Source organism: Capnocytophaga haemolytica, from assembly GCF_001553545.1.
GTDB lineage: Bacteria > Bacteroidota > Bacteroidia > Flavobacteriales > Flavobacteriaceae > Capnocytophaga > Capnocytophaga haemolytica.
In genome coordinates this window covers 519,044-576,714 of sequence record NZ_CP014227.1, presented here as the reverse complement: position 1 = coordinate 576,714, position 57,671 = coordinate 519,044, and the positions used below count along the sequence as shown (strand labels likewise).

The 57,671-nt window shown below is 45.9% G+C and carries 49 protein-coding genes (2 of these 49 running past the window's edge); 36 read left to right on the top strand and 13 right to left on the bottom strand.

The genetic code is table 11. The features are described 5' to 3' along the window. The 18 genes from AXF12_RS02600 to tilS all read left to right on the top strand — a co-directional run. On the top strand, positions 1 to 2,749 hold the 3' portion of the coding sequence (locus AXF12_RS02600; RefSeq protein ID WP_066428080.1) for a glycosyltransferase family 117 protein. The gene continues 569 nt to the left of window position 1, outside the view; 2,749 of the gene's 3,318 nt are visible here — the last part of the coding sequence; the start codon falls outside the window, past its left edge; it ends in the stop codon at positions 2,747 to 2,749. A 177-nt stretch (positions 2,750 to 2,926) separates the two neighbouring features. Further along, the gene (ruvA, locus tag AXF12_RS02595) at positions 2,927 to 3,511 is read left to right on the top strand and encodes a Holliday junction branch migration protein RuvA (protein ID WP_066428079.1); all 585 of its coding nucleotides are present in this window, start codon (positions 2,927 to 2,929) and stop codon (positions 3,509 to 3,511) included. Positions 3,512 to 3,658: 147 nt separating this feature from the next. After that, a complete protein-coding gene (gene sov, locus AXF12_RS02590; RefSeq protein ID WP_394336591.1) occupies positions 3,659 to 10,750 on the top strand; it encodes a T9SS outer membrane translocon Sov/SprA in 7,092 nt (2,363 codons plus the stop codon). A 379-nt stretch (positions 10,751 to 11,129) separates the two neighbouring features. Continuing rightward, on the top strand, positions 11,130 to 12,338 hold the full coding sequence (locus AXF12_RS02585) for an OmpA family protein (RefSeq protein ID WP_066428078.1): 1,209 nt from the start codon (positions 11,130 to 11,132) through the stop codon (positions 12,336 to 12,338). A gap of 138 nt (positions 12,339 to 12,476) precedes the next feature. Then, positions 12,477 to 13,511: a hypothetical protein gene (locus AXF12_RS02580; protein WP_066428077.1), complete on the top strand. Its 1,035-nt coding sequence runs from the start codon at positions 12,477 to 12,479 to the stop codon at positions 13,509 to 13,511. 452 nt (positions 13,512 to 13,963) lie between these two features. Beyond that, positions 13,964 to 15,103 (top strand): hypothetical protein, encoded by a 1,140-nt coding sequence (locus AXF12_RS02575; protein ID WP_143325062.1) that lies wholly within the window; start codon positions 13,964 to 13,966, stop codon positions 15,101 to 15,103. Between the two features lie 179 nt (positions 15,104 to 15,282). Next, positions 15,283 to 15,777 carry an LptE family protein gene (locus AXF12_RS02570; protein WP_066428075.1) on the top strand — a complete coding sequence of 165 codons (495 nt, stop codon included), beginning with the start codon at positions 15,283 to 15,285 and terminating at the stop codon, positions 15,775 to 15,777. 84 nt (positions 15,778 to 15,861) lie between these two features. Next, on the top strand, positions 15,862 to 16,689 hold the full coding sequence (locus AXF12_RS02565) for a hypothetical protein (protein WP_066428074.1): 828 nt from the start codon (positions 15,862 to 15,864) through the stop codon (positions 16,687 to 16,689). Between the two features lie 8 nt (positions 16,690 to 16,697). Then, a complete protein-coding gene (secG, locus tag AXF12_RS02560) occupies positions 16,698 to 17,078 on the top strand; it encodes a preprotein translocase subunit SecG (RefSeq protein WP_066428073.1) in 381 nt (126 codons plus the stop codon). Between the two features lie 154 nt (positions 17,079 to 17,232). Then, positions 17,233 to 17,511 (top strand): co-chaperone GroES, encoded by a 279-nt coding sequence (locus AXF12_RS02555; RefSeq protein WP_066428072.1) that lies wholly within the window; start codon positions 17,233 to 17,235, stop codon positions 17,509 to 17,511. Between the two features lie 25 nt (positions 17,512 to 17,536). Next, positions 17,537 to 19,168, top strand: a complete 1,632-nt coding sequence (gene groL / locus AXF12_RS02550) for a chaperonin GroEL (RefSeq protein WP_066428071.1) — start codon at positions 17,537 to 17,539, stop codon at positions 19,166 to 19,168. 285 nt (positions 19,169 to 19,453) lie between these two features. Next, positions 19,454 to 20,464 carry a hypothetical protein gene (locus AXF12_RS02545; RefSeq protein ID WP_066428070.1) on the top strand — a complete coding sequence of 337 codons (1,011 nt, stop codon included), beginning with the start codon at positions 19,454 to 19,456 and terminating at the stop codon, positions 20,462 to 20,464. Between the two features lie 184 nt (positions 20,465 to 20,648). Further along, the gene (locus AXF12_RS02540; RefSeq protein ID WP_066428069.1) at positions 20,649 to 20,942 is read left to right on the top strand and encodes a hypothetical protein; all 294 of its coding nucleotides are present in this window, start codon (positions 20,649 to 20,651) and stop codon (positions 20,940 to 20,942) included. 3 nt (positions 20,943 to 20,945) lie between these two features. Beyond that, positions 20,946 to 21,236 carry a cell division protein ZapA gene (locus AXF12_RS02535; RefSeq protein WP_066428068.1) on the top strand — a complete coding sequence of 97 codons (291 nt, stop codon included), beginning with the start codon at positions 20,946 to 20,948 and terminating at the stop codon, positions 21,234 to 21,236. 216 nt (positions 21,237 to 21,452) lie between these two features. Then, positions 21,453 to 23,018, top strand: coding sequence for a ribonuclease Y (rny, locus tag AXF12_RS02530; protein ID WP_066428067.1), 1,566 nt, complete (start codon positions 21,453 to 21,455; stop codon positions 23,016 to 23,018). A gap of 89 nt (positions 23,019 to 23,107) precedes the next feature. Then, a complete protein-coding gene (locus tag AXF12_RS02525; protein ID WP_066428066.1) occupies positions 23,108 to 23,494 on the top strand; it encodes an START-like domain-containing protein in 387 nt (128 codons plus the stop codon). A gap of 17 nt (positions 23,495 to 23,511) precedes the next feature. Further along, a complete protein-coding gene (locus AXF12_RS02520; RefSeq protein ID WP_066428065.1) occupies positions 23,512 to 24,366 on the top strand; it encodes an aminotransferase class IV in 855 nt (284 codons plus the stop codon). Between the two features lie 2 nt (positions 24,367 to 24,368). Next, the gene (gene tilS, locus AXF12_RS02515) at positions 24,369 to 25,667 is read left to right on the top strand and encodes a tRNA lysidine(34) synthetase TilS (protein ID WP_066428064.1); all 1,299 of its coding nucleotides are present in this window, start codon (positions 24,369 to 24,371) and stop codon (positions 25,665 to 25,667) included. Position 25,668: 1 nt separating this feature from the next. On the opposite strand, the gene aat is transcribed toward tilS, so the two are convergent. Further along, complete coding sequence (gene aat, locus AXF12_RS02510) at positions 25,669 to 26,307, bottom strand: leucyl/phenylalanyl-tRNA--protein transferase (protein ID WP_066428063.1); 639 nt, start codon at positions 26,305 to 26,307, stop codon at positions 25,669 to 25,671. Between the two features lie 6 nt (positions 26,308 to 26,313). Then, positions 26,314 to 26,859 (bottom strand): DUF3127 domain-containing protein, encoded by a 546-nt coding sequence (locus AXF12_RS02505; RefSeq protein WP_066431706.1) that lies wholly within the window; start codon positions 26,857 to 26,859, stop codon positions 26,314 to 26,316. Between the two features lie 288 nt (positions 26,860 to 27,147). Here AXF12_RS02505 and AXF12_RS02500 point away from each other — a divergent pair, with 288 nt between their 5' ends. Next, positions 27,148 to 27,531: a hypothetical protein gene (locus AXF12_RS02500; RefSeq protein ID WP_066428062.1), complete on the top strand. Its 384-nt coding sequence runs from the start codon at positions 27,148 to 27,150 to the stop codon at positions 27,529 to 27,531. Positions 27,532 to 27,658: 127 nt separating this feature from the next. Here AXF12_RS02500 and AXF12_RS02495 read toward each other — a convergent pair whose 3' ends face one another. Beyond that, the gene (locus AXF12_RS02495; protein WP_066428061.1) at positions 27,659 to 31,549 is read right to left on the bottom strand and encodes a glycoside hydrolase family 2 TIM barrel-domain containing protein; all 3,891 of its coding nucleotides are present in this window, start codon (positions 31,547 to 31,549) and stop codon (positions 27,659 to 27,661) included. 120 nt (positions 31,550 to 31,669) lie between these two features. Between AXF12_RS02495 and AXF12_RS02490 the strand changes: the two genes are divergently transcribed. Next, entirely contained in the window at positions 31,670 to 32,530 is an 861-nt protein-coding gene (locus AXF12_RS02490) for a lysophospholipid acyltransferase family protein (RefSeq protein WP_074861024.1), read from the top strand. 27 nt (positions 32,531 to 32,557) lie between these two features. Here AXF12_RS02490 and AXF12_RS02485 read toward each other — a convergent pair whose 3' ends face one another. The 5 genes from AXF12_RS02485 to AXF12_RS02465 form a co-directional block, all read right to left on the bottom strand. After that, positions 32,558 to 33,145 carry a riboflavin synthase gene (locus AXF12_RS02485; RefSeq protein ID WP_066428060.1) on the bottom strand — a complete coding sequence of 196 codons (588 nt, stop codon included), beginning with the start codon at positions 33,143 to 33,145 and terminating at the stop codon, positions 32,558 to 32,560. A gap of 237 nt (positions 33,146 to 33,382) precedes the next feature. After that, a complete protein-coding gene (locus AXF12_RS02480; RefSeq protein ID WP_066428059.1) occupies positions 33,383 to 34,384 on the bottom strand; it encodes an NAD(P)H-dependent glycerol-3-phosphate dehydrogenase in 1,002 nt (333 codons plus the stop codon). 92 nt (positions 34,385 to 34,476) lie between these two features. Beyond that, on the bottom strand, positions 34,477 to 35,997 hold the full coding sequence (locus AXF12_RS02475; protein WP_066428058.1) for a peptide MFS transporter: 1,521 nt from the start codon (positions 35,995 to 35,997) through the stop codon (positions 34,477 to 34,479). A gap of 122 nt (positions 35,998 to 36,119) precedes the next feature. Continuing rightward, on the bottom strand, positions 36,120 to 36,482 hold the full coding sequence (locus AXF12_RS02470) for a ribosomal maturation YjgA family protein (RefSeq protein WP_066428057.1): 363 nt from the start codon (positions 36,480 to 36,482) through the stop codon (positions 36,120 to 36,122). An 11-nt stretch (positions 36,483 to 36,493) separates the two neighbouring features. Continuing rightward, positions 36,494 to 37,159 carry a DUF2461 domain-containing protein gene (locus tag AXF12_RS02465; protein WP_066428056.1) on the bottom strand — a complete coding sequence of 222 codons (666 nt, stop codon included), beginning with the start codon at positions 37,157 to 37,159 and terminating at the stop codon, positions 36,494 to 36,496. A gap of 113 nt (positions 37,160 to 37,272) precedes the next feature. Between AXF12_RS02465 and AXF12_RS02460 the strand changes: the two genes are divergently transcribed. The 9 genes from AXF12_RS02460 (at position 37,273) to AXF12_RS02420 (ending at position 46,717) form a co-directional block, all read left to right on the top strand. Continuing rightward, on the top strand, positions 37,273 to 39,018 hold the full coding sequence (locus AXF12_RS02460; protein ID WP_066428055.1) for a thiamine pyrophosphate-dependent enzyme: 1,746 nt from the start codon (positions 37,273 to 37,275) through the stop codon (positions 39,016 to 39,018). A gap of 115 nt (positions 39,019 to 39,133) precedes the next feature. After that, entirely contained in the window at positions 39,134 to 40,132 is a 999-nt protein-coding gene (locus tag AXF12_RS02455; protein ID WP_066428054.1) for a histone deacetylase family protein, read from the top strand. A gap of 534 nt (positions 40,133 to 40,666) precedes the next feature. Beyond that, a complete protein-coding gene (locus AXF12_RS02450) occupies positions 40,667 to 41,182 on the top strand; it encodes a nitroreductase family protein (RefSeq protein WP_066428053.1) in 516 nt (171 codons plus the stop codon). Between the two features lie 24 nt (positions 41,183 to 41,206). Further along, entirely contained in the window at positions 41,207 to 41,800 is a 594-nt protein-coding gene (locus AXF12_RS02445; RefSeq protein WP_066428052.1) for a DUF502 domain-containing protein, read from the top strand. A 101-nt stretch (positions 41,801 to 41,901) separates the two neighbouring features. Continuing rightward, positions 41,902 to 43,083 carry a metallophosphoesterase gene (locus tag AXF12_RS02440; RefSeq protein ID WP_074861027.1) on the top strand — a complete coding sequence of 394 codons (1,182 nt, stop codon included), beginning with the start codon at positions 41,902 to 41,904 and terminating at the stop codon, positions 43,081 to 43,083. Between the two features lie 81 nt (positions 43,084 to 43,164). After that, complete coding sequence (locus AXF12_RS02435; protein ID WP_066428051.1) at positions 43,165 to 43,362, top strand: hypothetical protein; 198 nt, start codon at positions 43,165 to 43,167, stop codon at positions 43,360 to 43,362. A gap of 44 nt (positions 43,363 to 43,406) precedes the next feature. Then, complete coding sequence (gene rfbA, locus AXF12_RS02430) at positions 43,407 to 44,282, top strand: glucose-1-phosphate thymidylyltransferase RfbA (protein ID WP_066428050.1); 876 nt, start codon at positions 43,407 to 43,409, stop codon at positions 44,280 to 44,282. Positions 44,283 to 44,286: 4 nt separating this feature from the next. Further along, positions 44,287 to 45,651, top strand: a complete 1,365-nt coding sequence (gene radA, locus AXF12_RS02425) for a DNA repair protein RadA (RefSeq protein WP_066428049.1) — start codon at positions 44,287 to 44,289, stop codon at positions 45,649 to 45,651. Between the two features lie 67 nt (positions 45,652 to 45,718). Next, positions 45,719 to 46,717 carry a cation diffusion facilitator family transporter gene (locus tag AXF12_RS02420; protein ID WP_066428048.1) on the top strand — a complete coding sequence of 333 codons (999 nt, stop codon included), beginning with the start codon at positions 45,719 to 45,721 and terminating at the stop codon, positions 46,715 to 46,717. On the opposite strand, the gene rfbD is transcribed toward AXF12_RS02420, so the two are convergent. The 5 genes from rfbD to pth form a co-directional block, all read right to left on the bottom strand. Further along, positions 46,714 to 47,577, bottom strand: a complete 864-nt coding sequence (gene rfbD, locus AXF12_RS02415; RefSeq protein WP_066428047.1) for a dTDP-4-dehydrorhamnose reductase — start codon at positions 47,575 to 47,577, stop codon at positions 46,714 to 46,716. The two genes, AXF12_RS02420 and rfbD, sit on opposite strands and share 4 nt — an antisense overlap. Before the next feature lie 19 nt (positions 47,578 to 47,596). Next, positions 47,597 to 48,358, bottom strand: a complete 762-nt coding sequence (locus tag AXF12_RS02410; RefSeq protein WP_066428046.1) for a porin family protein — start codon at positions 48,356 to 48,358, stop codon at positions 47,597 to 47,599. Between the two features lie 97 nt (positions 48,359 to 48,455). After that, complete coding sequence (locus AXF12_RS02405; RefSeq protein WP_066428045.1) at positions 48,456 to 49,547, bottom strand: FlxJ family methyltransferase; 1,092 nt, start codon at positions 49,545 to 49,547, stop codon at positions 48,456 to 48,458. A gap of 57 nt (positions 49,548 to 49,604) precedes the next feature. Continuing rightward, on the bottom strand, positions 49,605 to 50,063 hold the full coding sequence (locus AXF12_RS02400; RefSeq protein ID WP_066428044.1) for a CopD family protein: 459 nt from the start codon (positions 50,061 to 50,063) through the stop codon (positions 49,605 to 49,607). Between the two features lie 6 nt (positions 50,064 to 50,069). Next, positions 50,070 to 50,636, bottom strand: coding sequence for an aminoacyl-tRNA hydrolase (gene pth, locus AXF12_RS02395; RefSeq protein ID WP_066428043.1), 567 nt, complete (start codon positions 50,634 to 50,636; stop codon positions 50,070 to 50,072). A gap of 172 nt (positions 50,637 to 50,808) precedes the next feature. On the opposite strand from pth, the gene AXF12_RS02390 reads away from it, so the two are divergent. The 7 genes from AXF12_RS02390 to gldJ form a co-directional block, all read left to right on the top strand. Beyond that, the gene (locus tag AXF12_RS02390; protein ID WP_066428042.1) at positions 50,809 to 51,750 is read left to right on the top strand and encodes a 2-hydroxyacid dehydrogenase; all 942 of its coding nucleotides are present in this window, start codon (positions 50,809 to 50,811) and stop codon (positions 51,748 to 51,750) included. 49 nt (positions 51,751 to 51,799) lie between these two features. Continuing rightward, a complete protein-coding gene (menA, locus tag AXF12_RS02385) occupies positions 51,800 to 52,699 on the top strand; it encodes a 1,4-dihydroxy-2-naphthoate octaprenyltransferase (protein WP_066428041.1) in 900 nt (299 codons plus the stop codon). A gap of 5 nt (positions 52,700 to 52,704) precedes the next feature. Then, positions 52,705 to 53,385 carry a metal-dependent hydrolase gene (locus tag AXF12_RS02380; protein ID WP_066428040.1) on the top strand — a complete coding sequence of 227 codons (681 nt, stop codon included), beginning with the start codon at positions 52,705 to 52,707 and terminating at the stop codon, positions 53,383 to 53,385. Between the two features lie 5 nt (positions 53,386 to 53,390). After that, a complete protein-coding gene (locus tag AXF12_RS02375) occupies positions 53,391 to 54,245 on the top strand; it encodes a ChaN family lipoprotein (protein ID WP_066428039.1) in 855 nt (284 codons plus the stop codon). Between the two features lie 2 nt (positions 54,246 to 54,247). After that, positions 54,248 to 55,501 (top strand): exonuclease SbcCD subunit D, encoded by a 1,254-nt coding sequence (locus AXF12_RS02370; protein ID WP_066428038.1) that lies wholly within the window; start codon positions 54,248 to 54,250, stop codon positions 55,499 to 55,501. Between the two features lie 123 nt (positions 55,502 to 55,624). Then, on the top strand, positions 55,625 to 56,659 hold the full coding sequence (locus AXF12_RS02365) for an inorganic phosphate transporter (RefSeq protein WP_066428037.1): 1,035 nt from the start codon (positions 55,625 to 55,627) through the stop codon (positions 56,657 to 56,659). Between the two features lie 222 nt (positions 56,660 to 56,881). After that, on the top strand, positions 56,882 to 57,671 hold the start of the coding sequence (gldJ, locus tag AXF12_RS02360; protein ID WP_449384833.1) for a gliding motility lipoprotein GldJ. It continues 863 nt past the right edge of the window; 790 of the gene's 1,653 nt are visible here — the first part of the coding sequence; its start codon is at positions 56,882 to 56,884; the stop codon falls past the right edge of the window.

The window sequence follows — 57,671 nt, the reverse complement described above, 5'->3', positions numbered from 1 at the left end:
TGGGGTGCACTTTATGGCACTGCTGACCATTCCTGCTATTGGGATGCTGTATTTCTTCAATAGCAACTACAAGAAGAATGCGAAGAACTTTATCATTGCCAATGTAGTGTCGATCGCTATCTTGCTGCTTATCTTTAAGCTCATATTGCCTTATACGCTGGCGTACTTTGGTTATTTGGAAGTGTTTTTTGTCAATAGCATTGGGCTACCGTTTAACTCAGGCACCATCATTGCGGGCTTATCTGTAGTGGCGGTGTTTTACTTCACCCTGCGCTATGCCTATCGCGAGCATAAGGTGCATTTACAGACGCTCACCCTTTGTATGCTCTTTGTGTTTATAGGCTTCTCCTCGTGGCTAATGATCCCCATACGTTCCAACGCCGATGTGGTAATCAACGAAAATAGCCCTACGGATGCGCGTTTGCTTTTGGCGTATTACAACTTAGAGCAATATCCTGAGACGCATTTGTTCTACGGACCTATGTACTCCGATAAGTATGCAGGGCAAGATGAGGACGACCCGTTTGAAGATGCGAAACCGAAGTACGAGCGCGATTATGTTACCAATAAGTATGTGATCGTCAATGACTATAAAGATGCGCAAGTGGCAGCTAACTCAAAGCAAGAGGGATTTCTACCGCGTATGTGGAGCCCGCAACACGCTGCTAATTATATGAAGCTCACGGGCTTGTTAGATTTTAAGATTAAAGAGGAGGTGTACCAATATCCTGAGATATACAAGGAGCTTTCGAGCTTGAAGGCAGCGGCAGCCACAGGGCAGGTATCGCCTGAGGTATACGACCAGATGCTCTCGCGCTATAAGGAAGCTATAGAAGTGCAAAAGCCTGATTTCTTTGAGAATATGGAGTACTTGTTCTCCTATCAGTTCTACTATATGTATGCGCGCTACTTTATGTGGAACTTCGTTGGGCGTCAGGACGACCTGCAAGGCAAGCTCGACACCGAGCACGGCAATTGGCTCAGCGGTATTAACTTTATCGACAGTGCGCGCTTAGGCTCACAAAGTCATCTGCCAAGCGATGTACTCAATAATAAAGGTAGAAATACGTACTACTTCCTGCCGTTACTTTTAGGTATTGCAGGGCTACTGTTTATGGCACGCAAAAGCGAACAACAGACGTGGGTGGTGTTGGTGCTCTTCCTCTTCACAGGGCTGGCACTGAAAATATACCTCAACGAACGACCCTTTGAGCCACGCGAGCGCGATTACGCCTTAGTGGGTTCGTTCTTTGCCTTTTCAATATGGATAGGAATGGGCGTCTATGCGCTATTCCACCTTATAAAGAAGAAACTCTCAGAGCCTATTGTAGCACCACTGACTGTTGGGTTGTGCCTCTTGGCAGTGCCTGTGGTGATGGCATATCAGAATTGGGACGACCACGACAGGAGTGGTAAATACTCAGCACAGTTCATCGGGCACGCTTATTTGGATTCGGTGGCAAAGGATAAGGATGCGATGATTTTCACCATTGGCGATAACGACACTTTCCTCCTCTGGTATGCCCAAGAGATTGAGGGCTATCGCACCGATGTGAGAACCATCAACACCAGTCTGTTGCAGACCGATTGGTACATCGACCAAATGAAGCGCAGGGCGTATAACAGTAGCCCTATCCCCGCACAGATTGTTCATAAGAACTATGCACATGGGGTGCGCGAGGGTTCGTATTACATTCACGGCACGGATAATGTCTGGCCTTTGAAAACCTTTGTGGATTGGATTACGAGTGATAACCCCAAAACACAGTACGACGCTGGTGGGGGGCGCAAGGTATACTATTATCCTACCAATAAGGTGCGTATCCCTGTCAATAAAGAGAATGTACTGAAAAGTGGTGTCGTAAAACCTGAAGATGCTGATAAGATTGTAGACCATATTGACATTACGTTACCTAAATCGGGGATTGATAAGGCGCGCATTGTGATGCTGGACATCTTAGCTAATAACGATTGGAAGCGACCTATCTACTTCACAGGGGGTAGTATGGACGCACAGGAGTATCTTTGGATGAAAGATTACTTGCAATTAGATGGCTTAGTGTATAAACTCGTACCGATAAAGACAGCTATTGACAAGAAGAACCCTTACGATATGGGGCGTATTGACAGCGACTTGATGTATAAGATTGTCAAGGGCTGGACGTGGGGCAATATGGGTAGTACGAAAATCTACCTTGACCCTGAGACGCGCAAGAACAGTATTATCTTTCGAGGTAACTTGGCACGCCTTACCGAGCAATTGATCGCCGAAGGGAAAATGCAGAAGGCTAAGGATATACTTGACATCGCAATGAAGAATATGCCTTTGGAGCAGTATGGCTATTACTTCAGCTTAGAGCCTTTTGTGCAAGGTTATTATAAGGTGGGCGAGGCCAATGAAGGAAGGAAGATTGCTCAACAAGTGTTTAGAAAATACAAGGAAGAGTTGGCATATTACAGCCATTTGGCGATGGAAAAGGCGAATATGGAGGTCTTACAGCAGGCAGATTACACCGCTAATCGGTATTTTTCGCTGTTGATGCTGGTAAAACCATTAGATGAATCACTTTACAATAAGGAGTTTGAGGCTTTCAAAAACGCAGCAGCCCTATTTGTAGGCAAAGAAGAGCTCAAAGAGATGCAAGAGGCGTTTGAGAGAGGAGGTGAAGCGTACGAATTAGATGCCTTAGAGGATTCTATTAAAGCACTAAAAGACTCTATGGCGCGCACTGCAAAAGATTCGCAGTAGGTTCGATAGCGATCCGTTATGTATCCGAATGAGGCTCACAAGGAAGCTCTTTTCCAGCTTCCTTGTGAGCCTTTTTATTTGTGAGAATGTTAGAAAATGTTAAATATTCGTTATAAATGATGGCTGTTTGAGAAAAAGGTTGTATCTTAGCGGTCTGGTTTTAAAGATAGATATATTTTGATTACACAATTACAAGGGAAATTAGTAGAAAAGAACCCTACTTATGTGGTGATAGATTGCAACGGGGTGGGGTATTTTGTAAATATCAGCTTGAATACATATTCAGCACTGCCTGAGGGTGAGGCAATAAAGCTGTACACTTATCTGCAAATCAAGGAGGATGCGCATACGCTTTACGGCTTCTTGAGCAAATCAGAGCGGGAGGTATTTACGCTGCTGCTCTCGGTATCGGGGGTGGGAGCAAGTACTGCCAGAACGATGCTGTCGTCGCTTACGGCAGCACAGATACGCAGTGCGATCGTCAATGGTGATGTGGCGAGCATCCAATCGGTGAAGGGCATTGGGGCTAAGACAGCGCAACGGGTGATCTTGGACTTGAAAGATAAGATGCTCAAGTTGCAAGAGTTTGACGAGGTTGCCCCGACAGCGAGCTACACTCACAAGGAAGAGGCGCTTTCGGCGTTGGAGGTTTTGGGCTTTGTGCGTAAGCAAGCGGAAAAAGTAGTGGATAAGATTGTACAATCAGCCTCAGGAGAGCTGAGTGTAGAGGAGATTATTAAGCAATCGTTGAAGAATTTGTAGGAGTAAAAGTGCTGTTTTTACGTGTGTTTTATGTTAAAAATTCATTTTTACAAGGTTTGATTTGTTATTTTTGAAAATAAATTCTTACTTTTGCGCCGTGTATCTAATTTTTCAAGCGCAACGATAGCTACGCAGATTGTTATCCTTATGAAAAAACATCTAACAATTATCATACTACTGTTTGCTTCAAGCCTTGCGTTAGGGCAAGTAACTCCGACGGTGCAGACTACCGCGACGGTTACCACAACCTCTACGCAAACTACTCAGACTGAAACTACTGTGAAGAACGGTATCGGGCGTGTGGGCTTAAAGCAACCTGCTAATATCAGCCAGAAGTACACCTACAACCCTACGCTGGACAGGTATGTGTACACTGAGAAGGTAGGTAGTTATGACCTGCGCACGCCTATGTTTCTGACGCCGAAGCAGTACGAGGATTTGGTGTTGCGCGAGCGTATGCAGGCTTATTACCGAGATAAGTTAGATGCTGTGGGCGATACACAAAGTGGCACTACGCAGAAGAAAGCCCAACGCGACTTGCTGCCTGAGCTGTATGTGAACTCTGACTTTTTTGAGAGCGTTTTTGGTGGTCGCAACATCAGCTTGACGCCTCAGGGGAGTGTGGGGGTAGACCTTGGGGTGCGCTATACACGCAATGACAACCCCGCAGTGAGCCCGCGTAACCGCAGTTCGTGGGGCTTAGACTTTGAGCAGCGCATCAGCTTGGGGCTTACGGGACAGATAGGTACACGGCTCAAACTCAATGCCCAATATGACACGCAGGCTTCGTTTGACTTCCAGAATGTATTTAAACTTGAATATGCTCCCGATGAGGACGATATTATCCAGAAGATAGAATTAGGTAACATCTCAATGCCTATCAGCAATTCGCTCATTACGGGTTCGCAAAGCCTCTTTGGGGTGAAGACTGAGCTGAAGTTTGGTCGTACGACTATCACGGGGGTATTCTCCGAGCAGAAATCGGAACGCAAGACCGTAACGGCTCAGGGCGGCGGTACGATCACCGAGTTTCAGTTTACGGCTTTGGACTATGATGAGAACCGCAACTTCTTCTTGGCGCAGTTCTTCCGCGACCAGTATGACAAGGCTTTAGAAAACTATCCTTTTATCAATAGTAAAGTACAGATTACGCGCTTGGAGGTATGGGTGACCAACCGCAATAGCCGTATGGGTAATATACGCAACATATTGGCTTTGCAGGACTTAGGGGAAGCTAAGATGGAGAATACGCGCTTGAAAGACAAGGCAGGCGCGGGCTTCTTTAGAGGGTCGTTTAGCAATATGCCTGACAATAAAGCCAACCGCTACGACCCTACACAGATAGGTACAGGCGGCTCGGTACTCACGAAGGCGATTCGCGATGTGGCTACCTTGCAACAAGGTTTTGGCACGAACCAATCGTATGTAAGTCAGGGGTATGACTACGCGGTGATTGAGAATGCGCGTAAGCTCGAAGAGGGGGTGGACTATAAGTTTGATAGCAAGTTGGGCTACATCTCACTCAGCACTGCCCTTAGTAGTGATGAGGTGCTGGCGGTAGCGTATCAATATACCTTTGGCAGCCAAGTATTTCAGGTGGGTGAGTTTGCCAATGATGGTATTTCGGCAACCACTAACCAGTACTACAATAGTGGGCAGAATGAAATCACCAATAACCTTTTGGTGTTGAAGATGCTTAAGAGCAACCGCCTAAACGTGAAAGACCCTGTGTGGGACTTGATGATGAAGAATGTGTACTCAGTGGGCACGGCACAGCTATCGCCTGATGACTTTAGGATGAATATCTACTATGCGAACCCTTCACCGATTAACTATATTGAAAAGGTAGATAACAATGGCTGGCCTACGGGAATGGAGGATGATATCTTGTTGCACCTCTTTAACTTTGATAGGCTCAACAAATACCGCGACCCTCAGCCTGGTGGCGATGGCTTCTTTGACTTTATTCCTGGGGTAACAGTAGATGAACAGTATGGTAAAATCTTCTTTACCAAGGTGGAGCCTTTTGGGAAGTTCCTTTTTGACAAGATGGGTGGCGGTAACTACGACGACCCCGCTACTTACAATAAAAACCAAGAGAAATACGTATATACCTCGCTATACCGCAACACCAAGTCGCAAGCACAGATGGATGGCAATAAGAATAAGTTCCAGATGAAGGGGCGGTATAAGTCGTCGGGACGTAGAGGTATTTCGTTGGGAGCCTTCAATGTGCCGCGAGGCTCGGTAGTAGTTACTGCTGGCGGGCGTGTATTGGTTGAGGGCTTAGACTACTTGGTGGACTATCAAGCGGGCTTGGTGGAAATTACCAACCCGAGTTTGGAGGCTTCTAATCTGCCCATACAAGTATCTGTAGAGAATAATCTTATCTTTGGAGGGCAAACCACTCGCTTTATGGGTGTAAATGTAGAACACAAGTTCAGCGATAAGTTTATTGTCAATGGGGCAGTGGTAAACCTCCGCGAGCGTCCTTATACGCAGAAAACCAGCTACGGGCAGGAGTCGGTGAACAACACCATCTTTGGGGTTGGAGCTACCTATTCGACTGAAATGCCCTTCCTGACGCGTTGGGTGAATCGTATCCCTACCATCAAATCGGATGCACCTTCCAACCTCTCTGTACGGGGTGAGTTTGCTTATCTCGTGCCAGGCACCCCTAAGGCAGATGACTTCGATGGGGAGACAACCGTGTACTTAGACGACTTTGAATCGGCACAGGCAACTATAGATATGCGTTCGCCCTTGGCTTGGAAGCTGGCGAGCACCCCCTTAGAGTTTGGGGCAGGCGGTAGTACCGCTTCACAAACACTTTGGGGTAATAATCCACAAGACCCTGATAACCTCAAGAACGGCTATGGGCGGGCTAAATTGGCGTGGTACACTATTGACCCGATATTCTACTCTACCCAAAAGCCAAGTGATGTTACCAACGATGAGATTTCGAAGAATAGTACCCGCCGTGTGTACATTGAAGAGATTTTCCCTCAACAGCAGATCGCACAGGGACAGTCGTTAGTGCAGACTACTCTGGACTTAGCATATTACCCACAAGCCAAAGGGCAGTACAACAACAATCCTTCGTTTGACACAGAGACCGCTGACAAGAAGTGGGCAGGGATAATGCGCGGAATGACTTACACTGACTTCCAAGAGAGCAACATAGAGTTTATACAATTCTGGATGCTCGACCCCTATACCTCTGGGGAGTTCTCAGGCGATGGCGACTTAGTGTTCAACTTGGGTAACATCTCTGAGGACGTGCTTAAGGATGGGCGTAAGCAGTATGAGAACGGGTTGCCAGGGCTATCGACTACTTCGAGTGTCAATAGAACGAGCTGGGGGCAAGTGCCTGCGGCACAGTCGCTGGTATATGCTTTTGATGAGAACTCAAGCAACCGCAGTCAGCAAGACGTAGGATTGGACGGCTTACCAAGCAGCCAAGAGGGCAGTATCTACACCAACAACGTAGGCATATCTCCTAATGACCCTGCGCTTGATAATTACGAGTACTTCTTAGCACGCCGAGGTGGCATTATGAACCGCTATTACAACTACAACGGCACCGAGGGCAATTCGCCTGTAGAGGTAACCAATGACAATCGCGGCTCGACAACGCTACCTGACTACGAGGATATCAATGGCGATTACACGATGAACACTGCCAATAACTACCTCGAATACCGCTTACGTATCAAACCGAACCTCACTACTGCTGACCCTTATGTGAACGATATTCGTACGGTGAATATAGAAGCCCCCAACGGGCGACAGGTCAGTGCGCGTTGGATTCAGTTTAAGATACCGATTGAGTCGGGCAAGATGATCCGTGAGGGGCACACCCAATCGCTGACCACTACCGAGAAGCTCGATATCATCAACTCAATGACCCATATGCGTATGTATATGACAGGCTTCCAGAACCCAATGCTACTGCGTTTTGGTACGCTTGACCTTATACGTGGTGATTGGCGTTATTACACTTACCCACTGAATAACCTTCCGCAGAATAATACTACCAAGGTAGAAATCAACTCAGTGAACCTCATTGAGAATGAAACCCGCAACCCTATCCCTTACCGTATGCCACCAGGAGTACACCGTGAGCGTATCAATACCAACAACACCTTGGTAGAGCAGAATGAGCAAGCTCTTTCGTACATCGTTGATAAACTGCAAGACAAGGATAGCCGAGCAGTGTACAAGGCAATGCGCTTTGACTTGCGTCAGTACAAATACATCAAGATGTTCGTACACGCTGAGACTTATAAGAATAGCACTGCCTTGCAAGACAACCAAGCGGTGGCATTCCTACGTGTAGGGACAGACTTCAACGACAATTACTACCAGGTGGAAATACCGCTGCAAGTAACCCCTTCAGGAGCTAATTCTGAGGACTTGATATGGCCTAAAGCCAATCAGCTTACCATACCGATGAACATCCTCACCAAGCTAAAGGCGATTAGCATTCGCAATCAGGATATGGACAACACCGTGTACTACGATGCCAACTTCAACAAGATCACCAATCCTGATGCTACTCCACACGTCTCAGGGCAAAACCGCTATGTAGTGAAGGGGAATCCATCGCTGGGTAGTGTGCGTGCGGTGATGCTCGGTATCAAGAATGCTGCAGGGCGTGAAATCAGTGGTGAATACTGGTTTAACGAACTGCGTGTGGCAGAGCTTGAAAACACAGGCGGTTGGGCAGCTGTAGGCTCTTTGGATGCCAACGCCTCTGAGTTGCTCAACATCTCAGCCACAGGGCGTATGCACACTGTAGGCTTTGGTGCCGTAGACCAAGCCCCCAACCAGCGCGCTTTGGAGAATACCCGTGAGTATGACGTGATGCTCAACATCAACGCAGGCAAGCTCTTGCCTCCTAAGTGGAATATGCAAATACCAGTAGGGCTCAATCACTCGCAGAAGCTCTCAACCCCAGAGTACGACCCTGTATACCAAGACATTAAGCTGCAAGACCGCTTAGACGTGGCACAGACTCCAGAGGAACGCGAGAAGATTAAAGAGCAGGCTGAGGACTTTACCCTACGCCGCGGTATTAACCTTATAGGGGTAAAGAAGAACCTCGCTGAAGGGCAAAAGAACCGTATCTACAACGTGGAGAACTTCACACTCAACTACGCTTACAACGAGAAGAACCACCGCGACTACGAACTGCAATATGAGAATGAGCAGAACGTAAAAGCAGGCTTTATGTACAACTACACCTTTAAGCCTGTAACTTACGAGCCTTGGAAGAAATCGGCTAAGTTTGCCAACAAGCGTTATTGGCAATGGCTGGCAGATGTGAACCTCAACTTAGTGCCTACGAGCATCGTCTATACGATGGACGTAAATCGCACTTTTAGTCAGCAGTTGTTCCGTGAGGTGCACTTTGATGGGGTAAATGCGAGCCAGCAAAAGAGCTTGCCAGAGCTACAACAGCGCAATTACCAGATGAATCACCAGTATGGCATCAACTATAGCCTTACCCGCTCGCTGCGCTTGAACTTCAATGCTACAGGCAACAGCATCATACGCAACTATTATGTGTATGACAATGCGGGCGATATTTCAGGAGTGAATAAAGATGTAACCCTATGGTCGAACTTCTGGGATTTGGGTACGCCTGATCACTTCTTCTCAAAGCTACAAGTGAGCTATGAATTACCTTTTGAGAAGTTTCCTTACTTCCAATTTATCAAAGCCAACTACACCTACTCAGGTGACTTTGATTGGCAGCGCGGCTCGCAAACCCTGTTGCAATTGGCACATCAGGATATTAACAAGCTACAAAATGCCAACACCCACAACTTCACTGCCAACCTTACCTTCGATCAGCTCTACCGCTATCTGGGGGTAAAACCCACAGGGCGTGATGAGAAAGCCAGCATAGGCAAGACTTTTGCCACAATGCTCAAGACTATCGGGGTGAACTACTCACGCACCAATGGGAAGACCATACCAGGTTATACCCAGCAAGTAGGTTTCCTCGGTACCTTTAAACCATCGACAGGCTTTATGTTTGGTGACCAGAGTGATATTCGTTACGAATTGGCGAAGAGAGGCTACCTGACCGACTTTGCAGACTTCAACGACCAATTCATACAGTCAAAAGAACGCGAACTGACCCTGACTGCTAACCTGCAGCCTATCCCTGACTTGCAAATCAACCTGAAAGCCAATAGGCAGTACACCCAGAATTACACCGAGACCTTTGAGGTGCGCGACTTTGTCTATAACCGATTGGTAGGCAATGAGGTGGGGAGCTTTAACATCTCTACCAACCTGATAGCGACCAGCTTTAATAAGATCGATGAGTATCACTCAGCAGCCTTTGAGAAGTTCAAGGACAACCGCCTTACCGTGGCACGCCGTCTGGCAGCAGAACGAGGACTGAACCCCGCTGATGTAGATGCTGAGGGCTACCCTAAGGGCTATAGCAAGAAGAGCCAAGCGGTGATGATCCCAGCCTTCTTTGCAGCTTACTCAGGAGGCAGTGCCAGTGGTGTATCACTTGACGCCTTTAAGAATATCCCTATCCCTGATTGGAATATCCGCTATACAGGGCTGATGAAAGTAGACTTTATCAAAAACGCCTTCCGCCGCTTCTCATTGGCACACGGCTACCGCGCAAGCTACTCGCTGAGTGAGTTCCGCACGAACTTGGAGTACGAGCCATATAATCCAAGTAAGACCAACGTAGCAGGTGATTTCTTAAATGATAAACTCTTCACCACGGTTACCTTAGTAGAGCAGTTTAACCCACTGATCCGTGCCGATATGGAGCTGAAGAACTCAATGAGCCTATTGGCAGAGTTCAACCGCGATAGGACGATCTCTATAAGCCTTGACAACGATTATCTCACCGAAATACTCAAACGCGAGTATAAGTTCGGCTTAGGCTATCGCTTTAAGAATATCAGCTTTGTAACACGCGTGAATGGGGTGCTCACTACCCTCAAGAGCGATTTGGTACTCAAGGGAACACTCTCCTATATGAAAGAGTTTACCGTGATACGCAATATGGAGATATTCAACAACCAAGTAACCGCAGGACAAACCAGTTGGCTGGGTAACCTCACCGCTGAGTATGCGCTGAGCCGCAACCTCTTGGCATCGTACTATTTCCAATACAATTTCTCTAAATCGGCTATATCAACAGCCTTCCCAATGACGACCATACGCACAGGGGTATCGGTGAAGTATACATTTCAGTAATTAGAGGTCAGAAAATAGAGATTAGATTTATACTATTAAAGCTGTTTGACAGTAATGTTGGGCAGCTTTTTTGTATTTTTAGGGTAGAAAACAGGTATTTTTGGAGTGTTTTTAGCTTCTAAAAGACAGTGATGAAGGGTGAAAACGAGCAAAAAACGTATTTTTAGCTGTTAAATAAATAGTTAAATTTTTCAAAGGACTAATTTCTATAAACTTCTTTACTTTTAGTGATATACAGCATTTTAGCGTTTTAAATTTTCTTAATGTAAATGTTAAAAAAATGATAAAAAACACACTTTTTAAGATAGAATAAATCTATGTGTGGAAAAAGTCGTACATTTGCCCCTGTTTTTAGAAAAATAGTAAAGTATATATTTTTATGAGAAAAACATTTTTAACAGTAGCAGCGATCGCTGCAGGGATACTAAGTGCAAATGCACAGGAAACATTAAGCTACAGCAAGTTCTTTGATAACTGGCAGGTAGGCGTAAAAGGTGGTGGGTTCTCTGATACTCACCGCGAGAACTTCTTCGGTAACACACGTGCGACTTTTGGTGCTGAACTCAGCAAGCAATTGACTCCAGTGTTCCGTTTAGGTGTTGAAGGTATGGCGTATGTGCGCCCTGCGTATACAACAACTGAACCAACTTATGTTATGGCTCCTAACGATGGAAATGCTTTGATGGGTAATTTCGTTGACTATACAAACGTAAGTTTGGTAGGTACCGTAAACTTAGGTAACCTTTTCTTAGGTTATAAGGGTGCACCTCGCAAGTTTGAGGTAGAAGGTTTTGCTGGTTTAGGCTGGTTGCACGCATACCCACAAGAAGTAGGTGGCTTTACAAGAGAAGGCGCTCCTTTGAACTCAATGACAGCTCAGTTTGGTTCTAACTTCGTTTACAACTTCGGCGAAAGCAAAGCTTGGGGTGTAAAGATCAGCCCAGCTATCGTTTACGCTGTTGATGGAGTAAAGAACTTCAACGGTAAGTCACAGTCTGCAAATGAGTTGAACAGCTATAACTCATTCATTCAAGCAACTGCTGGTGTATTCTATCGCTTTAAAGGTAGCAACGGCGCTCGTTACATTACTGCGGGTGCTAAGACTCCAGACTTAAGTGGTGATGTAGCTAACCTTCGTAGCCAACTTAACGACAAGGATAGAGAATTGGCTGATAAAGATCGTCAGATCTCTAAATTGCAAGATGACTTAGAAAAGGCTCGCAACAAGAAGCCAGAAGTGATCAAAGAGGTGGTTACTAAGAACAAGAAGACTTTGGAATCAGTAGTTACTTTCCGTGTAGGTAAGACTACTATTGATGCTTCACAGTTACCAAACGTAGAGCGTGTAGCTTCTTACTTGAAGAAACACAAAGACGCTAAGGTAGTGATCAAAGGATATGCTTCACCAGAAGGTAACCTTCAAAAGAACGAAAAGCTTGCTGAAGCTCGTGCTCAGGCAGTGAAGACTTTACTTGTAAATCGTTACAAGATTTCTTCTGACCGCATCCAAGCTGAAGGTAACGGTATCGGTGATATGTTCGAGGAACCAGATTGGAACCGCGTAAGTATCGCTAGTATCGTAGAATAATAAAACTTAAAAATAATAATGTAAAGCGTAAGGCAACCCCTTACGCTTTTTTATTTTGTTAAATAATAAACAAACATTCTCTTGTTTTTATAAAAAGTATTACCTTTGCGCCCGAATTCATATAAAAGATTTTGTTTTATGAGAAGAATGTTTTTATTTTTAGCAGTACTTGCTGGCGTAGCAATGGTTTCGTGCAGCAAGAGTAATGACAACCCTTCGCCTAACCCCAATGGAGGTAAAAAGGCGAGTTTGGTGGTAACCGTAGAGGCACAGGGTATCGCGCTGGAAAGTGTGTATTTGGTACATTCGGCAGTGCCCTTTAACGATCCTTATGCGAAACCTGACTACACTCAGGTAACGGGCAAGACGCTGACAATGGACGCGTCGGACTTTATCGGCAAATCGATATACCTTACATTAAAGACAAACTACGGGGTAAGTCTTTCGCAGGATGCGCCGGTGAACATCAAGGAAGGGAATAACACTATCACACTTACAGGAGTGAATACCAATACGAGCGCTGCTATTACGGTGTCGGAAGATAGCAAGCCTGTGGCGGGTGATGTGGTGTATGCCCTTACAAAAGACCAAGAAATACAACTATCAAATATTGGATATAAAGATAAAGAGTTTATAGCTTCTATGCTCAGAAGTAATAGCGTATTTCAGGGTGGCGTAAAGACTGCAACTACTAATGCTCAAGGACTTGCTTATTTTAAAAGTTTAGAAGCTACACAGTACAGCTTTGTAGTGCTTCGCGAGAAGAAATACTATTCAGAGGCTGTAAATTTAAAAGAAAAATGGATTACAGAGGCAAAGGTTTCTGTAAATATCACTAAGGTAGTAAAGATAAAGTTAGTAGACAAGTTTTTAAGAGCACAAAGCCCCGTATTTGCTATTAAAAAATCTGCTTTTGGCAATATCACTGATGCTGATTTAGTGAAGAAAGTAAATGAGAACGGCAATGATTTTATACAGAATTTATACAATAAGATCAATGATAAGACTGTTTCTACTGAGGTAAATATCAACAGTGAAGGTTATGCTATTTTTGACTCTCTACGAAGTGGGGAACGCTATCTCTTTATAGCACAGGGTGGTACAAATGCTAAGTTCAAAGGTACTATTCTAATAGTCAATGGTAGAGAGCAAAGCGCAACGATTGAGTTTTAAGATGGATAATTATATTAAGGGAAGAGCTACCTCGGTAATGAGGTAGCTCTTTTGATGGTCTTCTTCGTTTGGTGTTCGTTTATCCTCTTCTTAAGATAGTCTTACCCCTACTTTCGAGTTTTCTTTTACTGAGAAAGGTGATTTTTCTTTACCTATTCAATGAGGTATTAAGTTATTTTCTCTTTTTATAAAACACATTGATTTGTAGATTATTACAAAATCATCAGCAATAAATTTTATTAAAAAATTTTGTTGTTTTGTGAAAAAATAGTAACTTGCCCAACTTTTTGTGCGAAGTGATGAAAAAGATACTCATATACAGTGGGTTGTTGCTCAGCTTGATGGGAAGAAGATAGGATAAAGCGCCTACTTATTTACTATCAAATAGTTAGAATGAACAGCCCTAATACCTAAATTTTGGATTCATTTACATTTTAAAAATTTTGTTTCTTATGAAAAATTTATTTTTATTGGCAATGGCAGCCCTCGCAATGGCTGCGTGTAGCAAAGATGACAAGGGTGGCGATGCACCTCAGAAACCACAAGGCGGTACTACGCAAACCCCAACCACACAAGACGGCGGAGGTACGCAAACCCCAACTACGCCTGGTGGTAGTACTCAGACGCCTACTACCCCTGGCGGTAACACCCAAACCTCTACCACGCCAGAGCAGTATGCCAATGTTTATGTAACCGTAACGGCGCAAAACATTGACTTGAGTAATGTATGGGTGACTTATAGCTATGACAAGAAAGATTGGACGGCAATTCGTAAGAACTCAAATGGTGTTTTTGACTTTGTTGCTACCCTATACATAGGCAAGACTGTTTATATACAAGCCATTTCTTCCACAGGCGAAGCTCTTTCACAAGAGAAGAGCTTTACAATAGTGGCGGGCAGGAACGATGTGCAACTCACGGCGGTAAAGGTAGATCGTGGCATAAGGCTTACGGTAGTAAAGGATGGCGCAGCATTGGCAAATATGAAGATATACGCTACAAACGATGACTCGGCACGAGGTGTTCTTTTCAGTCACGCAAAGAATTATGTTGCTAACAAGGCTAAAATAGATCGGTATTTTAATACTAATCCTTTTGTTGTTAGGAAAACTACAGATGCACAAGGGAACGTGTTTTTCGGGGATTTAGAGCGAAACCTTCCTGACTACAGCTTTATTGTATTAGGTGAAGAAAATTACGCAATTCTAAATGCGTATTATGATCCTGAGAAAGTGAATGAAGTACACTTTTCGATTACCTCTAAGCCCATTGCAGTAGAGGTTGTAGAAGGGGGTAAAATAGCCGTAGGGCAGTCGGTGTTTATGATCAAACGCGAGGCTTTCGCTGATATACCTTCGGATATAGACCTCAATGAGCAATTTGTAAGAGGCAATTTGGACGAAAGAATTAGAAAACTATTTTACAACAGTCGTTATTCTACTGAAATGTATACTAATAATAAAGGAGAAGCCGTGTTTACAGCCGTCGAGAAGGGTAAAACGTATATTTTTGTAGCGAGAGTAGGAGGAGCTTTAGCAAAACATATTGTTACCTATAAGGGAGAAGTACTAAAACTATCGCTTCAGGATTAAACTAAAATGTTTGAAAGTTAATACTTGAAAAGCCGTTTAGCTTCTTCTAAACGGCTTTTTTAGATCTGTGTATTTACCTTATTTACAAATACATACGCCTTTATTATAAAATATTTTACTTTAAAAATTTGGTCAGCTCACACAAAAATAGTAACTTGCGCAGCTTTTTGTGTGAAGTGATGAAAAAGATACTCATATACAGTGGTTTGTTGCTCAGCTTAGCGGGCTGCGGTATTTACAACTTTACGGGGGGAAGCACGGGGGACGCGAAGACGTTCCAAGTGAATTTCTTCCGCAATGATGCGCCTTTGGTGGAGCCTGGACTCGACCGTGATTTTACCTTGGCTTTGCAAGATTTGATCAACAACCAAACAAATCTCTCGCTTACCGACCGCAATGGCGACTTGGTGTACGAGGGTGAGATTGTGGAGTTCAACATCACCCCGATGACGGCTACAGCGAATCAGACGGCAGCACAGAATAGGCTTACCATCAGTGTAAACGTGCGTTTTACGAATAACAAAGAGGAGAATAAGGATTTTGAGAAACGGTTCTCATTTTACTATGACTATCCAGGGGCAGCACAGTTCAACAGTGTGAAGAGCGAGGCGATCCCTCAGATATTTGAGCGCATCACGCAAGATATATTCAACGCTTCACTGGCAGATTGGTAAGGGTGCAGCGAAGCTGCACTAGAAAGCAGAAATGAGAAGTCAGGAACCAAGAGTGAGAAGCCAGTCTACTGACCCCTAACTCGTATGACTGTAAAAGAATTTGTAGACATATTGCGATTGCCGTACACTATTAGTACGGAGCAGGTGCACGAGCTAGATGAGATTGTGCACGAGTATCCTTATTTTCAGGCGGCAAGGGTGTTACAGCTCAAGATACTCCATTCTGAGAAAGATTATCGGTATAGTAAAGCCCTAAAATTGGCAGCGGTGCACGTGACAGACAGATCAGTGTTGTTCGATTTTATCAACTCAAAGACCATTATCACTGATTTTGCAGCGTTGAGGCGCGACTATGAACGTATCCGTAAAGCACGTGAACGTGCTGAGGAAGAGTTTTTACCACCAAAGGTGAGCTATATCGATAATGACCCACACGGATTCCGCCCTAAGGTGCCTGATAGTATTTTTGAGGAACCTATCTTCCCTGAGGATTTGGTAAACCATCAGGAGCTGGCAGCGGCTTTTGTACCGAAAGAGACCCCTGCACAGAAGCCTAAAAGCGATTCAGAGCATATTTCGGAGTGGCTTGAAAATATATCAGCCGATGAGCGCCCTGTGAAGTATAAAGATGAAAAAGTAGCGCATAAGTTTGAGCTCATTGATAAGTTTTTGGAAAGCAATCCTAAGATTGAGGCTTCAAAAGACTATGTCTCCAACGTGAATTTGGCTAATGAAGCCAATGCCGATCCACAACAATTGATGACGGAGACGCTGGCGCAAGTGTATGTAAATCAGCGTAAATACAAACAGGCCATACAGGCTTATGAAATATTAATTTTGAAATATCCAGAAAAAAGTCGTTACTTTGCAGCCGAAATAGAACGTATTAAACAATTACAAGAAAATAATTAATAAGAGAAATGACAGCATTCAACATTTTTTTAGTACTCATCGTGATAGTATGCTTACTGCTTGCTTTGGTGATTATGGTTCAAAATCCTAAAGGAGGCGGACTTTCGTCGACCTTTGGAGGGAACACTCAGGTAGTAGGTGGGGTAAAAAAGACAGGTGACTTCTTAGAGCGCAGCACTTGGACTTTTGCTACTGCCCTCGGTGTATTGATACTGGTAGCCAACACTTTGTTGTTATCAAATACAGGAGACGACTCTAAGCTCTTGGAAGGGGGAACACCTCCACCAGCAGTGCCTACACAGCAAGCGCCTACTAACAATGCAGCACCTGCCAACAGTGCCCCTGTACAATCTACACTACCTGCCACTTCGTCAGGTACGGGACAATAAAACTGCCATTTTGTCAGTTTTTAGCACTTGGCACGGTTTTTAGGAGATAGAGATTAGTGATCGGAGGGCAGAGACCAGTGGTCAGGGATCAGAGGTCTGTACCCAGTGGAAAGAAAGTATAAACATTTAAAGATAGACAAACAATTTAAGAATTATGGCAAAAGTGAATATTAAGCCGTTGGCTGATAGAGTTTTGATTGAGCCTGCTGTAGCTGAAACGACTACGGCGTCAGGTATTATTATCCCAGATACTGCAAAGGAAAAACCTCAGAAGGGGAAAGTAGTAGCTGTAGGGGCTGGCACGAAGGAAAACCCTGTAACCCTGAAAGTGGGTGACACTGTGTTATACGGTAAATACGCAGGGACTGAGTTAAAATTTGAAGGTAAAGATTATTTGATTATGCGTGAGAGCGATGTTCTTGCGGTGATCTAAGAAACTAAATTAAACATAGAAAGAAATGGCAAAAGATATTAAATTTGACATTGAAGCACGCGAAGGCTTAAAGCGCGGTGTGGATGCATTGGCAAATGCAGTAAAGGTAACTTTGGGTCCGAAGGGACGTAATGTAATCATTAGCAAATCATTCGGAGCTCCTCAAATCACCAAAGATGGGGTATCAGTAGCTAAAGAAGTAGAACTGGAAGATCCACTTGAAAATATGGGCGCTCAGATGGTGAAGGAAGTGGCTTCTAAGACGAATGATTTAGCAGGTGACGGTACCACCACAGCAACTGTATTGGCGCAAGCAATCGTAAAAGAAGGCTTAAAAAACGTAGCGTCAGGGGCTAACCCAATGGACTTGAAACGCGGTATTGACAAAGCGGTAAAACGTGTAGTTGATCAATTGGAAAAGCAAGCTAAGGAAGTGGGTTCTTCTTCTGAGAAGATCAAACAAGTAGCTTCCATCTCTGCTAATAACGATGAGGCTATTGGCGAGCTTATCGCTAAGGCATTTGCCAAAGTAGGTAAAGAAGGGGTTATCACCGTAGAAGAAGCCAAAGGTACTGACACTTATGTAGAAGTAGTAGAAGGTATGCAGTTCGATAGAGGTTATCTATCTCCTTATTTCGTAACAGATTCAGAGAAGATGATCGCAGATCTCGATCACCCTTATATCTTGCTTTACGACAAGAAGATTTCTACAATGAAAGATCTCTTGCCTGTACTGGAGCCAGTAGCACAATCGGGCAAACCTCTATTGATTATCGCAGAAGATATCGACGGAGAGGCTTTGGCTACCTTAGTAGTAAATAAATTGCGTGGCACTTTGCGCATTGCAGCGGTAAAAGCCCCGGGCTTCGGCGACCGCAGAAAAGCGATGCTTGAAGATATCGCTATCCTTACAGGAGGTACTGTAATTGCTGAGGAACGCGGTTTTACACTTGAAAACGCTACTATGGATATGTTGGGCACTGCTGAGCGCGTTTCTATTGACAAGGATAACACTACCATTGTAAACGGGGCTGGGCAATCGGAAGATATCAAAGCACGTGTGGCTCAGATAAAAGCACAGATAGAAAACACTACTTCTGATTATGATCGTGAAAAACTGCAAGAGCGTTTGGCAAAACTCTCTGGTGGGGTGGCTGTGCTTTACATCGGTGCTGCTTCGGAAGTGGAAATGAAGGAGAAAAAAGACCGTGTAGACGACGCGCTTCACGCTACTCGTGCCGCTATTGAAGAAGGTATCGTAGCAGGAGGTGGTATTGCGCTGATCCGTTGCAAGAATGTATTGAACAAGCTAAAACCTGTAAACGCCGATGAGGCTACAGGTATGCGTATCGTTTCGAGAGCTTTGGAGGCTCCATTACGTACTATCGTTGAGAATGCTGGTTATGAGGCCTCAGTAGTTGTGGCTCGCGTACTGGATTCATCAAGAGATGCTTTTGGCTTGAACGCTAAAACAGGTTATTACAGAGATATGTTCAAAGAAGGTATTATCGACCCTAAGAAGGTAACTCGTGTAGCACTTGAAAATGCTGGTTCAGTAGCAGGTATGATTTTGACCACTGAATGTGCCCTTGTGGACATTAAGGAAGAAAAAGCGCCTGCAATGCCTCCAATGGGTGGTATGCCAGGGATGATGTAGGATTTTCATACCATTATCATATTTTTAGTTAATACTAATGGTCGGGAAGCGTATTGCTTCCCGACTTTTTATTGTGTAATTTTTACCTTATATCTCTTCAGTTGAGGCTTGAAAGCTCTTTTTGAAGCGTTAATAAATTCTTAAATTTTTATTTGAAAAATATCTAAAACTTAGTATTTTCATCAATTACACATTCTTTGAATGTTAAAGTTTGTTAAATTTTTAGAAGGGGTAATTTTTTATGCGTACATTTGCGGCATCAATATTTAATTAACTTTTTAACAAATGAAGAAAATTGCATTATTAGCAGGAGTTGCGTTGGTATTTGCAGCCTGCAGCAAGGATGACAATGGGGGAGACAATCCCAGAGATCAGAAATCAGACTTTAAAGGGTTCCTAACCTCAGAGACTGACAGTTGGGTAACTGAGAACGCTGTAAAAGTATTAGGAAAGAGTGAAACTACTTACACAGTGCCATCAGGTAGCACTTCAAGTACAACAGCAAACTTGTTGGAAAAAGAAGAGACTAAAACATACGAAGGTATTGCTCTTTTAAGGGGAGACAAAACTACTGTGTACGAGTACAATGGACAGAATCTTATCAGTAAAAGGACAGTTACAGACAATAAACCAGTAGTTTTCTTAAAGGATGTAACTGTAGGGACTTATCAGTATGACGGAAATGGTCGCTTGACTTACAGCGAAGAAAAACATACTCAGACACACGAGCACTTTGGCGATTTCAACCAAACCACTACTAAGAGAGTTGACTATGATAGTGAGGGAAGAGTTAGTTCTTGGGTTGTAGAAACCTCTGGCAATCTGTACAACCAAGTAAGTGACAAGACCACTACTAAATATACTGTTACTTACAATGGTTCAGTAGCGACAGTAGAGGTTGTTGTTTCTGTTACTGATAAGGATAGTGGAAAGGTTACAACTAACTTACCTACTTACTTGCGTTCTACTTTTGATGGCGAAGGTCGTTTGACACAGTATGAAGTTCTTTCAAATGGTAAAGCACAAGTGTCAAGAAATACTTATAAGTATGATGGCAAGAACAATCCTAAGAATGTAAGAGCGTTAGTAGCACTAAATCCTGAAAACACTGTGATAGGTGTAAGTCCTAAGAACAACTTGTCAAACCAAGAGGATTATGATGAGAACAACAAGAGGACTCAGCAACATATCTATGATTACAACTACAATGATAATGGTTACCCTACCAAGTTTACCAGAAATGACAAACCTGAAGGTAAAGATGGTACTATCCACACTATTGAGTACAAATACTAAGAAGTTTTTTTAGGTTAATAAAATTTAAGAAGCTACCCATAAATGGGTAGCTTTTTTTATTTTAGTATCTATTGATAATGAAATGATTACAACTATACTATGAATTAATTTAGGGAAAAGGTTGCACTTTTAAAAATAATATTGTATCTTTGCGCCCAAATATACGAAAGTTCGCTATACTATAATGAGCCAAATACATCAGTTAGCCGCTTTATTAGAAGAAAAAGCACTTCTATTAAAGGAGAAAATAGCTCAGATGGGCAGTACTATCAGTAGTTTGCACATAAAGGTAGCTCACCTACAAGAGGAGAAGGAAACCTTGCAACAGGAGGTTGCCTCACTGCAACAGGAAAAAGAACTACTAAGAGTAGCGAATGGTATATTAGGCAGTAAAGAGCATAGAAAAGAAGCTAAGTTGAAGATAAATGCACTCATCCGCGAGGTGGATGCTTGCATCGCGCAGCTCTCAAAACAATAGGCTATGGAAGAGGAAATGCTCAGAATAAATCTTGCAGTGGGGGAGCGTTCTTACCCATTGAATATCAAGCGTGAAGAGGAAGAAGCCTTCAGGCGTGCCGCTAAGAAGGTCAATGAAATGATAAAGAACTTTGAGCAGCAATATCAACTCAAAGACCGTCAGGATGCCTTAGCAATGTGTGCCATCGTGCTGGCTACACAAGTGGAACAAGTAGCCCTCAGTGAAAGCAAGGAAGATGAGCAGCTTAAAGCACAGCTCTCGCGCCTCGACAGCCTGCTGAGCGAGATGCTATAAACAAAGTACACAGACAAAGATTACTGCCTATATTGATTTATACTTTTTGGTAAACTCAACATTAACAATCGTAAAAGAAGGTGAGTTGAGCCAGCTAAAGCGTGCCACCGTGCGTGGATACTTGATCTGCTCAGTAGCCTTAAACCTGTTTTTCAGAGTTTTACGCAAAACATTTGAATCAATATAGGCTTTTTTTATAAATATTTTATTAACAAGATGGATAGTATATTAATTATTGTTGCCGGCGTGATTGTCGGCATTGTAATAGGGTTTGCCATCGCTAAGGTTCTGGAAAAGAAAGGTGCTTCTAAGATATTAGAAGATGCAAATACCCAAGCCGATACCCTATTGAAGCAAGCTAAAAACGAGGCTGAGAGTATTAAGAAAGAGAAGATATATCAAGCTAAAGAGAAGTTTTTAGAACTCAAAGCAGAACACGAGAAGGCGATTGCTGCTAAGGATAAGAAGATGGCTGAGGCAGAGAAGCGTATCCGCGATAAGGAGTCGCAGGTGTCTAATGAATTGGCGCAGAACAAGCGTCTGAAAGATGAGTTGGAGAAGAAAACTCAGGAGGCAGAAGAGCGCATAGAGGTAATCGAAAAGAAGCAAGAAGAGGTAGAACGTTTGCACAAGAGCCAAGTGCAACAATTAGAGGTGATTTCAGGGCTTTCGGCAGAAGAAGCTAAGAAGCAACTCACCGACTCACTCAAAGCAGAAGCACAAGCTGACGCAATGGCTTATATACAGACCTCTGTGGAGGAAGCTAAACTTACCGCACACCAAGAGGCACGTAAGATTATCATCAACACCATTCAGCGTATAGGTACCGAAGAGGCAATAGATAACTGCGTATCGGTGTTCAACCTTGAGAACGATGAGGTAAAAGGGCGCATCATTGGGCGCGAGGGGCGCAATATACGTGCCCTTGAGGCTGCTACGGGTGTGGAAATCATCGTGGACGATACCCCTGAGGCAATTATCCTCTCGTGCTTTGATGCCGTACGCCGCGAGATTGCACGCTTATCACTGCACAAGTTAGTTACCGATGGACGTATCCACCCAGCGCGTATTGAGGAAGTGGTAGAGAAGACTACTAAGCAGATAGAAGAGGAGATAGTAGAGATAGGCAAGCGCACCGTGATAGACCTTGGTATACACGGTCTGCACCCTGAATTGGTGAAATGTGTAGGGCGTATGAAATACCGTTCTTCTTATGGACAGAACCTCTTGCAACACTCACGCGAAGTAGCTAAACTCTGTGGGGTGATGGCAGCAGAGTTAGGTTTAAATCCTAAGCTGGCAAAACGCGCAGGGCTACTGCACGATATTGGCAAAGTACCACAAACTGAAACAGAAACGCCTCACGCGCTGCTCGGTATGGAGTGGGCAGAGAAGTATGGCGAAAAGCCTGAGGTATGCAATGCTATTGGTGCCCACCACGACGAGATAGAGATGACCTCACTGCTCTCACCTATTGTGCAGGTGTGTGATGCCATCAGCGGGGCACGTCCAGGGGCACGCCGCCAAGTGCTCGATTCGTACATCCAGCGTCTGAAAGATCTGGAAGATGCCGCCTTTACCTTCCAAGGTGTGAAGAAGGCTTACGCTATCCAAGCAGGGCGTGAACTACGCGTGATTGTAGAAAGTGAAAAAGTAACTGACGATAAGGCTGCTGAACTTTCATTCAACCTGTCACAGAAGATACAAACGGATATGACCTATCCTGGGCAAGTAAAGATTACTGTAATCCGCGAGACCCGCGCAGTGAATATTGCAAAGTAGGGATCAGAAGCAAGTAGTCAGAGATCGGTGCGTAACTTCCTATTCCCTGATCTCTGACCGCTAATCCCTACCTCTTAAAACGAGACACTATGGCAGAGAAAACAAAATACCAATTAGAGTTTAGCGTTAATGCTTCACCACAGATGCTTTATCAGTACATCAGTGTGCCTTCGGGATTGGCAATGTGGTACGCTGACGATGTGCGCACTTCTGATGAAGATGTTTACACCTTCGTATGGGACAACAGCGAAGAGTCAGCACTGCTACTGCGCAAGAAGTTAGATGATTATGTGCGCTTTCGTTGGCAAGAGGAAGAAGATGAAAGCATTTACTTTGAGATTAAAATACGCGTACAAGAACTCACCAAGGAAGTAACATTAGTGATCACTGACTTCGCCCCTGAAGATGAGGTAGAAGAAGCAAAACGCCTTTGGGAAACGCAAATAGCAGAACTGAAAGCTTTAATCGGGGCTTAGGCTTAGAGCAAGAGGATATGAAGATAAACTACAACGGCACCTTACTGCCGCAAGAAGAGCGCGTCATTACGAACAACAACAGAGCCTTCAAGTACGGCGATGGCGTATTCGACACTTCAAAATACGTACAAGGAAAACTACTCTTTTGGGAAGAACACTACTTACGACTAATGGCAGGGATGCGCATCTTGAGAATGCAAATACCGATGAGTTTCTCAATGGAGTTCTTAGAGGAAGGAATGCTAAAACTCATTGCTGAGAACAACTTAGAAAGCAGTGCAGTGCGGGTGCAAATCACTGTGTTTCGCAAAGATAGCCAGCTCTACACACCTACTACCAACACTGTGGATTACCTTATCGAAACCACTCCACTTACTACCCCCTTTTACACCCTGAGCGAAGCCCCTTATGAGGTAGAACTCTTTAAAGACTTCTATGTGCAAGCCGATCTTTTGGCTACTGTAAAGCACACCAACAGAATGGTGAACACCCTCGGCAGTATCTTCGCTGAGGAGAATGACTATCAGAATTGCATCTTGCTCAACTACAACAAGAGCGTAGCTGGTGCCTTAGATGGTAACCTCTTTGTAGTAGAAGGCAACACCTTGCGCACCCCACCCCTTACCGATGGGGCAATGAATGGTATCACCCGCAAGATGCTGATAAAAGCCTTAGCAAAAGTGCCCGATTACAAGGTCGTAGAAGCAAGCATCTCTCCCTTTGAATTGCAGAAAGCCGATGAACTCTTTATCACCAACACCATTGTAGGCATTCAGCCTATTACCCAATACCGCAAAAAGACTTACACACGCGAAGTAGCTAAGAACTTACTCGGCAAACTCAATACCGTAGCACGCTTCGGAATGGCTTAACTATGAAACTTACCGATTTATCTTCTCTAAAAGACAAGCGTTTGCTGGTGGCTATCAGTGGGGGCATCGACAGTGTGGTGCTCGCGCACGCCCTACACGCAGAAGGGATTGAGATTGTGCTTGCCCACTGTAATTTCCATTTAAGAGGCGAAGAAAGTGATGGGGACGAGGCTTTCGTAAGGCAGTTTGCCACTGAACTCGGTGTGCCACTGCTCGTAAAGCAATTCGACACCAAAGCCTATGCACAAACGCACAAGCTCAACACCCAACTCGCTGCCCGCGAGCTCCGCTACCATTGGTTTGAAGCAATGCGCAAAGCCCACCACTGCGACAAAATTGCCACTGCCCATCACGCCAACGACAATTTAGAGACTTTTATCATCAACCTCTCACGGGGTAGCGGCTTAGAAGGACTACTCGGCATACCAGAAGAAAGCCCCACCATTGTGCGCCCACTGCTACACTGTTCTCGTGAAGAAATACACGCTTATAGCCTCAATAACCATCTTTCGTGGCGTGAGGATAGCAGCAATGCCACCGACAAGTATACCCGCAATAAAATACGCCATAACATCACCCCACTGCTTGAAGAACTACACCCTAACTTCTTGGGTAATTTCAATAAGACACAAGTGTACTTACACCAGACCGTGCACTTTATAGATACACAGATAGCCGCCTTAAAAGAGCACTGTTTTAAGCCCTTAGAAGGCAGCATTACTGAGATCGACATCGCAACCCTGAAAGCACTCCCCGAGCTGGACTTTGTGCTCCACAAGCTCTTTTATCCTTATGGTTTTAACAATATAAAAGATTTAAAACAACTGCTCTTAGAAGCCGAGACAGGCAAGCAATTGCACTCCCGTACGCATCGCTTGTTAAAGAATAGAAATCACCTGCTTTTAGAAGCGCAAAAGCAGCTTTCAGATGTGGAAATACTTATAGAAGAAGGCGTTACGCACATCACCACACCAATAGAATTACACATAGAACATACCACTGAGGCGAGGCTCTCCCCTACTCCTTCTCCTGATACTATCTTTATCGATGCCGACAAACTGACTTACCCACTGACGCTACGCCACAGACGCGAAGGCGACTTCTTCTATCCAGAGGGAATGCACGGCAAAAAGAAACTCAGCAAATACTTCAAAGACGAAAAATACGCGCAATTCGAGAAAGAACAACAATGGCTGCTATGCTCAGGCGAGGCTATCGTGTGGGTGGTAGGCAAACGACTCGATGGGCGTGTTAGCATCACTTCCGCCACTGAGCACATTTTAAAGATTCACAAGGCATAACTTAGCCTTTCAGCAGGTGAAAAAGCAGCAAAAAGATGTCGCGGGGCACTTCCTCAGCCCCTAACCGCTCTAAATAAGCACTGTACACTTGGCAATCGACCATACTAATGCCTTCATCCTCTTCAAGCATTGTGATAAAGCCATATTCCGAAGCATTGGGTGCAAGGCTAAACATACTTTCCCCACAAAAAACCGCACCCATACGGATACCGTAAAGTCCCCCGATCAATTCCTCACCTTGCCACACCTCCACCGAGTGCGCAATGCCCTTGCGGTGCAAGGCGGTGTAAGCCTTGATCATCTCGGGGTGTATCCAAGTGCCGTGTTGCCCCTTGCGCTCCACTGTGGCACAATGGTGCATTACCTCTTCAAATCGCTGGTCGTAAGTAACCCTATAAACCTTCTCTTTCAGTAACTTACGTACACGTTTAGAGAGGTGCAATTTCTCGCGAAAAAGCACAAAGCGCGGATCGGGACACCACCACAACACAGGCTCATCGGCACCGTACCAAGGGAAAATACCCTTCGAATACGCCTCTATCAGCCGCTTAGTGGTCAGCTCCCCTCCAAACGCAATAATTCCTTCCTCTGAGATTTCCTCAAAGGAAGGAAATGGTATGTTATGCTCCAAACGCTTCATCAAATATTAAAATGGCAAGTCGTCCTCACTGCCATCTGCCGCCGCGTTAGCCCCTTGTGCGGGTGCTGGCGCAGCTTGAAATGCCTGCTGAGGCTGCTGTGGAGGCATCTGCTGGAACTGAGGTGGTACCTGCCCATACTGCGGCTGTTGTGCATATTGAGGTGGAGCCTGCTGATACTGCCCCTGAGGCGCATACCCTTGCTGTGGTGCATACCCCTGTGGCGGATATTGCCCATATTGCCCTTGTGGAGCGTACGCCTGTTGTGGAGGCATTCCATCTGCTGGCTCAATGCGCCAACCTTGAAGGTTCAATATATACTTTACTTCCCCCTGAGGGTTCGTCCACTCGCGCCCACGCACATTAAAACTTACACGTACTACCTGACCAACTGCCAGTCCATCAAGCAGAGCGCACTTCTCTTGCACAAAATCAAAAGGAATAAACTGCGGGTATTGTTCCTCTGTAGAAATCACTAACTCGCGCTTTTGGAAGCCATTTGCCCCCACTGTCTGCACTTCACCTATCTTTACAATTCTGCCTTGCAGCTCCATATTTGCCATAATTTTTTACTTTTCAATTAAAGCACAAAGGTAAACACTTTTTACCAATGAGCAAAATTTTTCGCACAAAAAAAGTTAGCATATGATGTTATATCCCTTATAACGAGTGTATTACATAATCATCTATCACGCTTATTTTCCACCCTCTTATACGAAGCTACTACGAAGCCGTATCGGATAGATCTCCTTTTATCCTCCTCCATTGGTTAATTTTAGAAAATATAGTCCCTATTTCAAAATAAAGTCGTACCTTTGCACTTTAAACAAAGAAATATACTTATGAAAAGATTTATTATTTTAATAGTAACCGCCTTAGCTTTTGCTTCTTGCGGAAAAGACGGTGATGGTAACGGATCTATCTTGGATGAAAATGCCTATTACCTCAAAATGTTTGCAGCTCCTGAGTTTAGTATCTCAGAAGTAGCTGTTTCTTACAATGGAGGTACTATCTTCCCTGAAGGCTACCCCGTCCCCCTTACTAAGGATTGGGTACAATATCTCTCTGACGATGATAGACCTACTCGCCTAAAAATAACAGGAAAAGCTACAAAAAAAATCTCTCTAAAGATACAGATTCTCTATAAGAAGGCTGTTATCAAAGAAATGTCTCTCCCTACTGACGACAATGGAAATCTATCAGACCCAATAAGATTAGATTATTAAGATTAATATTAGCTTAAAACAAAAAATCCCTTCACAGTCCTTGCCGTGAAGGGATTTTTGTTATTTACTGTGCACTATTCGCTATTCGCTGTGCACTATTCACTTTTCACTGTGCACTATAACACTATCATTGTGGTATTACTGAAAACTCTGCGCCGCTGGCGAAATCCTGACCATATTGTTCGCTGAGGGCAGTGAAACGGATGTAGCGCGTCTTTATAGGAGCTTTAAAATAGGCATCTTTCGCGGTGTTGCGGTTGCGCCCAAAGCTGCCTTTGTGAATTTCGCGCCAAGTCTTGCCGTCATCACTTACGGAGATGGTGTAGTCCTTCACTTCGCCATTATATCCAGAGAGGCGAGGCAAGTAACTGAATCCTTTGATGGTCATCGGCTTCATCAGGTCGAAATCTACCCAATGTGGATGTTTCGCCACCGTAACGGAGTAGGCGGTGTGCCAAATCGTGTTGGGATCGCCATCGACAAGGTGCGAGGCGTCTCCTTCGCCGCTTTCTTCACTGCTGGCAAAGATCACTTTGATAGGCACGGGTTTATCCTTTCCGAGGAGCTGCGGCGTTGCAGGTAGCGCGCTGCTGGCGACTACTGCCGCGCTTTCGGCGAGTTTGTCAGCCTTAGCAGGACGAATGATACAACGGAAATGGTGCGGCATTGCCATCACACGATCCTGATTGAGCGGTGCAGGACCGCAACTGTTTCCCCCAACGCCCGTTGTGGCGATATTCAGCTGCAAATAAGTGCCGCTCGAGGTAGGTAATTGGTATGAATGTCCCGCGTAGATAAGCTCTTTCGCGGAGTAAGGCAGTGCGGCGGTTGCCATCATCTCAGGAGCGATAAACACCGCCCCCGCACGGCTTGCATCGGTCAGTGCTGCCCAACGCGTATCCTGATGTTGCCCCATATCCTGTGGCTTAGGCAAGGCAATCACCTCGTCTTTCACGCTATTGCGGTGTATATCCACGAAAGCACTCGTCTTGCGGTCGGGATAGTTGCACTCAGGACCACGACCGTAGTATGTAAACTCATCGTACGTCTTAGGCAGCTTCATTATGTAGCCAAGCTCGGGCAAAGTAACCGAATTGTCGTTGGAAGTGATCGCGGCGGCAATCTCCACGCTGCCATCGGGATAAACAGCAAAATTTTGTGCGGTAATGAGCTTAAAAGGACGCCAATGCTCGGGGATCGGCAGTTCCTCAATGGTGTTTACCGCCGCACTGGTGCTGCCTTTGAGCTGTGCAGGATTGGGTGCTTGCGATTCCACCGTGAACGCCACCGTGTAAGCTCCTTTTACGGGCTTATCTGCCTCTACTTTGCTCGCAATCGCCTTGTGATGAAGGTTGTGAAGTCCTTTTTCGAACCATTGATGCATTGCCCAGCCATCGTTGTTGATAAACGCCCTAAAAGCATTCAGCTCAAAACTGTTTGGCTCGAGGAGTGCCTTGCCTGCGTAGCTCAATTCGGCGATGTTGCCTGTGGTGGGGTTAAAACGAATGTCGATGGCATCGTTGTGTAGGCGTATCTCCTTAGGCGACTTGCTAAGGGTGAGTTTTTTGCCTTTGGCAACGCTGGCAATCGGCTGCTTAGCAGGGTCGCTCTTCAGAGGCAACTGTTCTTCCATTTGTATATAGCCTTCCTCAGCCCATAACTGCTTCCTCTTATGTAGAAATTCAAAGATGATAAAGTATTCTCCCTTATCACTCATCAAGCTTGCTAATGCTGGTATAGTAATCGTCTTCTTGCTGCGCGGTGCTACACCCTCAGGCGAGAAGCTGTCGGTATCTACAATCTTACCGTCTTTATACAATAACCAAGCACCATTGTAGTCTGATAAGTCCTTGAAATAGTTTTTATTAAAGATCTCAAAAGTGTTGCCTTCCTTATGACTTACAGTTACATTCTGATACACCTTCTTAATCTCAAAATACTGCGGTTTCGGCGTGCGATCGGCGAGCAACAAGCCGTTCATCACGAATTGTCCATCGTTGGGATAATCGCCAAAGTCGCCCCCGTAGGCGATGTAGCGGATGCCATCCTTGGTGTAATTGTAAATGCCCTGATCTACCCAATCCCAAACCGAAGCACCGCAAATAAAGTTGCTCGACTCTATCGCCTTCCAATAATCGGCGAGATTGCCCGCAGCATTGCCCATCGAGTGGGCATATTCCGAGATGTGAAACGGATATTTGATGTCGAACTCACCGCTTGCCGCGCCTTGCACCCAGCCGACTGATGGGTATTGGTTCGAGCCCATATCCACGATGTCGTTATTGCGTTCGTATTGCACGGGGCGCGTCGTGTCCACGGCTTTCACCGCCTTGTAAGCAGCAACGAAGTTATTGCCCGGACCTGCCTCATTGCCGAGCGACCAAAGCACGATGCTCGGGTGATTGTAGCTGCCTTCTACCATTTCAACGCAGCGCGCCACGTGCGCCTTTTCCCATTCCTTGGGGTGCGATAGCGATTCTTCGCCATAGTAATACTCGTGCGACTCGAGGTTCGCCTCGTTCTCTACATAAAGTCCATATTTATCACAGAGATAGAAGAAATAAGGGTCGGTCGGATAGTGCGATAAGCGCACCTGATTGACGTTCGCTCGCTTCATCAGGCGTACATCCTCTTCCATCATCGCGCGGGTGATGGCGTGGCCTACCGTTGGGTGCGATTCGTGCCGATTGACGCCCTTAAACTTCACAGGCTTGCCGTTTACGTAGAAATATCGCCCTGCCTTGCCAAACTCATCCTTATCGGCAGGCGTATCCTTGATTTCTACCTTCGTAAAACCAAAATACGAGGAGACAGTCTCGATCACCTTGCCTTTTTTATCGGTAAGTTGCGCCACAAGCACATAGCGATGAGGCTCCTCAGCCGACCACGCTTTGATATTCTTTGCAGGGATTTTCAAATGGCTCTGCGTAAGGGCGTTCGGTGCTGCTACTGCTACGGTGGCACTGCCCTTAAGCTCAGCAACTTCCTTCACAGTATCGGAGTACAATTCGCATTTATAAACCTTATAGTTCAGGTGTAATTGCTTTGCCTGCTTAGGGGTAAGGTTACGAAGGGTGGCATTCAGCACAATTTCCCCAGAGGGAAGATCCTCCTTGCCTCCTTCGATAGAGGAGCTTGCACCGCCTGTACTGACTGAAAGTTCGCCTTGCACATTCAGGTTGTAAATCTGCAACTTAGGGGTAGAACGGAGCGCGACAGTGCGGAATATCCCTGGCAGACGGAACATATCCTGCGCCTCCAAGAACGACCCGTCGCTATTGCGGTATACCTCTACAGCCACCGTGTTGGTGCCCTTTTTGAGATAACGGGAGATGTCGAACGAGGCGGTATTGCGTGAGTTCTTTGAGAAGCCCACGTATTGCCCGTTGATCCAGAGGTAGAAGAACGAGTCCACGCCATCGAAGTCGATAAACACCTCACGGCCATCCCAAGAAGCAGGGATTTCAAAGGTGCGGCGATACTGCCCTACCTCATTGCGATACTCGTAGGTAGTCCACGTTTTCGGGGGCTCGCGCATCACGCCTCCGCGCCAGTCGTCCTTCACGATTTTGTGTTGGAAGATCACCTTTTGGTTTACGTAGATGGGCAGCCCGTATTTTAGGCTGCCGTTCTTCTGAATGCCTGCCACATTCCATGACGAGGGCACCGCGAGCTTGTCCCACGCTGAGGCGTTGTAGTCGGGCTTAAAAAAATCCTTTACGCGCCCATCGGGTGTCTTACTCCAATGGAATTGCCAATCGCCGTTAAGGCTTAGCCAATACGAAGAATGTTCGGGGAGCACTTTGGTGGCACTCGCCTCATCCGCGAATGAGAAGAAGTAGGCACGAGGATACTCCTTGTTGAGGGAAAGCTCCTCCACCGATTCCCATTCCTTGCCTGTGGGAGCCTCCTGCTTGCCGTAAGCGAAGCCTCCCAGCACTTTGTGTTGCCCCATTGCTAGCGGAGAAGCCGCCAATGCCAAGGCAAACGCTGTGGTTTTCAAATGGATTGGTTTCATAAATATTCGTTTTGGTAACTCGTCTTATTAGCCGACAAAGGTAAGTTTTTTTAACGTATAAAGCAAATTTTTAACAAAAATATTTTCTTTATGAAAGATTATTGTACTTTTGCGTTCGCAATGAAAATCTTAAAATACTTATTTTGGACGCTGTGGCACGTGTGGTTCTACGTGCTTACTACCTTGTTGATTGTGCTGCTATTGCCTGTGTTATTGGTGTTTACGGCACGCCGCGAGTGGTACCCACAACTCTATTGGGTAGCCCGCAACCTCTGGGCACGCCCTATCCTCTACGGAATGGGGTGGCGTCCTATGGACAGAAGTCAGAGAGCAGAGAGCAGAGAGCAGAGAAAGTGGCGCGAGCTGGCGCAGAGACAGTATGTGAAGAGTAATGAGCAGAGAGTAGACTCTAAAAGCTCAAAGCTCAAAGCTCAAAGCTCACACTCACAAATGCTTATTGCTAATCATACGAGTATGAGCGACATTATGCTGATGCTGGTGTGCAGTCGTGCGCCGTTTGTGTTTGTGGGGAAGAAGGAGTTAGCAAAGCTACCGCTCTTTGGGTTCTTCTACCGCAGAGCCGTTATAATGGTCGATCGCTCGAGTGCACAGAGCCGCCGTGAGGTCTACACTCAGGCGATGGAGCGAATTGCACAGGGGTTGAGCATCTGCATCTTCCCTGAGGGAGGCGTGCCTGACGATGAAAGCATCGTGCTCGACAAGTTTAAGGATGGTGCTTTCCGCATTGCCATTGAGTGCCAGATACCCATCGTTCCGATAGTCTTCTACGACAATAAACACCGCTTTCCTTACCGCTTCTTTGCAGGTAGCCCTGGGCGTATGCGTGTTGAGGTGCTGCCTACGATCTCCACAGAGGGCTTGATTCTTGAGGACAAGGAGTCGCTTAAAACACAGTGCCACAAAGCTATTTATGATAAGCTTTTAGGTGATAGCTTTGAGCTTTTAGGGCTAACGCGCTGAGCTTTTTCAGCTTATTGCCAATAACTTCTACCCTCTCCCTACTAATTTCGCTACGTATTTTCCTATGACGTCAAACTCTAAGTTTACGCTGTCGCCTACTTTGAGGTACTGCAAAGTGGTGTGTTGCAGCGTATAGGGGATAATCGCCACGCTAAAGGTGTCAATGCCTGAGTCCACTACGGTGAGGCTCACGCCGCTGACGGTGATAGAGCCTTTTTCGATGGTAGTGTTGCCTTTGCTCACATCGTAGCGGAAGGTAAAGCGCGTGCTGCCGCCTTCTTCTTCAATGGCGATGCAGTTGCCTGTCTGGTCTACGTGTCCTTGCACGATATGTCCATCGAGGCGTGCGCCGAGCAGCATACCGCGCTCTAAGTTCACACAGTCGCCGACTTTCAGCGTGCCAAGGTTCGTCTTTTGGAGCGTTTCGGCAATGGCAGTAACGGTGTAAGTATCATCTTGGATACCCACCACCGTGAGGCAGACGCCATTATGCGCCACACTCTGGTCGATCTTAAGCTCGGGGGTAAAACCCGCTCTTACGGTTATGTGAAGGTTACCTTCTTGTCGTTCTAAGGCGATGACCTCGCCTAAGGTTTCTATAATTCCTGTAAACATAGTGATTAGTGGTTAGGGATTAGGGATCAGAGGTCAGAACTCTGTGCTGTGAACTGTCTGGTCTATGCTTTATCTATGCTTGATTGTTGTTTTATCCTCTTACTATCTTCTTAGGTGTATTCGTTCTGGCTCCGTTGTGTATTCGTTCTGTATTCGGTGGTGAAAGGGGAGCGGGATACTGTGAACTGAGCACTGACTTCTCATTTCTGACTTCTCATTTCTGGCTACTGATAGCTATTAATCGAGTTTTGTGGTGAGTTCCTTAAATACTTGGCTGACGCGTTTATTGCCGTAGAGTGCTTGGTATACGGCGTCCAAGATGGGGGTATGCCCTGGGCATTCTTGCTTTTGCTTGATGAGGTAGGCATTTTTTACGGCGTAATAGCCCTCAGCAACCATATTCATCTCTGCCATCGTACTCTTTACGGTGTAGCCCTTGCCGATCATATTCCCGAACATACGGTTGCGACTAAAGAGCGAATAGGCAGTAACAAGCAAATCGCCTAAGTAAGCCGAGCCATCGATGTTGCGCTCTGCCTTGTAGATACAGTGGATGTAGCGATGCATCTCGCGGACGGCATTGCTGAGCAGCACTGCTTGGAAGTTATCGCCATAGCCCAAGCCGTGAGCGATGCCTGCTGCCAAGGCGTAGATGTTCTTGAGCATCGTTGCATATTCAATGCCTACCACATCGTCCGAGATTTTAGTCTTTACGTAGTGGGTGCGTATGGCGGCAGCTACGGCTTCGGCTTTTGCCTCGTCAGCACAGGCGATGGTGAGGTACGAGAGCCGCTCGAGTGCCACTTCCTCGGCGTGGCAGGGACCTGCGATCACCCCGATGTTCTCCTTGGGCACGCGGTGCAGCTGGTGGAAATAGTCGCCAACGATCATACCGCTATTGGGCTCAATGCCTTTGATGGCTGAGAAGACGACCTTCTCGGTAAGCGACTCGCTCAGGGGGTTGAGTTCATCGGCAAGGAAAGCCGAAGGGATCGCAAAGACGAGAACGTCGCTCTGGCGTATTGCCAAGTTGATGTCGGTGGTAAGGGTGAGCTTGTCGGTGTCAAACTCTACATCGCTGAGGTAGTTGAGATTGTGCTTGGTCTGGCGGATATTCTCAATGGCTTCCTCATCGCGCATATACCAACATACGTGCGGGGTATTGGTAGAGAACAACTTGGTGAGCGCAGTAGCCCAACTGCCGCCCCCAAAGACCGATATGCGTATTTCTTTGTTCATTCTTTTGTGTATTTTTTTTGCAAAGATATAAAAAATAAAAGCAGAACTCAGATATTTTATCCAAATTCTACTTTTTATCTTATATTTAGATATTATTTTACTTCCTGCATTAGTTTTCGTACTAATGGTGAAATAAGTACCAACAACACCCCTGCCCCGATTGACCAATAAGCTACCTGCTGATATCCAGAGGTGAAAGCCATTAGTTTATCAAAGTTAGAGGCATTTTTATCTGGTGAAGTCATACTTGCTCCTAAAATACCTGCGACGTATTGCCCATAAGCACTTGCTAAGAACCACATACCCATCATTATTCCTTGCAAGCGTGCTGGTGATAGCTTCGTCATAATGGAAAGCCCAATAGGCGAGAGACACAATTCTCCAAGAGTCATCACAAAGTACGCCCAGATAAATACATCCAGTGAACTTATTCCCTCACTATTAGCGAAGTACCTCAATAAGTACAAGATATAGAATGCTATGCCAAGGAATAGAAAGCCTAAACCAAACTTTACCACTGTGTTGGGTTCTAACTTCTTTTTTGCCAATGCCACCCATAGCAAACCGACTAAGGCTGCAAAAATAATCACAAAGAAAGCATTAGCCGCATTATTCACTCCGTTAGGGTCTAAGGTAAGTAGCCCAAAAAGCGCCTTATCACTCACATTGTTTGCTGCTACTACACTCAGCGATCCGCCTCCTTGCTCAAAGAAAGCAAAGAATAGTATAGAGAAGAAGATAAATACCAACGCTGCCAATAGTTTCTTAACCTCTTCCTTAGTATGGCGCCTCATCTCAAAGATGAGATATAAAAGCGTCAGTGGACCTACGGTATACATAAAGTAGTTCGTATACTCATTGTTAATAACCATCTGCATAATTAGCGGGATACACGCCAATGCAATTATATAAACCACTACCTCATAGATATGGCGTTTTTTCTTATCGAACTCGTGAAGTGGTGAAATCCCGATAGGACCTAAACTGCGTTTTGTAAATACAAAAGTAACAAGACTTATTGCCATCACAATAGCTGCCAAACCGAAAGCCATATTCCAGCGCAAGCCCTCAGGAATATACGAAGAGAGCATATATCCCTTTCCTATTGCTACACAAGCATATCCTCCTAAGAAAGCTCCGAGGTTAATTCCCGCATAGAAGAGTGAAAAACCTGCATCGCGGCGTGTATCTTCTTTCTTATAAAGCCAGCCCACCATAGCCGAAATATTAGGCTTAAAGAAACCTGTACCTACCACGGTAAAGCTAATTCCAAGAAAGAAATGCGTATGTGGGTTGATTGCTAAGATAATACTACCTGCAATCATCAGAAGTCCACCCCAGAACAACGACCTACGGAAGCCTAACACCTTATCAGCAAAAAGCCCTCCCACAAAGGTAAACGCATAGATAAACGCCTGAATAGCCCCGTATTGCAACTGTGCATTCTTATCTGAGAGCATCAGTTCGTTTATCATAAAGAAGACGAGCATACCCCGCATACCATAGAAACAAAAACGCTCCCACATCTCTGAAAAGAATAAAACCCAAAGCTGCTTGGGGTATTTACCTTTAAACTCTTGAATATCTTGTAATGTCAATACTTTCTCACTCATTGTATCTCTGAATTAATTAGTTTTAAAATAAGTAGTTAGAGGGTATTATTACCCTAATTTTCACCATACGAAGCGCAAAGATATATAAAAATATCTTATAGATAATACAATCGTTAGAAAAATCACAAAAATAGCTTCGCTATCCCACAGCCTATGGCATAGCATACGATATCCTCCCACGAAAAATGGTTCCCCAATAGGATATAGCCCAAACTGCCATAGGAGAAGCCTAAATAAGAGGCTATCCTGAAGTATTGCAACACTTCTACCACTACGGCAAAGATAAAGATGCCTATGAGGAGCTTATCTTTATTCTTGACCTTTACAAAGGAAAGAACCAAGCAGTACAAAAGGAGTATCACGAGAATATCACCCACATAAGCACGCAAAATGCCTATCCTGCTCAGCACCGTAGCGATGAGCACCTCAATGGCAAAAAACACAAGCGCCTTATAGAAATACGAAGCGTTAAATTTTAATTGCATAAGATTGTTTTTTATAGTATAGGTTCCCCGTTGAGGTTAGTTGTCAGGGCGGTGGTCATAAACTCAAAGAAAGGGCGCATTGCCTTAAAACTATCAACGACCTCACTGAAAAAGCGGTCGCTCAGGGCATCCTCGACAGCAAAACTGCGCATCAGGTAGAACTGTTTTTTGCGGATATAAGCTACCATCGGGTCGTCCTTAGCGAAGCCCTTAGGTGCTGACTTGAGTTCCTCACCCGCGAGCTCCCCACCGAAGTACTGCTGTATAGGCTTGCTGTTGAGTATTTTGAGAAATGCCTCTCCTTCTAACTCGAGTTCCTTACGGATACGGTAAAGATCGTCCTTCTCAGGACCATAAAAGCCTCCAGCGACAAACACCTGTTCAGGGCTCAAGTGCAGGTAGTACGCCCCACGGTTGTGTGGCTGCTTGCGACCAATATAAAGCCCAAAGTGGTCTTTGTAAGGCGTCTTATCCTTTGAGAAGCGCAAATCGCGATAGATGCGGTATATCTTGATAGCGCCTACTGTATCGACATCTGCCACAGCATCGTAAACCTTATGGAAGAAGCTATCTGCCTCGTTCTTTGCTTTTTGGTATTGCTCTTTATGTGCCTCAAACCACTGGCGGTTGTTGTTCTGTACAAGCTCCGAAAGGAACTTAAAAACCTCTGTTGTCATCTTTCTAATGATTACTTAAATGATAAATCAGGTGCAAAGGTATAAAATAATTATTAATAATTGCTTATTTGATTGTTTTTCGTACCTTTGCCGCACCTAAATAAATAAGAATTATGAGTAAGAATGTTTCAGACCAACTCGTTGAGATGTTGGTACAAGCTGGGGTGAAGCGCGTGTATGCCATCACTGGCGACAGCCTCAACCCCGTAAATGACGCTATCCGCCGCGATGGTCGTCTTGAGTGGATACACGTACGCCACGAGGAATCGGCGGCATATGCTGCCTCAATGGACGCCGAACTACACGGTATCGGTTGCTGTATGGGCAGCTCAGGACCAGGGCACGTGCACCTTATCAATGGGCTGTACGATGCCAATCGCGCGGGTAACCCCGTGATTGCCATTGCGAGCACTTGCGCTACGCAGAAGTTCGGCACGCACTGGTTCCAAGAGACGAATCCTTTTTATCTCTTTGAGGATTGCAGCAAGTATGTGTATGTTGCCAATACCCCTAAGCAGTTCACCACGATGATGCAACGCGCTTTGCAGACGGCTATCAACGAGAAAGGCGTGGCAGTGTTGGGCTTGCCTGGTGATGTGGCAGGTGCTGACCTCGAAGAGGTGTCTACGGCTACACAGTCCTTCCTCACCCGCCCTGTAGTGCGCCCCTCAGACGCTGAGCTGGATAAGCTCGCAACAGTACTCAACGATGCGAAGAACAAGAGGTTTGTGCTCTACTGCGGACACGGTTGTCGTGAGGCTGTCTCTCAGGTAGAGGCTTTGGCAGAGAAGCTGAAAGCCCCTATCGTATCCTCTTTTAGAGGGAAGATCTTCTTTGATAGAGAGGATAGCCCTTATGCAGCGGGTATGAATGGACTCTTGGGGCATCGCTCGGGCTATGATGCTTGTGCTAAGAGCGATGTGCTTATTATGCTCGGCACGGACTTCCCTTATGCGGAGTTTTTGCCTAAGAAGAACACTATCATTCAAATAGACGAACGCCCTGAGATCATCGGACGGCGTGCAAAGGTAGACTACGGCTATGCGGGAGATGTGAAGGATACTATTGAGGCTCTCTTACCACGTCTTAAAGGTAACGCCGATGACAGCTTCCTTACAAGCATTCACAAGGAGTATGTGGAGCTTGAGAAGAGTCTCGACCACTACACTTCTAAGAAGACGGAGGTAGACCAAATCGACCCTGAGTATGCTGCTAAGCTACTCAACAAATATGCTGCACAGGACGCTATCTTCACGGTGGACACAGGTATGAACGTAGTGTGGGCAGCACGCTTCATTAAGGGTACGGGAGAGCGTTACCTCACAGGCTCGTTTAATCACGGCTCGATGGCTAACGCCTTACCAATGTCCATTGGGGCGGCAGCCTCTGAGAAAGGGCGACAGGTGGTAGCAATGTGTGGCGATGGGGGACTCTCGATGCTCTTGGGTGACTTGGCAACGATAATGCAGTATCAATACCCCGTGAAGATATTCGTATTTAACAACCGTTCGCTGGCAATGGTAAAGCTTGAGATGGAAGTATCGGGCTATTTGGATTGGCAGACCAATATGGTGAATCCGCCTTTTGATAAGATTGCTGAGCTGATGAACATCAAGGGTTTTGAGGTGCACAAGACAGAGGACTTAGAGGGTGTTGTAAAGCAGGCTTTTGAGACCGAAGGGCCTGTGCTGGTGAACATCTACACCAATCGCGATACGCTGGCAATGCCTCCGCACATCACCTTTGAGCAGATGAAAGGCTTTGCTACTAACATTATCAAGAAGATAGGCAAAGGCGACTTTGCCGATGCTAAGGACGCTATTGCCAACAGTATGGGGCACATCAAAGACGTGTTCTAATGTATAATGTATAATTAAGAGATCAGGGGTCAGGGAGCAGTTGCGAGTAACAAAGGCAGCTGTTTTCTGACCCTTGATTTCTGTTTTCTGACTTCTCATTTCTGGTTGCTAAAAAATGTATATCGCTTATCACCCTATTTATAATCACCCTGTGCCTGAAAACCACAGGTTTCCGATGCTCAAGTACGAGCTATTGCCGCGTCAGTTGTTGCTGGAGGGTATTGCCACAGAGGCGGATTTCTTCGCCCCTGAGAAGGCTGCCATAGAGATGGCGTATCTGGTGCATAGCAAGGAGTATGTGGACAAGTTCGTCAGCTTGGGGCTTTCGGCTAAGGAGGCGCGTCCCATAGGCTTTGTGCAGTGTCAGCAGCTGGTGGATAGGGAGCTGACGCTGGTGCAAGGGACGGTGCAGGGGGCAGTGTATAGTGCACAGTGTATAGTGAATAGTGAAAAGAGGACAGAAGGCAGGGATCAGGGGGCAGGAGGCAGTGCGCAGCCCTCAAGGCTTAATCCCGCAGACGGCGTCCGTCCTCAAATTGCTTTTAACATTGCTGGGGGTACGCACCACGCATTTTCGGATCACGGTGAGGGGTTCTGTATGCTCAACGATCAGGCGATAGCGGCGCGCTACCTGCTCAGTGAGGGCTTGGCGCAGCGGGTGCTCATCGTGGATTTGGACGTACATCAGGGCAATGGCACCGCTGAGATATTCAAAGAGGATGCGCGGGTGTTCACCTTCTCGATGCACGGACGCACAAACTACCCTTTCCACAAAGAGCAGTCGGACTTGGACATTGCTTTGGAGGACGGCACAGGCGATAGGGAGTATTTGCGACTATTGGAGCAACACTTGCCTGCCGTATTGGCACAGCATCAGCCTGAGTTTGTGTTCTACCAAGCGGGGGTGGATGTGCTTGCTACGGATAAGCTCGGGAAGATGGCGCTGACGGTGGAGGGCTGCGGGGAGCGCGATCGTATCGTGTTTGAGGCGTGTGCCGAGCGGGGGCTGCCTATGCAATGCTCTATGGGTGGTGGCTATTCGCCGCAGCTGCGCGATATTATCAGGGCGCACGCTAACACCTTCGCAATGGCATTGCAGTGCGGTATGCTCTAAGAATGTTTTCTTTTTCTATGGAAATCCATAGGGTGATTTTAACATATTCTTACTAAAATCCTCCTTTTATTAAATAATACACAATCCGTAGTAGTGCCGAAAAGCTCCTAAAAAGGCGCCTTTTGGGTAGGGAGATCATCCGTACTCCATCCGTAGTGCAACCGTATTGGTACCGTAGTTGCTCTTACCTTGCTCTTACGTTGCTCTTAGGTTCCTCTTACGAGGAGGGGTTAGGGATTAGTAGTTAGTGGTTAGAATGTTGTGGGAAAGTGTTGTGTTGCGGTATTGTTAAAAAGATGCTGCAAAAGTACGAAATAATTCATAATACACAAAATTTCTAATATCTTTTTGTTGTTATTTTTTGAGAGATCACTGTTGGCGGCGTGGTGTATAAGCAATTAAACACTTGGTTATTAGCATGGTAGAGTATTTTATGCGTATTGTATTTGATGTGTTGCCCTTGGAAAAATGAGTCTTTAGGGTTTATCATTCGTGTATTATTTTGTATCTTTGCGCTTTCAAAACGTTATAACAATGACAAATGCAAGTATATTAAACGAGATTATTACTTCGCGGAAGAGTATTTTCCCGAAGGATTACAGTGCTGAACCCATTGAGGAGGCGGTGCTTGAGGAGATTGTGCGTTCAGCGGATTATGCACCTAACCACAAGCGGACGCGTCCGTGGCGGTTGCGGGTGTTTCGCGGTAAGGAAAAGGCGCAGTTAGGCAAGGAATTGGCGCGGTTGTACAAGAAGAATGCTTCGGCAGAGGACTATTCGGAGAGCAAGGAGAAGGCGATAGTGCAGCGTGTAGAACAGAGCGATGCGATAGTGACGATCAGCATTCGCTTCAGTGGTGAAGTGGCTCAGTGGGAGGAGGTTGCTGCTACGGCTATGGCGGTGCAGAATATGTACCTTAGCTGTACTGCCAATGGGGTGGGTTGCTATTGGGGCACTCCTGGCTTTATGCACCAGTTGAGGGATTTTCTGCACCTTGAGGACGACCAAGAGTGCTATGGGCTTTTCTTTATGGGGAAAGTGAAGATGTAGTAATAGGCTTCTATACAGTTATTTATGAAGAGAGAACACAGTTATATCAGTGTGCTGATACGGTTTTTCTTTCAGGGGATTTTGATACTGGGTCCGCTGAGTGCTACGATATGGATTATCTGGTCGATATTCAAGAGTGTGGATAACTTGGCGCCTCAGATCTCGCAACATTACCCAGGGGTGGTGTTTGGGGTGGTGATCGTAGGGACGATGCTCATTGGTTTTGTGGGGAGTAAGCTCCTCTTGGGCAAGTTCGTAGTAACGGCGATGGATTACCTGATGATGCATACTCCTGGGGTGAAGGTGATTTACTCGTCGATCAAAGATATGCTCAATTCATTTGTGGGCGATAAGCGTAAGTTTACCAATCCTGTGTGGGTACGCGTGAATGAGACACCTGAGATATGGCGCATTGGCTTTTTGACACATCAGATGGTGAACTTCTCGGATATGGCGGATATGGTGAGTGTGTACTTGCCGCATTCGTATGCTATTTCGGGCTGGGTGATTGTCACTGCCTCGGTAAATGTGAAGCCTGCTGAAGGCTTTACCGCTCAGAAAGCGATGGAGTTTGCCCTAAGTGGGGGGATCCTAAAAGGGGAAGAGAAGGCGCAGTAGGTGAGCAGGTTTGGGAAATTACAGCTTTTTTTCAAGGGATTTCGTTTGTTGGTACGCATATTTTTACTACCTTTGCTCCGTTAATTAATTTATTTTTACCAATGAAAACGTATTTTATGAATCAGTGGGTTAAAGCACTTGCTTTTATGGTGCTTTTACTGACTAACATTAGCTTAGAGGCTCAATCATTCTACAAACCCAACTTGTCGAACAAATGGCTCGATAAGGACACTTCCGTAGCGGGCTATGACGGTCCGTACATATTCTACGAAGGCAACAAAGCCACCGTGTACGACATTACGATGGAGAAGGGCATTGCCAAAGTGCGCAAACAGACGTTCGACAAAGGCGTGGCGGGCAAATCTTTTAGCTCGCAGGTTGATGCCTCTGACGCTATTCACTTTAAGATTAGAGACCAGATCACCAATGCCCCCGCGGAGTATCCTATGCCTGAGAAGCTCATCGCTATTTCGGACATCGAGGGTGAGTTCGCCGCCTTTAAGGAGTTCCTTATCAACAATGGGGTGATGGATAAGCATTACAAGTGGACTTTCGGCAAAGGTCATCTTGTAACCGTAGGCGACCTTTTTGATCGTGGGCTGTTAGTTACGCAAACCCTCTGGCTGATTTATCACTTGGAGAATGAGGCAGAAAAGGCGGGCGGTAAGGTGCATTTCGTGATTGGTAACCACGATATTATGAATATGAACGAAGATTTTAGGTATACCCGTAAGAAGTATTTTGAAGATGCCATACTGATGGGTGTGCCTTATTTAGATTTCTATAAGCCCAACACTGAACTCGGGCGTTGGCTCGGCAGTAAGAATATCATTGAAAAGATAGGCGACTACGTGTTCTTGCACGCGGGGATCTCAAAGCAGGTAAGCGATTTGGGGCTTTCGGTGCAGCAGATGGACGATGCAATGCGCCCGTATTACTTTCGTGAAAAAGAGGCGCGAAAGATGATTAAGGATAACCCTGTGATCGAAACTTTGTATCACTACGGCACTAGCCTCTATTGGCACCGTGGGCAGGGCACTGTAAAGGAGACCGCTGCCGACACGCAGGCGTATTTGGCAAAGCTCGGTGCTAAAAAGATGGTCATTGGGCACAGTCTGCACGACGGGGTAACTTACCTCTTGGATAAGACCGTCATAGACCTTGACGTAGAACACGCCGATGGCATCACCGAAGGGTTGCTCATCGAAGGGGGCAAGGAATACGTGGTAGACAAGGCAGGCAAACGCAGCGAAATCAGAGAGAATGTAGGACGAACAAAATAGCTCTGAGCTTCGAGCTTTGAGCTTATAGCGTGATTACTGTCTAGGAGCTTAAAAGCTATTGTCTAAAAACTGTATAAAACTATGCTTGAAAAGATAGAAGAACTAAGGAAGAAGTATGCAGAAGCTATTTCGGATGAAGAAAAGGAATGGCTAAATGTTGAAACGAGTAAACTCTATGAGCAAGACCCCGATGGTTTTGTGGAGGCAATGATGTGTTCCATAGATGCCGCGCTGCGACGTGCACGGGAATTGTCAGCAGATAGGAAGCCCACTACCTAAGGGTTAAAAAGCGAACACCTAAATGCTAAAAGTTAGATAAAACTATGAAAGGAATTGTATTAGCAGGGGGGTCGGGAACGCGGCTCTACCCGATTACTAAGGGCGTGTCGAAGCAATTGTTGCCGATTTACGACAAGCCGATGATTTACTACCCGCTATCGGTGCTAATGCTGGCGGGGATTCGCGAGGTGCTCATCATTTCTACTCCACAGGATCTGCCAGGTTTTCAGCGGCTGCTGGGCGATGGCAGTGATTACGGTATCCGCTTGGCGTATGCCGAACAACCGTCGCCTGATGGGCTGGCACAGGCGTTTATCATCGGTGAGGAGTTCGTCGGTGAGGACGACGTGTGCTTGGTGCTGGGCGATAACATCTTCTACGGACAGAGTTTCGTAAAGATGCTGCACGAGGCGGTAAGCACTGTGGAGAAAGAGCGCAAGGCGACTGTTTTTGGCTATTGGGTGAAAGACCCCGAGCGTTACGGTGTGGCAGAGTTTGACGCACAAGGCAACGTGCTGAGTATCGAGGAGAAACCCCAGGTGCCCAAATCGAACTATGCGGTGGTGGGCTTGTATTTCTACCCGAACAAGGTGGTGCAAGTGGCAAAGGACATAAAGCCTTCGGCGCGTGGTGAGCTGGAAATCACTTCGGTAAATCAGGTGTTTTTAGAGGACAATGCCCTAAAAGTACAGCTGCTGGGCAGGGGCTTTGCGTGGCTTGATACAGGCACCCACGATTCGCTGAGCGAGGCATCGCAGTTTGTGGAGACTTTAGAGAAACGACAAGGACTAAAAATCTCTTGCTTGGAGGAAATTGCTTATCACAAGGGCTGGATCAGTGCCAAAAAGCTCAAAGAGCTGGCACAACCGATGCTCAAAAACCAATATGGGCAGTATTTAATGGAGTTGATAGAGAAATAAAACTATGGCAAAGGTAAAGACAGCGTATTTCTGCCAGAATTGTGGGACTCAATATAGTAAATGGCAAGGGCAATGCTATGCGTGCAAGGAGTGGAACACCATTGTTGAGGAGGTGGTGCAGAAGGAGCTGCCTAAGGCTTGGCAAGAGGAGAGCAGTCCGCACACAGTGAAAGCACCGAAGTACGTGCCAGTATCGCAGATCAGTACGCAGGCAGAGGCAAGGCTGAACAGCAACAATCAAGAGCTAAACAACGTACTCGGCGGGGGTATTGTGCCTGGGTCGGTAACCTTACTGGGAGGCGAACCAGGGATAGGCAAGAGTACCCTGCTGCTGCAAATAGCCCTGAACCTGCCTTACAAGACGCTGTACGTATCGGGCGAGGAGAGCGAAAAGCAGATAAAGATGCGCGCTGACCGCATTCCACACAAGCTCGACAATTGCTATATCCTCACCGAAACGAAGACACAGAACATCTTCCAGCAGATAAAGTCGCTGTTGCCTGAGATTGTGATCATCGACTCTATTCAGACCTTGCAGACGGACTACATTGAGGCATCGGCGGGGAGTATTTCGCAAATCCGCGAGTGCACGTCCGAGCTTATCAAGTTTGCCAAGACCACTCATACGCCCGTGATCCTCATTGGGCATATCACTAAGGATGGGCAAATTGCTGGACCTAAGATATTAGAGCATATGGTAGATACGGTGCTGCAATTCGAAGGCGACCGCAACCACGTTTACCGTATCTTGCGCTCGCTGAAAAACCGCTTTGGGTCTACCTCTGAATTGGGGATTTACGAGATGCTCAGCAATGGGCTTAGAGAGGTGAATAACCCTTCGGAGATACTGATCTCGAAGACCGATGAGCTAATCAGCGGCACGGCAATAGCGGCGACCTTGGAGGGTATGCGTCCGTTGATGATTGAGATCCAAGCCTTAGTGAGCACGGCGGTGTACGGTACGCCTCAGCGCAGCACTACGGGCTTTAACGCCAAGCGACTCAATATGTTGCTGGCAGTGCTTGAGAAGCGCGCGGGCTTTAGGCTCGGGGCGAAGGACGTGTTTTTGAACATCACAGGAGGTATCACCATTGACGACCCCGCTACCGACCTCGGCGTGGCAATGGCTATCCTCTCCTCGAATGAGGATATAGCCATCGAGAAGAACGTATGCTTTGCGGGTGAAGTGGGCTTGGGGGGTGAAATCCGTCCCGTGCAACGCGTAGAACAACGCATCACCGAGGCGGAAAAGCTCGGCTTTGAGACCATCTTCATCTCGAAATACAGCAAAATAGCCTTGAAGAACACTGCCATCAAGGTGGTGAAGGTGTCGAAAATTGAAGAGGCAATACAAGAATTATTTGGTTAGTGTATGTTGGTTATACAATTAATTAAGATTCTTTAGGATAGAAAATAATTTTAAATTATCATAAACTATGGGACATTTACATACAGAGGCACATACTCATTCACATGAACACACAGATGAGCACAATCATCATCACTCTCACGAACACGGACATAGCCATTCGCACGAGCACCATCATCATAGTGTGGCAGATTTAAAACAACTCAATAGGGCTTTTTACATAGGGATAGGACTTAATTTGCTCTATACTATCATTGAGTTTGTAATTGGGTTTAGCGTCAATTCGCTGGCTTTAATTTCAGATGCCAGCCACAACCTGAGTGATGTAGCAAGTTTGGTGATTTCGCTCATTGGGATGAAACTGGCGCAGAAAACAGCTACACGGCTTTATACTTACGGCTATAAGAAAGCCTCCATATTAGCCTCGCTTATCAATGCAATTTTGCTAGTATTTATTGTTGTAAAGATATTTATTGAAGCCTTTGAGCGCTTGTTCTCACCTCCTGAGATGGCTGGTATGGCTATTATGATTACTGCTTTTATCGGGGTGATCATCAATGCTATATCGGCATTCTTATTCTATAAAGGGCAACAGTCGGACATCAATATTCGAGGGGCTTTCTTGCACCTAATGCTCGATGCGCTTGTATCAGTTGGAGTTATTGTATCGGGTGCTATTATCTATTGTACTCATTGGTATATGATAGACCCTATTACCAGTTTTGTTATAGGTATTGTCATTCTCTTCTCAACGTGGGGATTGCTCAAAGAGAGTATGAAGCTTATCTTAGATGGAATGCCTGAAAGTGTCAATAGGGAACACATCTTACAATTGCTTGAAGGCAATGAGCTGATTGAATCAGTACACCACCTACACATTTGGGCATTGAGCAGCTCACAGAATGCGCTGACTGCTCATATCGTGCTGAAAGACAATGTCACTCTTGAGCAGTTTATGCCTGTAAAAGCCGAACTCAAACATCTGTTAGAGCACGAGCACATCAATCACTGTACTTTTGAAATAGACACTTCTGGGTGTAAGTGTAATGAAATAGAGTGCCATTAATTCGATGGTACTCTTGTTTTCTCTTTATTAAACGAGTCTCTCCAATAAGGAATTATGTAATCAAAATCGCGTTTGAGTTTTGCTTTGTCCAAGACAGAGTATGAGGGGCGACGTACTTTGCTCGGGAATTCTTTCGAAAGGCAAGGTTTTACAACGCAATTACTACCTATACATCGTACAATCTCAACGGCAAAATCATACCACGAGCAAACTCCTTCATTAGAGAAATGGTATAGCTCGCGCTTATGCTCGTATTGCCCACTCTCAATGAGGAATACAATAAAGTCGGCTAAGTCGGCTGCATTGGTAGGAGTTCCTACTTGGTCGAATACCACCTTTATTTCATCGCGTTCTTGGCTAAGGCGCTCGATGGTTTTTACAAAGTTAGCACCAAAGCACAGTGAGTAAAGCCACGAGGTACGAAGAATAATATGGCGTGGATTGATCTGCTGGATTGCCTCTTCGCCAGCGAGCTTACTAAATCCATAGACCCCTAAGGGAGCGGTTTCATCAGTTTCGCGATAGGGACGCTGCTTAGTGTTGCCAAAGACATAATCAGTAGAGATATGGATCAGCGTTGCCTTGCGCTCTTTGCAGGCTTCAGCTAAGTGCTTTACAGCAGTATAGTTGATCAACTCTGCCTTCTCTGGTTCCTCTTCAGCTTTATCAACGGCTGTGTAAGCAGCACAATTTACCACTACCTCTATTTGGTTTTGCATTAGGAAAGTCTGCACAGCACCTTTGTCTGTAATATCTAAGCTGTCAGCATCGGTAAAGATATAGTTGCTTTTGCGGTCTTTATTTGCTTGGATTTCTGAGCCCAACTGACCTTTGGCTCCTGTTACTAATATATTTCTCATCTCCGTATGGTATATGGTTTTATTCTTCTAATGGTGGTTCACCCTCAGGAGCAGGGTCTATAAGGGGTTGCGATTCTACCTCTATAGGAGGTTTTTTAGGTGCTTCTATATTGAGCACTCTGTAGCCCAGTGTGAGACTTAACACTTGGTTATGTGTATTGCCCATAATGTGATCAGGCAGCACATTTACAAGTCCGTTACCGTATTGCAGTCCTGCGGTGAAGCGGTGCACTTCAATTCCTATACCGATGTTAACCCCCATATCAAAAGGGTGTAGATCGCCATTATTGCCTGTGGCTATCGTTAGTTGCTGACTTTCGCGATCCCAAGTGCTACCATCAGATTTCCGCTCTCTACTAATACGCCCCGAAACGGCTACTGCTGTATACAGCCCAGCCCGTATAAGGAACTTTACTTTTGCTTTGGGGCTACGGTAAACAAAGTGTGCTGGTAGCTCCAAATAGCTGTGGGTGTGATAAGTGTTGTCTTCCTCATAACCTCTTACACAGCCATCATAGGACGACCTGCTGCGGAAAGCATAGCCCTTAGTGGTGTAGAGCAATCCCGTTTCGAAGCCTACCCCTTGTGGAGCGCAGAAGGTTAGCAGCGAACCCACTTGCCAGCCAAAGGTAGGCATAGGTTCTTCCTCTACATTCTTTGAGTTGGAAAGCATTGCTATATTGAGCCCTGCTTTAGCTTCTATGCCTATATTTGCTTGCCCGAAGGCTGCAAAAGTGATGAGGAATAATAGCCCACTGAATAATAATGTGCTCTTTTTCATACCTTTTTAATTTAGAATTAGCCTTTTAAACGATAGGGCAAAGGTACGATTCTTTTTTATTAAAAGCAAATTATTTGTCGACTATTTTTTACTTTCTTTACCCCTTCACACAGCGGAAAAGGGTGTGGCTGTTACCACTGCCTAAGTTGTCGTAGATGTCGATTACCTTTAAGCCTGCTTTTTCTACGCATTTGATCATATCGCCTGAGTAGTACATTTTGCTGTTGCCGTTAGCCATAGCGGTGAAGTACACACTTATCTGGGTCAGGCAGTATGCGCCTGTTTCGTGTTGTTGTCTATCCCAGTAAGCCTCGAGAATGTACAGCTCGCTGTGCGCATCCATTGCTTGGGCAGCACGCTCTACAATGCTGGTCACTTCTTCTTCAGAGAAGCAGTCGAGGAACTGGCTCATCCATATTACATCGAAGCCTTTTGGGAAAGGCACTGCACTGTCGAGCAAGTTGGCTGGATGGGCACCTATGCGGTCGGCGCCTTCTTTGCCAGCAGTATTCTGACGCATTAGGGCTAACTGCTGTGGCAGATCCATAATGGTTACCTTTACATCGGGGTTGAAGCTGACGCATTTTAGGGCAAAGCGTCCTGTATTGCCGCCAACGTCGAGCAAGGTATTTACTTTCCTTTTAAAGATGATATTCAGCGCATCGGTAAAGGAGTAATCAGAGTAGTAATGGTCAAAAGCAAACCACTTTTCTTGGGCTACTTTGGGCAACTGTGAGAGCCCTTCATAGATAGTAGCCCAGTCGCCAAAGACTTTTAAGCCTGCAGGGCGTGCCTCGGTAAGGGCTTCTTCGAGGTGGAATAGCCCTTGGTAGCATACTTCCTGCACAAAGTCCATATTGATGCGTGCCGTTTTGTCGCGCAAGAGGAACCAGCCCGCTTTGGTGATGCTAAAGGCATCGCCTTTGACGATCACTGTCCCAATGGAGAGTGAGGCCTCAAGTAATACTTTTAGGGCATACTCGCTCAAGCGGGTTTGTGCAGTGAGCTGCTGCAAGGTGAGCCCTTCGGGGGCATCACAGAGGGCATCAAGTACGCCGAGCTTTACCATCAGGCGTGATACTTGGAATACAACGGGGGCAAAGGCTATTTCCTCTGCTAAGCGCTGTGCTTGAAGAGCGCTCTGGGTTTCGTGGGTGTATTTTTCTTCTAATGCAGGTGTTAAATTCATACCTTGAATAGTGCTTTTATACTTCTTTTTTGAGGCTGCAAAGTTAATAAAATTATTTTACATTATGCCACCTTCGCGCACAAAACTGCCTAATACAAGCATTGTAACGCCGAGGAGGGTAACGCAGATAATGTGTACTGCCATCTCGGGGAGGGGCTTGATATTGCCTTTGCGGAGCTTAGGCAGTACGCGCGTTTGGGCGGATATAGCAAAGCTGGCAGTCAATAGGATACATATCAGCTTGAGGGACACTACGCGCTCGACGGGGCTGGAGAAAGTGAACCAATATTGTAGCCCTGCATTGTAGTCGTAAGCCATCACAATGCCTGTGATCACCAAGAGGAAGAGCGAGGGCATACCAATGGGCTCGTAGGTGCGCTCAAACTTGTCAATATAGCTAAAATCATTGTGACGGAGGGCGCGAGGCAGGTACGCCAAGGCTAAAAACAGGTGTCCGCCGACCCATACGGTAGCTGCCAGCAGATGGATAATAAGGATGATGTGGTGTGTACTCATAGTGTTTTATTTGTTGTTAAAAGTGTTCATTGTAGTGTTAAGGCCTGCCATCGCAAAGGAAAGGGCAGCCTCAGCGCTTTTGGTAAGGCGCTCGCCCATCAGGGCTTCCTCGTCGGGAGTCCATTGCCCGAGGACGTAGTCAATCTGGTGCCCATAGCCGAAGTTGCTGCTAATGCCGAATCGCAAGCGCGCATAAGCAGTAGTGGCGAGCTGCGCCTGAATGTCCTTAAGCCCATTGTGCCCACCATCGCTGCCTTTGCCTTTGAGGCGTATGGTGCCAAAGGGCAGGTTGAGGTCGTCGGTGATGACCAGTAGGTTTTCGATAGGGATGTTTTCCTTCTCGAGCCAGTAGCGGACAGCCTTTCCGCTGAGGTTCACATAGGTGGAGGGCTTAAGCACAAAGAGGGTGCGTCCCTTGTTTTTTAGGATAGCCATATCGCCGAGTTTTTCGGTGGAAAAAGTGCCGCCCAACTGCTGAGCGAGGGTGTCGGCTATGCGGAAACCGATGTTGTGGCGGGTGTTGGCATACTCGCTGCCTATGTTGCCCAAGCCTACTATTAGATATTTCTTCATCACAATGTAAATTTTTGTTCACGGGGGGCGCTATCGGTAGGGGGTAGATCCGTTGCGTGTCCGTTCTGTATCCGTTTGGAGTTCGTTTGTGTTTTTTATCTTTTTCAGTAAAAAAACGAGCAAAGATATAATTTTTTGTACTTTTGCTAAAATTTTAGTTCAATTTATTTTTATGAAGATATTGTTTTTGGATCAGCCGCATCCGTTGATGCTGGCGCAACTATCGGCACAAGGGTTTGAAAATCATATAGATCACTTGAGTAGTAAGCAGGAAATTGAGGAGAAGATCGCCCTTTACGACGGGGTGGTGATCCACAGTAGATTTGTGATTGATAGGACGTTTTTGGACTGTGCGACGCGCTTGCGTTTTATCGCTCGGGTGGGTGCAGGCGTGGAGAATATCGACGTGGCTTATGCGGCTTCGAAAGGCATACAGCTCATCTCTGCTCCTGAAGGCAATAGGAATGCGGTGGGTGAGCATACGCTTGGGTTGCTGCTGGCTCTGCTGAACAATTTTAAAAAGGCAAACCTTGAGATTATGCACGGTAAGTGGCTTCGCGAGGCTAACCGCGGCTGGGAGCTGGACGGGAAGACGGTGGGGATCATCGGTTATGGCCATATGGGGAAGGCTTTTGCACGGAAGCTCAGGGGTTTTGATTGTAATGTGATCTGCTATGATATTGCACCAAATGTGGGCGATGAGAATGCGCAGCAGGTTACTTTTGTGGACTTTGTGCGTGCTGTGGATGTGGTGAGCGTGCATACGCCGCAAACGCCACTGACCTTGGGGATGATTAATGCGGATTTTATCGCCCAAGTGGTGAAGCCTTTTTGGCTACTAAATACGGCTCGTGGGAAGATCGTGGTGGCTGATGACTTGGTCGCTGGGCTGAAAAGTGGCAAGGTGCTCGGTGCTGGATTGGACGTGCTGGAATATGAGAAGCGCACCCTTGAGGAGTTTGTGATCGATGCGCATACGCCTGCCTCGTTTAGGTACTTGATGGAGGCTGAGAACGTGATCTTAACGCCTCATATTGCTGGGTGGACGCAGGAGAGCAAGGAGAAGCTGGCACAGGTGATCGTGGATAAGATTATTGCCTTTGTACGGGGGTAGTTGCGAGATATAAATCTTTTTCGTAACTTTGCGGCTTAAAATATAGGTTGTGGATATCAAAACACTCATAAAAGCGGCGCGTTTGCGCACGTTGCCCCTATCGGTTTCGGGCATTGTAATGGGGAGCGCTTTGGCGTATCGCGAGGGTGCTTTCCGTTGGGGTATTTTTGTACTGGCGCTGCTGACCACGGTGCTTTTTCAGGTACTTTCAAACTTCGCCAACGACTATGGCGATGGGATAAGGGGCACGGATAATGCTGATAGACTGGGACCTGAGCGTGCTTTGCAGAGTGGTAAGATCACCCCTGGAGAGATGCGGCAGGTGATAGGTGTGACGGTGTTGCTCTCAATTGTTTCGGCGGTGAGTTTGATTTATGTATCGTTTGGGAGCGATCAGTGGCTTTATTTTCTGATTTTCTTTGTGCTGGGCTTGCTGTGCGTAGGGGCAGCTATCAAGTATACGGTGGGGAAAGGTGCCTACGGGTATATGGGTTTGGGCGATGTATTTGTGTTTGTCTTCTTCGGCTTGGTGGGCGTACTGGGGTCGTATTTTTTGTATACGCAGATGCTTCAATGGGGGGAGGTGCTGCCCGCGGTTGCCATTGGGCTTCTGAGCGTAGGAGTGCTGAACCTCAACAATATGCGCGACTATGAGAATGATGAGCGTTCAGGCAAACACACCCTTGTGGTGAAGATGGGGATAGGACTGGCGAAGTATTACCATTATTATTTGATAGTGTTGGCAATGCTGGCGATGCTTACCTTCTCGGTGATACACTTGCAGATGCGTTGGGAGCTGCTGTACTTGGTGGCGTTTGTCCCTTTGAGTGTGCACCTGCTCAGGGTGAGGAGCAATAGGGACTTGAAGTTGCTGGACAAGGAATTGAAGACGGTAGCGCTGAGTACTTTCCTGCTCTCGGTGCTTTTTTTTATAGGACTCTTAATGTGACATATATGGATATAACTTATTACGGGCACTCGTGTGTGGGCATCAAGATAGGTGAGAAACACCTCTTGGTAGACCCTTTTATTTCGGAAAACCCGTTGGCAAGCCACGTAAAGGTAGATGAGATACCCGCTGACTATATACTACTGACTTGCGCGCAACAAGACCACACCTCGGATGTGGAGCGCATCGCCAAACGTACAAAAGCTACGATCATAGCGAATTACCAAATCGTTGCGTACTTTTACAATAAAGGCATTGAGAACGGGCACCCGATGGACTTAGGAGGGAGCTATACTTTCCCTTTTGGGCAGGTGAAGTGTGTGACGGCTTTGCACTCGTCGGCTTTTGAGGATGGCACCGATGGGGGTAGTGCTGGGGGCTTCGTAATAAAGGCTGCGGATAAGACGATATACATAGCAGGTAGCACAGCGCTGCACTTTGATATGCAGCTCATACCAGTGCGGTTCAAGATAGATATGGCACTATTGCCTATCGGTGGTAATTTCACTATGGATGTGGAAGACGCTATAATGGCTTCGGACTTTGTGAAGTGCAACAAGGTGCTCGGGTTGCATTATGACACCTTCACCCTCATTAAGATAGACAAAAGTGCTGCTCAGCGGAGTTTTAAGGCAAAGGGCAAGGAACTGATATTGCTCAATATCGGGCAAACAACTACGGTGTAACAACAATGAAAGGTACAATACTTATCATCATCAGTTTGCTGGTAATGCCTTTGTATGGGCAACATAAGAAGGCATACCAGTTTTTTGACGCCAAGGGTAAAAAGGCGGATTTCACAAAGCTGGCGAAGGCTGCACAGCGCAGTGAGGTAGTGCTCTTCGGTGAGCTACACGACAACCCTATTTGCCATTGGTTAGAACTTGAACTGGTGCAAACACTGCAAAAGCAAACCCCTTTGGTGCTTGGTGCTGAAATGCTGGAGCGGGATAATCAGAAGGAATTAGAGGCGTACCTGCAAGGGCAAATGACCGAAAAAGCGCTTGACTCATTAGCGCGGCTGTGGGATAATTATGCGACGGACTACAAGCCTTTAGTCGATTTTGCTAAGGAGCATCAGTTGCCGTTTATCGCTACGAATATTCCGCGAAAATACGCCAGTTTGGTTTATAAGAAAGGTTTGCAGGCTTTGGACACGCTGCCTTCGCAAGAGAAGGCGTGGATCGTGCCGCTGCCGATGCGTTTTGACGGTAGCCTCTCACAGTACCAAAAGCTGAAAGAGATGATGCCGAGCCATATAGGGAATGATAATTTTGTGAAAGCACAGGCTATCAAGGATGCTACGATGGCACATTCTATCATTGCAAACTTGCGTCCGAAAAGTGTGTTTGTGCACTTTAATGGCAGCTACCACAGTGATTTTCATCAGAGTATTGAGTGGTATCTAAAACAAGAGCAGCCTATGCTGAAAGTTCTCACTATTAGCACTGTGATGCAGAGCGACCTTTCGAAATTAGAGAAAGAATACAAAGGTCAGGCTGATTTTATCTTGGTGGTTGATGAAGATATGACTAAGACTTTTTAGCAATGAGAGTACTACACACTGCCGACTGGCATTTGGGTCAGACTTTTTACCAATACGACCGCTATGAGGAGCATCAACACTTCCTCAACTGGCTTTTGCAAACTATTGAACAAGAGCGTATTGACGTGCTTCTTATCAGCGGAGATATCTTCGATGTATCGAACCCAGCTGTTGCTTCTGTACGGCAATTTTACCATTTTTTAAGAGAAATACTTCAGCGGTTTCCTGAGTTACAAGTGATTGCCACGGCGGGCAACCACGACTCGCCTGTGCGGCTTGAGATGCCTGTTCCTTTTTTGGAAGGCTCGCATATACACCTTATCGGTAGTGTGAAGCGAAGTGGTGAGGGAGCTGCAATAGATTACCGCTCGCTGATTATACCTCTCTACAAGCCCCAAACTACGACGGTGGAGGCGTATTGCTTATCGGTGCCTTTTCTTCGCTTAGGCGATTACCCCAAAGCAGAGGGTAACGGAATGGATTATGCCAAGGGCGTGAGTCAATTTTACCAAGAGATCACCAAGGAGGCGCAAGAGATGCTAAAGCCACATCAGGCGCTTATCGCTATGGGACATCTGCACGCCTCAGGAGCGGAGATTTCGGAAGAGGACACTGCTGAACGGGCGATCGTAGGTGGAGTGGAGGCTATCAGTGCTGGGCAGTTCCCAGAGGCGTTGCAATATGTAGCTCTGGGGCATATACACAAAGCGCAAAGGCTTGCTGGAAAGGACTTTATACGGTACTCAGGCAGCCCACTACCGCTGTCGTTTGCAGAGCGCAGATACAGTCATCAGGTGGTGTGCTTTGAGATAGAGGATGGGAAGGTGAGCGATATCCGAACGCTCAATGTACCGCTGCATAGGCGTGTGTTGAGCATCCCTGAGACGCATCGCCCTATTGAGGAGGTGCTGGCTGCTTTAGGAGATTTACCAGAGAGAGGACAACAGGAGGACACAGCGCCCTATCTGGAAGTAAAGGTGCTACTCACTGAACCTTTACCCGACCTTAAAACACAGATAATTAAAGCAGTAGAAGGTAAAGCAGTACGGCTATCGCGGATAGATGTACAATATAAATGGGCGATTGACAGTGAAGAGGGGGAACCCCAAAGAGAAATACAATTGGAGGAATTGAGCCCGCAGCAGGTGCTGAAAGGTGTTTATGAAAAGACCTACAATGAAGAGATGCCTACTTTCTATGAAGCACTGGTAGAAGAAGTGCTGCAGGAGCTTGAAGCACAGCAAAACAACGCCTAAATGTATGGACGAGCGTTAGAGATAGTTTTTTTAATCTCAGATAGAAAAAGTTTTGATCCAATTGCTTGCATTGTAAAATAAAGTTCGTACCTTTGTCGCCTATTTTGCAAATCAGATCAAGAGATGTCACCGATATACAACCAATTATTAATACCGTTTCTTACAGCGATGTTGCTGGCGATTACGATGGGGGGTAGTGGTACTGCGCCAGCATTCTCAGCTACTTATGGTGCAAATGTGATCCGCAAGAGTATCATCCCAGGGTTGTTTGGTATTATGGTGTTTGTAGGTGCCCTTTTAGCGGGGAAAAAGACCGCTAACACAATGGGGAGCGGCATTCTTTCAGGTGAGTATATGACCTTCATAGTGGTGTCGATAGCGCTGTTCTCAATAGCTATCACGATGCTTATTTCGAATATCGCGGGGATACCACAATCGACCAGCCAAGCGGCGGTGCTCTCACTGGCAGCGCCAGCACTTTACTTCAATAAGCTCGATACGAATATGCTTTTTGAGGAGATTATCCCAGCGTGGTTTGTTCTGCCTGTGATCTCGTATTTTCTGAGTTTTTTTGCGGGGAAATACATCTACAAGCCGATGCGGCGGCGGGGGCTGACGATGCTGAGAGCGCAGAATGAAAATGCAAAGCCTATTTGGGATTATCTGTTGATAGCGATGGCGCTGTACGTGTCGTTTGCCATTGGTTCGAACAACGTTGCCAATGCTGCGGGTCCGCTTTATACGATGACTATCAATGAGCTGAATATCAAAGAGAGTGATCACATAGTGATCTTGATGTTGGCTACTTTGGTAGTGGCACCTTGCTTCGGCATTGGCTCGTCACTATTCGGTCATAAGATACTGCGCAATACAGGAAAGGAGATTGTGCTTTTCGGGAAGTTTGAAGCGGTGATTATTGCTTTTATCTCAGGGAGCTTGCTACTGCTTGCCTCAGTGGTGAAAGGGATACCAACCTCACTGGTTCAGGTGAATGTAGCGGCTATTCTGGGGATAGGAGTCGCCAAGATGGGGCATAAGAATATTTTTAAGAAGACACAGGTAAAGCGGTTTTTTGCAATGTGGATGATAGCACCTGTGATCTCATTTGTACTGTCGTTACTACTGATTTTTTTGGCTGACAGGTTCAATTTTCTTTGAAATTTTACTTAAAGGATTGTTAAAATTTGACCGTCTTGTGAAAAAAATGTATAAATTTTTTATAGTTGAGAAGATGTGTATTTTGCTGTAATTCAATTTTATACAGAAAACTGTGAAAAAATTAAATATTAATATATAGTTAAAATGGTGAAAAAGGTATCTCTATATTTGAAAATATTGCTACCTTGCACCCGAATTTTTATGCTAACAAGTGTTTTTACTATGAGAAGAAATTTATTAAAAGTCCCTGTTTTCGTTGCCTTGGCAGGATTGCTACTCGCAAGCTGTGGAGGTAAGAAATCCGACAAGAATACGTCAAGTGCGACAGGGTGGAAAATCAACGCCAAGGAAGGTGGTTTTCAGTACAATACAGATTTTAAGGATCAAGAGACAGGTCCTGGGTTAGTGTTGATTGAAGGCGGAACATTCACAATGGGGCAAGTGCAGGACAATGTGATGCACGATTGGGATAATATGCCTACGCAACAGCACGTACAGTCGTTCTATATGGATGAGACTGAGGTAACAAACAAGATGTATATGGAATACTTAGATTGGTTGAAGCGAGTGTTTCCTCCAGACCAAGAACAGTATAGAAATATATATATAGGTGCATTGCCTGATACTTTGGTATGGCGTAGCCCACTGAGTGCTAATGAAGCAATGGTAACTAATTACTTGCGTCACCCTGCTTACGCTGAATACCCTGTAGTAGGTGTAAACTGGGTACAAGCAGTACAGTTCAGTACTTGGCGTACTGACCGTGTAAATGAGGCTATCTTAGAGCGTGACGGCTTCCTTGCTAAGGATGCTCGTTACAATGTAGATGCTCAGAGTACATTCAGTACTGATACATATTTAAATGCACCTTCAGAGACTTACGGAGGTAAGATACAAGGAGAAATGGGCGGTAAGAAAGCAACTGACAAGAATGGTGAGACAGCTTATGCTAAGCAAACCAGTGGTATTTTGTTGCCTGAGTATCGTCTTCCTACTGAAGCTGAATGGGAAT

Coding starts and splice junctions, on each gene's coding strand:
- sov (WP_394336591.1), top strand. CDS start 3,659: ATGAAAAAACATCTAACAATTATCATACTACTGTTTGCTTCAAGCCTT.
- AXF12_RS02585 (WP_066428078.1), top strand. CDS start 11,130: ATGAGAAAAACATTTTTAACAGTAGCAGCGATCGCTGCAGGGATACTA.
- AXF12_RS02580 (WP_066428077.1), top strand. CDS start 12,477: ATGAGAAGAATGTTTTTATTTTTAGCAGTACTTGCTGGCGTAGCAATG.
- AXF12_RS02575 (WP_143325062.1), top strand. CDS start 13,964: ATGAAAAATTTATTTTTATTGGCAATGGCAGCCCTCGCAATGGCTGCG.
- AXF12_RS02570 (WP_066428075.1), top strand. CDS start 15,283: ATGAAAAAGATACTCATATACAGTGGTTTGTTGCTCAGCTTAGCGGGC.
- AXF12_RS02565 (WP_066428074.1), top strand. CDS start 15,862: ATGACTGTAAAAGAATTTGTAGACATATTGCGATTGCCGTACACTATT.
- secG (WP_066428073.1), top strand. CDS start 16,698: ATGACAGCATTCAACATTTTTTTAGTACTCATCGTGATAGTATGCTTA.
- AXF12_RS02555 (WP_066428072.1), top strand. CDS start 17,233: ATGGCAAAAGTGAATATTAAGCCGTTGGCTGATAGAGTTTTGATTGAG.
- groL (WP_066428071.1), top strand. CDS start 17,537: ATGGCAAAAGATATTAAATTTGACATTGAAGCACGCGAAGGCTTAAAG.
- AXF12_RS02545 (WP_066428070.1), top strand. CDS start 19,454: ATGAAGAAAATTGCATTATTAGCAGGAGTTGCGTTGGTATTTGCAGCC.
- AXF12_RS02540 (WP_066428069.1), top strand. CDS start 20,649: ATGAGCCAAATACATCAGTTAGCCGCTTTATTAGAAGAAAAAGCACTT.
- AXF12_RS02535 (WP_066428068.1), top strand. CDS start 20,946: ATGGAAGAGGAAATGCTCAGAATAAATCTTGCAGTGGGGGAGCGTTCT.
- rny (WP_066428067.1), top strand. CDS start 21,453: ATGGATAGTATATTAATTATTGTTGCCGGCGTGATTGTCGGCATTGTA.
- AXF12_RS02525 (WP_066428066.1), top strand. CDS start 23,108: ATGGCAGAGAAAACAAAATACCAATTAGAGTTTAGCGTTAATGCTTCA.
- AXF12_RS02520 (WP_066428065.1), top strand. CDS start 23,512: ATGAAGATAAACTACAACGGCACCTTACTGCCGCAAGAAGAGCGCGTC.
- tilS (WP_066428064.1), top strand. CDS start 24,369: ATGAAACTTACCGATTTATCTTCTCTAAAAGACAAGCGTTTGCTGGTG.
- aat (WP_066428063.1), bottom strand. CDS start 26,307: ATGAAGCGTTTGGAGCATAACATACCATTTCCTTCCTTTGAGGAAATC.
- AXF12_RS02505 (WP_066431706.1), bottom strand. CDS start 26,859: ATGGAGCTGCAAGGCAGAATTGTAAAGATAGGTGAAGTGCAGACAGTG.
- AXF12_RS02500 (WP_066428062.1), top strand. CDS start 27,148: ATGAAAAGATTTATTATTTTAATAGTAACCGCCTTAGCTTTTGCTTCT.
- AXF12_RS02495 (WP_066428061.1), bottom strand. CDS start 31,549: ATGAAACCAATCCATTTGAAAACCACAGCGTTTGCCTTGGCATTGGCG.
- AXF12_RS02490 (WP_074861024.1), top strand. CDS start 31,670: ATGAAAATCTTAAAATACTTATTTTGGACGCTGTGGCACGTGTGGTTC.
- AXF12_RS02485 (WP_066428060.1), bottom strand. CDS start 33,145: ATGTTTACAGGAATTATAGAAACCTTAGGCGAGGTCATCGCCTTAGAA.
- AXF12_RS02480 (WP_066428059.1), bottom strand. CDS start 34,384: ATGAACAAAGAAATACGCATATCGGTCTTTGGGGGCGGCAGTTGGGCT.
- AXF12_RS02475 (WP_066428058.1), bottom strand. CDS start 35,997: ATGAGTGAGAAAGTATTGACATTACAAGATATTCAAGAGTTTAAAGGT.
- AXF12_RS02470 (WP_066428057.1), bottom strand. CDS start 36,482: ATGCAATTAAAATTTAACGCTTCGTATTTCTATAAGGCGCTTGTGTTT.
- AXF12_RS02465 (WP_066428056.1), bottom strand. CDS start 37,159: ATGACAACAGAGGTTTTTAAGTTCCTTTCGGAGCTTGTACAGAACAAC.
- AXF12_RS02460 (WP_066428055.1), top strand. CDS start 37,273: ATGAGTAAGAATGTTTCAGACCAACTCGTTGAGATGTTGGTACAAGCT.
- AXF12_RS02455 (WP_066428054.1), top strand. CDS start 39,134: ATGTATATCGCTTATCACCCTATTTATAATCACCCTGTGCCTGAAAAC.
- AXF12_RS02450 (WP_066428053.1), top strand. CDS start 40,667: ATGACAAATGCAAGTATATTAAACGAGATTATTACTTCGCGGAAGAGT.
- AXF12_RS02445 (WP_066428052.1), top strand. CDS start 41,207: ATGAAGAGAGAACACAGTTATATCAGTGTGCTGATACGGTTTTTCTTT.
- AXF12_RS02440 (WP_074861027.1), top strand. CDS start 41,902: ATGAAAACGTATTTTATGAATCAGTGGGTTAAAGCACTTGCTTTTATG.
- AXF12_RS02435 (WP_066428051.1), top strand. CDS start 43,165: ATGCTTGAAAAGATAGAAGAACTAAGGAAGAAGTATGCAGAAGCTATT.
- rfbA (WP_066428050.1), top strand. CDS start 43,407: ATGAAAGGAATTGTATTAGCAGGGGGGTCGGGAACGCGGCTCTACCCG.
- radA (WP_066428049.1), top strand. CDS start 44,287: ATGGCAAAGGTAAAGACAGCGTATTTCTGCCAGAATTGTGGGACTCAA.
- AXF12_RS02420 (WP_066428048.1), top strand. CDS start 45,719: ATGGGACATTTACATACAGAGGCACATACTCATTCACATGAACACACA.
- rfbD (WP_066428047.1), bottom strand. CDS start 47,577: ATGAGAAATATATTAGTAACAGGAGCCAAAGGTCAGTTGGGCTCAGAA.
- AXF12_RS02410 (WP_066428046.1), bottom strand. CDS start 48,358: ATGAAAAAGAGCACATTATTATTCAGTGGGCTATTATTCCTCATCACT.
- AXF12_RS02405 (WP_066428045.1), bottom strand. CDS start 49,547: ATGAATTTAACACCTGCATTAGAAGAAAAATACACCCACGAAACCCAG.
- AXF12_RS02400 (WP_066428044.1), bottom strand. CDS start 50,063: ATGAGTACACACCACATCATCCTTATTATCCATCTGCTGGCAGCTACC.
- pth (WP_066428043.1), bottom strand. CDS start 50,636: ATGAAGAAATATCTAATAGTAGGCTTGGGCAACATAGGCAGCGAGTAT.
- AXF12_RS02390 (WP_066428042.1), top strand. CDS start 50,809: ATGAAGATATTGTTTTTGGATCAGCCGCATCCGTTGATGCTGGCGCAA.
- AXF12_RS02380 (WP_066428040.1), top strand. CDS start 52,705: ATGGATATAACTTATTACGGGCACTCGTGTGTGGGCATCAAGATAGGT.
- AXF12_RS02375 (WP_066428039.1), top strand. CDS start 53,391: ATGAAAGGTACAATACTTATCATCATCAGTTTGCTGGTAATGCCTTTG.
- AXF12_RS02370 (WP_066428038.1), top strand. CDS start 54,248: ATGAGAGTACTACACACTGCCGACTGGCATTTGGGTCAGACTTTTTAC.
- AXF12_RS02365 (WP_066428037.1), top strand. CDS start 55,625: ATGTCACCGATATACAACCAATTATTAATACCGTTTCTTACAGCGATG.